Annotated in this window: 61 protein-coding genes (2 of these 61 running past the window's edge); 27 read left to right on the top strand and 34 right to left on the bottom strand. The window is 70.0% G+C overall.

All coding sequences use genetic code 11. From position 1 onward, the window contains the following. Nucleotides 1-711, bottom strand: the 5' portion of a protein-coding gene (locus tag GXW78_RS05000; RefSeq protein WP_211866693.1) for an anhydro-N-acetylmuramic acid kinase. It extends 384 nt beyond the left edge of the window; only the first 711 of its 1095 coding nucleotides appear in the window; its start codon is at nucleotides 709-711; the stop codon falls past the left edge of the window. Between the two features lie 66 nt (nucleotides 712-777). Between GXW78_RS05000 and tyrS the strand changes: the two genes are divergently transcribed. Next, nucleotides 778-2004, top strand: a complete 1227-nt coding sequence (tyrS, locus tag GXW78_RS04995) for a tyrosine--tRNA ligase (protein WP_211866594.1) — start codon at nucleotides 778-780, stop codon at nucleotides 2002-2004. A gap of 122 nt (nucleotides 2005-2126) precedes the next feature. Here the strand turns inward: tyrS and GXW78_RS04990 are convergent, their stop codons facing one another. The 4 genes from GXW78_RS04990 to parC form a co-directional block, all read right to left on the bottom strand. After that, the gene (locus GXW78_RS04990) at nucleotides 2127-2312 is read right to left on the bottom strand and encodes a hypothetical protein (protein WP_211866592.1); all 186 of its coding nucleotides are present in this window, start codon (nucleotides 2310-2312) and stop codon (nucleotides 2127-2129) included. 76 nt (nucleotides 2313-2388) lie between these two features. Next, nucleotides 2389-2835, bottom strand: coding sequence for a DUF6481 family protein (locus GXW78_RS04985; RefSeq protein ID WP_211866590.1), 447 nt, complete (start codon nucleotides 2833-2835; stop codon nucleotides 2389-2391). 276 nt (nucleotides 2836-3111) lie between these two features. Beyond that, nucleotides 3112-3318, bottom strand: coding sequence for a cold-shock protein (locus GXW78_RS04980; protein WP_211866588.1), 207 nt, complete (start codon nucleotides 3316-3318; stop codon nucleotides 3112-3114). Between the two features lie 257 nt (nucleotides 3319-3575). Beyond that, nucleotides 3576-5801 carry a DNA topoisomerase IV subunit A gene (parC, locus tag GXW78_RS04975; protein WP_211866586.1) on the bottom strand — a complete coding sequence of 742 codons (2226 nt, stop codon included), beginning with the start codon at nucleotides 5799-5801 and terminating at the stop codon, nucleotides 3576-3578. 135 nt (nucleotides 5802-5936) lie between these two features. On the opposite strand from parC, the gene GXW78_RS04970 reads away from it, so the two are divergent. Next, nucleotides 5937-6248, top strand: a complete 312-nt coding sequence (locus GXW78_RS04970) for a hypothetical protein (RefSeq protein ID WP_211866584.1) — start codon at nucleotides 5937-5939, stop codon at nucleotides 6246-6248. 50 nt (nucleotides 6249-6298) lie between these two features. On the opposite strand, the gene recO is transcribed toward GXW78_RS04970, so the two are convergent. The 8 genes from recO to folK form a co-directional block, all read right to left on the bottom strand. Next, complete coding sequence (recO, locus tag GXW78_RS04965) at nucleotides 6299-7033, bottom strand: DNA repair protein RecO (protein WP_211866691.1); 735 nt, start codon at nucleotides 7031-7033, stop codon at nucleotides 6299-6301. A 16-nt stretch (nucleotides 7034-7049) separates the two neighbouring features. Next, nucleotides 7050-7949 (bottom strand): GTPase Era, encoded by a 900-nt coding sequence (era, locus tag GXW78_RS04960; RefSeq protein WP_211866582.1) that lies wholly within the window; start codon nucleotides 7947-7949, stop codon nucleotides 7050-7052. Continuing rightward, nucleotides 7946-8614: a ribonuclease III gene (rnc, locus tag GXW78_RS04955; protein ID WP_211866580.1), complete on the bottom strand. Its 669-nt coding sequence runs from the start codon at nucleotides 8612-8614 to the stop codon at nucleotides 7946-7948. The genes era and rnc overlap by 4 nt, the downstream gene beginning before the upstream one ends. Continuing rightward, nucleotides 8611-9363, bottom strand: a complete 753-nt coding sequence (lepB, locus tag GXW78_RS04950; protein ID WP_211866578.1) for a signal peptidase I — start codon at nucleotides 9361-9363, stop codon at nucleotides 8611-8613. Before lepB ends, rnc begins: the two co-directional genes overlap by 4 nt. 88 nt (nucleotides 9364-9451) lie before the next feature. Beyond that, entirely contained in the window at nucleotides 9452-9859 is a 408-nt protein-coding gene (acpS, locus tag GXW78_RS04945) for a holo-ACP synthase (RefSeq protein ID WP_211866576.1), read from the bottom strand. A gap of 106 nt (nucleotides 9860-9965) precedes the next feature. Beyond that, nucleotides 9966-12248 (bottom strand): RelA/SpoT family protein, encoded by a 2283-nt coding sequence (locus tag GXW78_RS04940; RefSeq protein WP_211866689.1) that lies wholly within the window; start codon nucleotides 12246-12248, stop codon nucleotides 9966-9968. A gap of 12 nt (nucleotides 12249-12260) precedes the next feature. Continuing rightward, nucleotides 12261-12653, bottom strand: coding sequence for a DNA-directed RNA polymerase subunit omega (rpoZ, locus tag GXW78_RS04935; protein ID WP_211866574.1), 393 nt, complete (start codon nucleotides 12651-12653; stop codon nucleotides 12261-12263). Between the two features lie 290 nt (nucleotides 12654-12943). Then, nucleotides 12944-13480 carry a 2-amino-4-hydroxy-6-hydroxymethyldihydropteridine diphosphokinase gene (gene folK / locus GXW78_RS04930; RefSeq protein ID WP_246521871.1) on the bottom strand — a complete coding sequence of 179 codons (537 nt, stop codon included), beginning with the start codon at nucleotides 13478-13480 and terminating at the stop codon, nucleotides 12944-12946. An 83-nt stretch (nucleotides 13481-13563) separates the two neighbouring features. On the opposite strand from folK, the gene GXW78_RS04925 reads away from it, so the two are divergent. Further along, nucleotides 13564-14229, top strand: coding sequence for a LabA-like NYN domain-containing protein (locus GXW78_RS04925; protein ID WP_211866571.1), 666 nt, complete (start codon nucleotides 13564-13566; stop codon nucleotides 14227-14229). Beyond that, on the top strand, nucleotides 14226-14861 hold the full coding sequence (locus GXW78_RS04920) for a uracil-DNA glycosylase (RefSeq protein ID WP_211866569.1): 636 nt from the start codon (nucleotides 14226-14228) through the stop codon (nucleotides 14859-14861). The genes GXW78_RS04925 and GXW78_RS04920 overlap by 4 nt, the downstream gene beginning before the upstream one ends. Nucleotides 14862-14951: 90 nt before the next feature. Here the strand turns inward: GXW78_RS04920 and GXW78_RS04915 are convergent, their stop codons facing one another. The 5 genes from GXW78_RS04915 to GXW78_RS04895 all read right to left on the bottom strand — a co-directional run bounded on the left by GXW78_RS04915 (nucleotide 14952) and on the right by GXW78_RS04895 (nucleotide 18955). Beyond that, nucleotides 14952-15449 carry a glutathione peroxidase gene (locus GXW78_RS04915; protein ID WP_456307076.1) on the bottom strand — a complete coding sequence of 166 codons (498 nt, stop codon included), beginning with the start codon at nucleotides 15447-15449 and terminating at the stop codon, nucleotides 14952-14954. Between the two features lie 37 nt (nucleotides 15450-15486). Continuing rightward, nucleotides 15487-16155, bottom strand: a complete 669-nt coding sequence (locus GXW78_RS04910) for a sulfite oxidase-like oxidoreductase (RefSeq protein ID WP_211866566.1) — start codon at nucleotides 16153-16155, stop codon at nucleotides 15487-15489. 133 nt (nucleotides 16156-16288) lie between these two features. Continuing rightward, complete coding sequence (gene smpB, locus GXW78_RS04905) at nucleotides 16289-16780, bottom strand: SsrA-binding protein SmpB (RefSeq protein ID WP_211866563.1); 492 nt, start codon at nucleotides 16778-16780, stop codon at nucleotides 16289-16291. Nucleotides 16781-16852: 72 nt separating this feature from the next. Continuing rightward, complete coding sequence (locus GXW78_RS04900) at nucleotides 16853-18409, bottom strand: acyl-CoA carboxylase subunit beta (RefSeq protein WP_211866561.1); 1557 nt, start codon at nucleotides 18407-18409, stop codon at nucleotides 16853-16855. A 69-nt stretch (nucleotides 18410-18478) separates the two neighbouring features. After that, on the bottom strand, nucleotides 18479-18955 hold the full coding sequence (locus tag GXW78_RS04895) for a hypothetical protein (protein WP_211866559.1): 477 nt from the start codon (nucleotides 18953-18955) through the stop codon (nucleotides 18479-18481). A 164-nt stretch (nucleotides 18956-19119) separates the two neighbouring features. On the opposite strand from GXW78_RS04895, the gene GXW78_RS28210 reads away from it, so the two are divergent. The 17 genes from GXW78_RS28210 to GXW78_RS04810 all read left to right on the top strand — a co-directional run bounded on the left by GXW78_RS28210 (nucleotide 19120) and on the right by GXW78_RS04810 (nucleotide 34381). Next, nucleotides 19120-21612 (top strand): PAS domain-containing protein, encoded by a 2493-nt coding sequence (locus GXW78_RS28210; RefSeq protein ID WP_211866557.1) that lies wholly within the window; start codon nucleotides 19120-19122, stop codon nucleotides 21610-21612. Nucleotides 21613-21691: 79 nt separating this feature from the next. Continuing rightward, on the top strand, nucleotides 21692-22669 hold the full coding sequence (locus GXW78_RS04885) for a GDP-mannose 4,6-dehydratase (protein ID WP_211866555.1): 978 nt from the start codon (nucleotides 21692-21694) through the stop codon (nucleotides 22667-22669). 40 nt (nucleotides 22670-22709) lie between these two features. Further along, a complete protein-coding gene (locus tag GXW78_RS04880; protein ID WP_211866553.1) occupies nucleotides 22710-23675 on the top strand; it encodes a UDP-glucuronic acid decarboxylase family protein in 966 nt (321 codons plus the stop codon). A gap of 506 nt (nucleotides 23676-24181) precedes the next feature. Continuing rightward, entirely contained in the window at nucleotides 24182-24709 is a 528-nt protein-coding gene (locus GXW78_RS04875) for a hypothetical protein (protein ID WP_338147687.1), read from the top strand. After that, nucleotides 24706-25221, top strand: a complete 516-nt coding sequence (locus GXW78_RS04870) for a hypothetical protein (RefSeq protein ID WP_211866551.1) — start codon at nucleotides 24706-24708, stop codon at nucleotides 25219-25221. Before GXW78_RS04875 ends, GXW78_RS04870 begins: the two co-directional genes overlap by 4 nt. Before the next feature lie 298 nt (nucleotides 25222-25519). Further along, nucleotides 25520-26296: a RibD family protein gene (locus tag GXW78_RS04865; protein ID WP_211866548.1), complete on the top strand. Its 777-nt coding sequence runs from the start codon at nucleotides 25520-25522 to the stop codon at nucleotides 26294-26296. Then, entirely contained in the window at nucleotides 26293-27276 is a 984-nt protein-coding gene (locus GXW78_RS04860; RefSeq protein ID WP_211866546.1) for a zinc-dependent alcohol dehydrogenase, read from the top strand. The genes GXW78_RS04865 and GXW78_RS04860 overlap by 4 nt, the downstream gene beginning before the upstream one ends. Before the next feature lie 57 nt (nucleotides 27277-27333). Beyond that, entirely contained in the window at nucleotides 27334-27492 is a 159-nt protein-coding gene (locus GXW78_RS04855) for a hypothetical protein (RefSeq protein ID WP_211866544.1), read from the top strand. 45 nt (nucleotides 27493-27537) lie between these two features. Then, nucleotides 27538-27942, top strand: coding sequence for a 6-pyruvoyl trahydropterin synthase family protein (locus GXW78_RS04850; RefSeq protein WP_211866542.1), 405 nt, complete (start codon nucleotides 27538-27540; stop codon nucleotides 27940-27942). Then, entirely contained in the window at nucleotides 27939-28985 is a 1047-nt protein-coding gene (locus tag GXW78_RS04845) for a glycosyltransferase family 4 protein (RefSeq protein ID WP_211866540.1), read from the top strand. Before GXW78_RS04850 ends, GXW78_RS04845 begins: the two co-directional genes overlap by 4 nt. Then, complete coding sequence (locus tag GXW78_RS04840) at nucleotides 28985-29857, top strand: class I SAM-dependent methyltransferase (protein ID WP_211866538.1); 873 nt, start codon at nucleotides 28985-28987, stop codon at nucleotides 29855-29857. Before GXW78_RS04845 ends, GXW78_RS04840 begins: the two co-directional genes overlap by 1 nt. A 76-nt stretch (nucleotides 29858-29933) precedes the next feature. Next, a complete protein-coding gene (locus GXW78_RS04835; protein ID WP_211866536.1) occupies nucleotides 29934-30419 on the top strand; it encodes a cupin domain-containing protein in 486 nt (161 codons plus the stop codon). A gap of 13 nt (nucleotides 30420-30432) precedes the next feature. Then, nucleotides 30433-31692, top strand: a complete 1260-nt coding sequence (gene otnK, locus GXW78_RS04830) for a 3-oxo-tetronate kinase (protein ID WP_211866534.1) — start codon at nucleotides 30433-30435, stop codon at nucleotides 31690-31692. Beyond that, nucleotides 31685-32317, top strand: coding sequence for a 3-oxo-tetronate 4-phosphate decarboxylase (gene otnC / locus GXW78_RS04825; protein ID WP_211866532.1), 633 nt, complete (start codon nucleotides 31685-31687; stop codon nucleotides 32315-32317). Before otnK ends, otnC begins: the two co-directional genes overlap by 8 nt. After that, nucleotides 32317-32652 carry a DUF1937 family protein gene (locus tag GXW78_RS04820; protein WP_211866530.1) on the top strand — a complete coding sequence of 112 codons (336 nt, stop codon included), beginning with the start codon at nucleotides 32317-32319 and terminating at the stop codon, nucleotides 32650-32652. Before otnC ends, GXW78_RS04820 begins: the two co-directional genes overlap by 1 nt. Before the next feature lie 114 nt (nucleotides 32653-32766). After that, a complete protein-coding gene (locus GXW78_RS04815; protein ID WP_211866527.1) occupies nucleotides 32767-33900 on the top strand; it encodes an NHL repeat-containing protein in 1134 nt (377 codons plus the stop codon). An 82-nt stretch (nucleotides 33901-33982) separates the two neighbouring features. After that, entirely contained in the window at nucleotides 33983-34381 is a 399-nt protein-coding gene (locus GXW78_RS04810; RefSeq protein ID WP_211866525.1) for a methylglyoxal synthase, read from the top strand. Here GXW78_RS04810 and GXW78_RS04805 read toward each other — a convergent pair. The 5 genes from GXW78_RS04805 to GXW78_RS04785 form a co-directional block, all read right to left on the bottom strand. Then, nucleotides 34353-34622 (bottom strand): hypothetical protein, encoded by a 270-nt coding sequence (locus GXW78_RS04805; protein WP_211866511.1) that lies wholly within the window; start codon nucleotides 34620-34622, stop codon nucleotides 34353-34355. The two genes, GXW78_RS04810 and GXW78_RS04805, sit on opposite strands and share 29 nt — an antisense overlap. A 4-nt stretch (nucleotides 34623-34626) precedes the next feature. Beyond that, nucleotides 34627-36033, bottom strand: a complete 1407-nt coding sequence (locus GXW78_RS04800; protein ID WP_211866510.1) for an FAD-binding oxidoreductase — start codon at nucleotides 36031-36033, stop codon at nucleotides 34627-34629. A 31-nt stretch (nucleotides 36034-36064) separates the two neighbouring features. After that, nucleotides 36065-37165 carry an S-methyl-5-thioribose-1-phosphate isomerase gene (gene mtnA / locus GXW78_RS04795; protein WP_211866509.1) on the bottom strand — a complete coding sequence of 367 codons (1101 nt, stop codon included), beginning with the start codon at nucleotides 37163-37165 and terminating at the stop codon, nucleotides 36065-36067. Nucleotides 37166-37267: 102 nt separating this feature from the next. Next, nucleotides 37268-37738 (bottom strand): UPF0262 family protein, encoded by a 471-nt coding sequence (locus GXW78_RS04790; RefSeq protein WP_211866506.1) that lies wholly within the window; start codon nucleotides 37736-37738, stop codon nucleotides 37268-37270. Continuing rightward, nucleotides 37731-38180: a DUF983 domain-containing protein gene (locus GXW78_RS04785; RefSeq protein WP_211866504.1), complete on the bottom strand. Its 450-nt coding sequence runs from the start codon at nucleotides 38178-38180 to the stop codon at nucleotides 37731-37733. The genes GXW78_RS04790 and GXW78_RS04785 overlap by 8 nt, the downstream gene beginning before the upstream one ends. A gap of 134 nt (nucleotides 38181-38314) precedes the next feature. Here GXW78_RS04785 and GXW78_RS04780 point away from each other — a divergent pair, with 134 nt between their 5' ends. Next, nucleotides 38315-38992: an aspartate/glutamate racemase family protein gene (locus GXW78_RS04780; RefSeq protein ID WP_211866502.1), complete on the top strand. Its 678-nt coding sequence runs from the start codon at nucleotides 38315-38317 to the stop codon at nucleotides 38990-38992. Nucleotides 38993-39011: 19 nt separating this feature from the next. On the opposite strand, the gene GXW78_RS04775 is transcribed toward GXW78_RS04780, so the two are convergent. After that, nucleotides 39012-39293: a hypothetical protein gene (locus tag GXW78_RS04775; RefSeq protein WP_211866500.1), complete on the bottom strand. Its 282-nt coding sequence runs from the start codon at nucleotides 39291-39293 to the stop codon at nucleotides 39012-39014. Nucleotides 39294-39588: 295 nt separating this feature from the next. On the opposite strand from GXW78_RS04775, the gene GXW78_RS04770 reads away from it, so the two are divergent. Beyond that, nucleotides 39589-41376 carry an ABC transporter ATP-binding protein gene (locus GXW78_RS04770; protein WP_211866498.1) on the top strand — a complete coding sequence of 596 codons (1788 nt, stop codon included), beginning with the start codon at nucleotides 39589-39591 and terminating at the stop codon, nucleotides 41374-41376. Nucleotides 41377-41554: 178 nt separating this feature from the next. Here the strand turns inward: GXW78_RS04770 and GXW78_RS04765 are convergent, their stop codons facing one another. Beyond that, nucleotides 41555-41881, bottom strand: coding sequence for a hypothetical protein (locus GXW78_RS04765; RefSeq protein WP_211866496.1), 327 nt, complete (start codon nucleotides 41879-41881; stop codon nucleotides 41555-41557). Nucleotides 41882-42277: 396 nt separating this feature from the next. On the opposite strand from GXW78_RS04765, the gene GXW78_RS04760 reads away from it, so the two are divergent. The 3 genes from GXW78_RS04760 to GXW78_RS04750 all read left to right on the top strand — a co-directional run bounded on the left by GXW78_RS04760 (nucleotide 42278) and on the right by GXW78_RS04750 (nucleotide 45769). After that, nucleotides 42278-43336 carry a Hint domain-containing protein gene (locus GXW78_RS04760; protein ID WP_211866494.1) on the top strand — a complete coding sequence of 353 codons (1059 nt, stop codon included), beginning with the start codon at nucleotides 42278-42280 and terminating at the stop codon, nucleotides 43334-43336. 197 nt (nucleotides 43337-43533) lie between these two features. Further along, nucleotides 43534-44655, top strand: coding sequence for a Hint domain-containing protein (locus GXW78_RS04755; RefSeq protein ID WP_211866492.1), 1122 nt, complete (start codon nucleotides 43534-43536; stop codon nucleotides 44653-44655). 52 nt (nucleotides 44656-44707) lie between these two features. Beyond that, nucleotides 44708-45769: a hypothetical protein gene (locus GXW78_RS04750; protein ID WP_211866490.1), complete on the top strand. Its 1062-nt coding sequence runs from the start codon at nucleotides 44708-44710 to the stop codon at nucleotides 45767-45769. A 10-nt stretch (nucleotides 45770-45779) separates the two neighbouring features. On the opposite strand, the gene GXW78_RS04745 is transcribed toward GXW78_RS04750, so the two are convergent. Genes GXW78_RS04745 through GXW78_RS04735 form a run of 3 tightly spaced genes read right to left on the bottom strand, consistent with a single transcriptional unit; the run spans nucleotide 45780 to nucleotide 48764 of the window. Further along, on the bottom strand, nucleotides 45780-46751 hold the full coding sequence (locus GXW78_RS04745; RefSeq protein ID WP_211866489.1) for an N-carbamoyl-D-amino-acid hydrolase: 972 nt from the start codon (nucleotides 46749-46751) through the stop codon (nucleotides 45780-45782). 58 nt (nucleotides 46752-46809) lie between these two features. Next, nucleotides 46810-47010: a hypothetical protein gene (locus GXW78_RS04740; protein ID WP_211866488.1), complete on the bottom strand. Its 201-nt coding sequence runs from the start codon at nucleotides 47008-47010 to the stop codon at nucleotides 46810-46812. Beyond that, nucleotides 47007-48764, bottom strand: coding sequence for a flavin-containing monooxygenase (locus GXW78_RS04735; RefSeq protein ID WP_211866487.1), 1758 nt, complete (start codon nucleotides 48762-48764; stop codon nucleotides 47007-47009). The genes GXW78_RS04740 and GXW78_RS04735 overlap by 4 nt, the downstream gene beginning before the upstream one ends. A gap of 77 nt (nucleotides 48765-48841) precedes the next feature. Here GXW78_RS04735 and GXW78_RS04730 point away from each other — a divergent pair, with 77 nt between their 5' ends. Beyond that, entirely contained in the window at nucleotides 48842-50032 is a 1191-nt protein-coding gene (locus tag GXW78_RS04730; protein WP_211866486.1) for a hypothetical protein, read from the top strand. A gap of 7 nt (nucleotides 50033-50039) precedes the next feature. Here the strand turns inward: GXW78_RS04730 and GXW78_RS04725 are convergent, their stop codons facing one another. From GXW78_RS04725 to GXW78_RS04700, 6 genes are all read right to left on the bottom strand, one after another. Then, the gene (locus GXW78_RS04725; RefSeq protein ID WP_211866682.1) at nucleotides 50040-50951 is read right to left on the bottom strand and encodes an N-carbamoyl-D-amino-acid hydrolase; all 912 of its coding nucleotides are present in this window, start codon (nucleotides 50949-50951) and stop codon (nucleotides 50040-50042) included. A 32-nt stretch (nucleotides 50952-50983) separates the two neighbouring features. Continuing rightward, nucleotides 50984-51169 (bottom strand): hypothetical protein, encoded by a 186-nt coding sequence (locus GXW78_RS04720; RefSeq protein WP_211866485.1) that lies wholly within the window; start codon nucleotides 51167-51169, stop codon nucleotides 50984-50986. Nucleotides 51170-51245: 76 nt separating this feature from the next. Next, nucleotides 51246-52223, bottom strand: coding sequence for a Bug family tripartite tricarboxylate transporter substrate binding protein (locus GXW78_RS04715; RefSeq protein WP_211866483.1), 978 nt, complete (start codon nucleotides 52221-52223; stop codon nucleotides 51246-51248). A gap of 1 nt (nucleotide 52224) precedes the next feature. Next, nucleotides 52225-52722, bottom strand: coding sequence for a GlcG/HbpS family heme-binding protein (locus GXW78_RS04710; RefSeq protein ID WP_211866481.1), 498 nt, complete (start codon nucleotides 52720-52722; stop codon nucleotides 52225-52227). Nucleotides 52723-52820: 98 nt separating this feature from the next. After that, entirely contained in the window at nucleotides 52821-53111 is a 291-nt protein-coding gene (locus GXW78_RS04705) for a hypothetical protein (RefSeq protein ID WP_211866479.1), read from the bottom strand. Then, a protein-coding gene (locus GXW78_RS04700) for a dihydroorotase (protein WP_211866477.1) crosses the window boundary here: on the bottom strand, nucleotides 53095-53783 show its 3' end. 703 nt of this gene lie beyond the right edge of the window; the window shows 689 of its 1392 coding nt (coding positions 704-1392); the start codon falls outside the window, past its right edge — the gene reads right to left on this strand; it ends in the stop codon at nucleotides 53095-53097. Before GXW78_RS04700 ends, GXW78_RS04705 begins: the two co-directional genes overlap by 17 nt.

The raw sequence follows: 53783 nt of genomic DNA, 5'->3' as shown, positions 1-53783 counted from the left end.
TTTCGGCGGCGGCGCGGTCAGATACCGATGCGCCATCAGCCGCCCCAGCACGGCGCCGTCCGCCTGGCCCGCCAGCGCGAGCTTGCCTGCCGCGTCGTAGTCCTTCCCCGTATGCTGCCGCGCCCAATCGTCCAGCGGGCCGTTCGCCGGGCCGGTGTCGAAGGCCAGCATCTCGCCATCCGGCCCCAGCCAGGTGACGTTGCCGACGCCGCCCAGGTTCAGGATCGCGAGGGGCTTCGGAAGCGGCGCGGCGAGCGCGCGGTGGAACACCGGCACCAGCGGCGCCCCCTGCCCGCCCGCCGCGACATCGGCGCTGCGGAAATCATGGGCGACCGTCATCCCCGTTCGCTTCGCCAGCGACACCGCATCCCCCACCTGCCAGGTGAACGGCGTGAAGTTCCGCCCCGCGACCGGCGGCCGGTGCAGGATGGTCTGGCCGTGGAAGCCGATCAGGTCGGCATCGAGGCGCAGCGCCTCAACGGCCTCCCCGTGGCGGTCGGTCAGGCGCTTCACGGCGTCCAGCAGCTCCGGGTCATCCCCGGCCAGGGTATCGGCTCGGTCCAGCAGCCCGCGCAGCGCCCGGCGCAGAGCCGGGTCGTAGGGCAGGGTCAGCCGGGGGCCGATCCGCCCGATCGTCTCACCGTCCGTTTCGAGGTAGGCGGCATCCACCCCGTCCAGCGAGGTCCCGCTCATCAGCCCGATGGTTCTCAGCATGCGGGCAACGTGCTAGCCCCCCAGCCCTTCCGGCGGAAGTCCCGGCGTGAACAGGATGTGACAATGACCGGCCCGAACAGCGATTTCCTGCGCATTGCCAAGGAACGCGGCTACATCCACCAGACCACCGACGAGGCGGCGCTGGATGCGGCCCTGCTGAAGGGTGGGCTCACTGCCTATATCGGCTATGACTGCACGGCCGACAGCCTGCATGTCGGCCACCTGATGCCGACGATGCTGCTGCGCCTGTTGCAGAAGACCGGCGGCAAGCCGATCGCGCTGATCGGCGGCGGCACCACCAAGGTCGGCGACCCGTCCTTCCGCGACGAGCAGCGCCCGCTGCTCTCCGACGAGACCATCGAGGTGAACAAGGTCGGCATCCGCCGCACCTTCGACGCGCTGCTGGACTTCAAGGCCGGCGCATTGATGCTCGACAACGCGGAATGGCTGGATGAGCTGCGCTACATCCCCTTCCTGCGCGATGTCGGCCGGCATTTCAGCGTGAACCGCATGCTGACGATGGACAGCGTGCGGAACCGGCTGGAGCGCGACCAGCCGTTCAGCTTCCTCGAATTCAACTACATGCTGCTGCAGTCCTACGACTTCCTGGAGCTGCACCGCCGGCACGGCGTGGCGTTGCAGATGGGCGGGTCGGACCAGTGGGGCAACATCGTCATGGGGGCCGACCTGATCCGCCGCATGGCGGGCGGCGAGGCGCATGCGCTGACGACACCGCTGCTGACCACCGCCTCGGGTGCCAAGATGGGCAAGACGGCGGCGGGCGCGGTGTGGCTGAACCCGGACCGCCTGAGCCCTTATGACTACTGGCAGTTCTGGCGGAACACCGAGGACGCCGATGTCGGCCGTTTCCTCGCCCTATTCACCGAGATGCCGATGGACGAGGTCCGCCGGCTCGGCGCGCTGCAAGGCGCGGAAGTGAATGACGCGAAGAAGATCCTCGCCACCGAGGCGACGGCCCTGCTGCACGGCCGGGATGCCGCCGACACCGCCGCCGAGACGGCGCGGCGTGCCTTCGAGGAAGGTGCCGCGGCCGATACGCTGCCGACCATCACGGCTTCCCTGCCCGCCCCCTTCATCGACCTTGCGGTGCAGGCGGGGCTCGCCGGGTCGAAGGGCGAAGCACGGCGCCTGATCGCGCAGAACGGGCTACGGCTGAACGACGCCGTCGTGACGGATGCGGCCGCGACCGTAAGCGTGGCGGATCTGACCGATGGCGCGGCGAAGCTGTCGGCCGGGCGGAAGCGGCACGTGCTGGTGCGCGCTGCCTGACGCAATCCTCGGCGGTGGGGCGCCGTCCAGGAGGTACGGCGGCCTCGGCCGCCGCCCTCATCGCGGGCCTGGAAAGGCGCGGCCGTTTGCCGCCGGACGACGCCGCGGCAATGGAAGTCGCGTCAGCGGCGCGCCTTGCCCTTCGCGATCTCCCGCTCAAGCTGCGAGCGCTCGGTCATGCCCGTCCGGCGCATGATCTCCCGCACGATGGCCGCGGAAATCCGGTGCCGCTTGGCCAGCAGCGCGACGTCCGCCTCGATTTCCGCGTCGGATTTCGCCGTGGAAGCGGCGACGAGAGGGAGTGTCATGGGATTGTCCTGACCTGCGGCGGCCGCCAGGCGGCCGCCCGAGTGGTGAAGCGCCGCTGATTGCGACGCTGCGGGATTACTTTCGACGCGCCTTGCGCGCGGCGTAGCGCGCATCGCGCATCGCCTTCTGCTCCGCGGCCAGTGCCAGGGCGCGCGCCTTCTTTTCCGCATCGAGCAGCGCAGCGCGCTGTTCCTGTTCCATGGCGGCGACCTCGGCGGCGCGCTCGGCCTCGGCCTGCTGCCGTGCGGCTTCGGCGGCCAGGCGGGCCAGTTCGGCCTGTCGCGCGGCTTCCTCGGCCTCGAGGCGCTTCGCCTCAGCCGCGGCGGCCTCGCGCTGCGCCTCACGCTCGGCGAGCCGCTCGGCGCGGCGCTGTTCGCGGGCTTCAGCCACAGCGACCTGCGCAGCGAGGCGCGCCTGCACGGCCGGGTCATCCGGTCCGGGCTGCTGGCGGAACCTCTCGATCATCGTCTTGCGGGCAGCCGCCGCAGAGTCGCGGCGGGAGTTGAAGTCGTCGCGCTTCATGCCTTGCATCGTGGCTTACTGCTGTCCTTCATCAGTGGGGTCGCGGGGTATTCGGATGATCTGGCGGATCTCGGCGGCCGCCAGGCCCCCGGGAGGCGGCGCAACGGCGCCAGGGCAGTAGAAGCGGTGGTCGCGCGGTCAGTCCGTGCACCACGCGCGCCGCGCATGGCGATGCGGCATACACCTCATTCTCGTTCTTGGCGACGCTGCCCAGGGACAGCGCCGCAAGCTATCGTCCGGCCAGCGCGTTGCGCCGGCTACGGTCGAAACGGCGTGTCAGACCCGGCGCAGGTTGGTCGCGGACATCTTGCCCTGCTGACCGCGCTGGAGCTCGAACTCGAGCTTGTCGCCCTCGTTCGGCGTGCCGATGCCCGAACGCTCCACGTCGGAGATGTGCACGAACACATCCTTCGAGCCGTCGTCAGGCTGAATAAAACCATAACCCTTGGTTGCGTTGAACCACTTGATGGTGCCGGTGGACATGAGTGCTTTCCTTCTTGCGCACTACTGCGGCCGCGCCGAAATGGCTCGTCCGATCAATCTTCTGCTGGAGGACGAGCGGCCCAACGCTCGATCGGGAGCAAAGAGGGCGCAGCGCATCGAGAAAAGCTGACGCAGGCGATATAGCGCATCATCGACCGGATTTTAAGCCCCGGCGACCCGATTGGCACGCATGCCGGCCAGGGTTCGATCTCGGGCCACGGGCGCGCAGGTCGGTGCATCGGGAACCGTTCCCTCGCCTACTCGAACCGGTTGGCCTTCGGGAACCCGTTCGGCGGCGCCTTGCCGGCCCCGGCGCGGTTGCCGGCCCAGGCCCGCAGGTCCGTCTCCGTCCGCGTACGCCCGCCCAGCGTCCAGGACAGGCCCTCCGCCTTCGCGAAGACCTTCGCGTCCGACAACCCGCCATCGCGATAGGCCTGGAGCTGCACACCGCGCCCGCGCGACAGCTCCGGCACCTGTTCCAGCGGGAAAACGAGCAGCTTGCGGTTCTGGCCGATCACCGCGACGGCGTCGCCCTCGGCCGGCGTGCAGACCGCGGCCTCGGTCGTACCATCGACGTTCAGCACCTGCTTGCCGGTGCGCTTTTCCGCCAGCAGATCCTCGCCCTTCACGACGAAGCCCTTGCCGTCCGATGCGGCGACGAGGAAACGCTTGCCGTCCTCATGCACGAACATGGTGACGACCGCGTCCTCGTTCGTCAGGTCGATCATCAGGCGCACAGGCTGGCCATCGCCGCGGCCGCGCGGAATACCCTCCGCCTTTAGCGTGTAGGCGCGTCCATTCGTCGCGAAGATGACGATGCGATCCGTCGTCTCGGCATGAAGCGCTGCGAACAGGCCGTCCCCTTCCTTGAAGCGGATCTCGCCATCGAGCGGGATGTGCCCCTTCTGCGCGCGGATCCAGCCCTTCTCGGAAAGGATGACGGTGATGTTCTCCTTCTCGACGAAGGCGGTCTCGTCCACCAGCACGGCGGGAAGCTGGCGGTCGGTCTCGGTGCGCCGCTTGCCGAGCGCGCCATCCCCGAACTTCGCGCGCGTCGCGGCGATTTCGTCGGCGATCGCGGCCCAGCGCTTCGTCTCCGAGCCCATCAGCCCCTGCAGCTTCTTCTGTTCGGCCGTGAGCTTCTTGTGCTCCTTGCGGATCTCCATTTCCTCGAGCTTGCGCAGGGAGCGCAGGCGCATGTTGAGGATGGATTCCGCCTGGAGGTCGGTCAGCGAGAAGGTCGCCATCAGGACGGGCTTCGGCTCGTCCTCGGTGCGGATGATGCGGATAACCTCGTCGAGGTTGAGATACGCGATCAGATAGCCGTCGAGGATCTCGAGCCGCCGTGCGATGGCGGCGAGGCGGTGCTCGGTGCGGCGCACCAGGACGACGTGGCGGTGGTCGAGCCAGGCGCGCAGCACCTGCCGCAGGCCCATGACGCGCGGCGTGCGCTCGGCATCCAGCACGTTCATGTTCAGCGGGAACCGCGATTCCAGCGCGGTGGCGCGGAACAGCGTCTCCATCAGCACCTTGTCGTCCACGGTGCGTGACTTCGGTTCCAGCACCAGGCGCACGACGTCGGTGCTTTCGTCCCGCACGTCGCCGAGCAGCGGAAGCTTCTTCTCCTCCAGAAGCTGGGCGATCTGCTCGATCAGCTTCGCCTTCTGGACCTGATACGGGATCTCCGTGACGACGATCTGCCAGGTGCCATTCTTCAGCGCCTCGCGTTCCCATTTCGCACGCACGCGGAAGCCGCCGCGGCCAGTCTCATAGGCCTCGCGGATCGCAGCCTCGGGTTCCACCAGCACGCCGCCGGTCGGGAAGTCGGGGCCCTTGATGTGCTTGAGCAGATCGGCGTTCGGGTCAGCGATCAGCGCCAGTGCGGCGTCGCAGAGTTCCCCGGCATTGTGCGGCGGGATCGACGTCGCCATGCCGACCGCGATGCCCGCCGCGCCATTCGCCAGCAGGTTTGGGAAGGCCGCCGGCAGGACAATGGGCTCGCGTTCCTCGCCGTCATAGGTGGCGCGGAAATCGACTGAATTCTCCTCGATGCCTTCCAGCATCGCCTGGGCGACCTCGGTAAGCCGCGCTTCCGTGTACCGCATGGCCGCGGCGTTATCGCCGTCGATATTGCCGAAGTTCCCCTGGCCCTCGACCAGCGGGTAGCGCGCGGCGAATTCCTGCGCGAGGCGAACCATCGCGTCATAGATCGCGCTGTCGCCATGGGGGTGATACTTGCCCATCACGTCGCCGACGATGCGGGCGCATTTCTTGAAGCCCGAGGCCGGGTCGAGGCGAAGCTGGTGCATCGCCCAGAGCAGCCGGCGATGCACGGGCTTCAGCCCATCGCGCACATCCGGCAGGGAACGCGCGGTGATGGTGGACAGGGCATAGGCGAGGTAGCGCTCGGAGAGGGCGTCGGCGAGCTTCGTCTCGCGTGTCGCGCCGCCGTCGTCGATCGGGGTCGTTACATCATCGGGCATGCGGGGTGATTCGGTCTTTCCCTGTCGGTCGCCTGACTACCACCGGCCAGCCGGCAGGCGCCAGCTGATCGGCGTGCGGGGAGACACGGTCTCCCTGCCCTGTTACGACCCATGCGGTAACATGGAGGAAGCGCAATGAAGCATCTGGTGTGGCGGAAGCTCGGCATCATCGTCCTGCTTCTGGTCCTGCCCTTCGTGCTGTTCTTCGGCTCCTCGGGCAGCACCACGGTGAATGGTCGGGTCGTCTCGGAGTACTCGGTGAACTACCTGGGGATCCTGCTGGCGGTGATCGGGCTCGTCATGTCGGCGAAGGTCGCTTTCCGCCGCAGCGTCTCCGAACGGCTGGACGCCGAGACAACGCCGGGCTGGGTGCGCGGGGCGGCAGCCGTGCTCGCGGTGCTGGCGGTGGCGCAGATCGCGGTACAGGCGGGCTTCATCGCGACCTAGAAGAGCCCGCTCAGGTGAAATCGCCTGAGCTGCGAAGCAAGGAAATAGCTCTAGGCGTCGCCGGCCAGCGCCGCCACGCGGTCCGCCAGCCGGTGGCGCGCCTCCGGTACCGGGCGGTGGCGGGCGCCGAAGGCGTCGCGTTCCAGGAAATGGCCAGTCAGGCGCAACCCTGCATCCCAGCCGGCGGGGTCGCCCGGGTCGTCCGCCAGCAGCAGCGTCGGAAGCGGCAGCAGCCGGTCGAGATAGGGAGCCGCAGCGTCCGCGCAGACCGCCCTGCCCGTCCGCGGCGAGACATGGGTCAGGCCTTCCCGCACGCCGGTGACTGCGCAGGCCGACAGATCCAGGCCGTAGCCAAGTTCCGACAGCACCAGCGCCTCCCACCGCACATAGTCGGCCAGCACCTCCCCCGCCCCACCGGCCATGTGGGCGATGACGGAGACCAGGGCGCGGAAGGCACGCGGATGCGGCTCGCGTTCCGGCAGGGCGTCGGCCGCGATGGCGCAGGCGGAGGACAGCAGCGCCAGCGCCAGCGGGTCCTCCATCGCCAGCGCCGCCGCGGGGTGGACCATCTCGCCCGACACCGCACCGAGTTGATCCGCCAGCCGGGCGATCCAGCGCGCCTCGATCAGGTTGCCGGGCAGCCACAGGCCGGCCTGGGCGCGGGACGAACCGCCCTTGGCGAGGCCGGCATGGCGGCCATGCTCCTCCGTCAGCAGCGTGACGACGGCGCCGCCTTCGCCATGGGGGCGGACCTCCAGCACCACGGCGGGAGCGGTCCATTCCACGCTCATGGCGCGGGCGTCACCCCATGTCCTCGAGGCCGATCGCCCGGATGCGCGCCCGTTCCTCGTCCCATCCGTCCCGTTCCTTCACGTTCAGGAACAGGTGCACCGGGCGTTCCAGCAGCTTGGTCAGCTCGATCCGCGCCGACTGGCCGATGGTCTTGATCCGGCTACCCTTGTCGCCGATCAGGATCGCCTTCTGCGTGGCGCGGGAGACATAGACGGTGCAGTCCACCCGCACCGAGCCATCGGCGTTCTCGGTCCACTGCTCGGTTTCCACCGAGGCATGATGCGGCACTTCCTGATGCGTCTGGCGGAGGATCTGCTCGCGCACGATCTCCGCCGCCAGCATGCGGTTCGGCAGGTCGGTCAGCTCATCCTCGGGGAACAGGTACGGGCCTTCCGGCATCGCCCCCGCCATGTGGTCCTGCAGGCGGTCCACGCCATCGCCCTTCTCGGCCGAGATCATGAAGGTCTCGGCGAAGGGCAGGATGGCATTGAGCTCGGCAGTCAGCGGCAACAGCCGCTCACGCGCTATCAGGTCGGTCTTGTTCAGCGCCAGCCACACAGGCTGGCGGGATTTCGCGAGCCCTTCGGCGATCTTGCGCACCGCATCGGTCAGCCCGGCCCGCGCATCCACGACCAGCAGCGCGACATCGGCATCCTGCGCCCCGCCCCAGGCGGCGGCGACCATGGCGCGGTCGAGCCGCCGTCGCGGCACGAAGATGCCCGGCGTGTCGACCAGGATGACCTGCGCCGTGCCATGCATCAGCACGGCGCGGATGCGGAAGCGCGTGGTCTGCGGCTTGGGGGAGACGATCGTGACCTTGGTGCCGGTGAGCTGGTTCACCAGCGTGGACTTGCCGGCATTGGGGGCGCCGACGATGGCAACCAGGCCGCAGCGTGTCGTCTCGGTCATGCTTCTACCTCCGCCAGCCAGGCTTCCGCCGCCGCCAGCTCCGCCGCGCGCTTCGTGTCGCCCACGCCTTCGGCCTCCCGCCCGGCCGCCAGCACGGCCACGACGAACAGCGGCGCGTGGGACGGCCCGGCCGCCGACACCAGCCGGTAGTGCGGCAGGCCCAGCGCCCGCCCGAGGGTATATTCCTGCAGCCGGTTCTTCGCCGAGACCGGCGGCTTCGCATCGGCCTCGAGCAGCGGCGCCCAGAGCTGGCGGATCACGCCGCGCGCCGCCGCCAGCCCGCCATCACGATAGACGGCACCGAGCAGCGCCTCGACCGCATCCGCCATCACCGTCTGGCGGGCGCGCAGCCCGGCGCGCTCCTCGCCGGGCGGGATGCGGATGGCCGCGGCGAGGTCCATGGCGTCGCCGACCTTCGCCAGCGCCTCCCATGCGACGAGGGCGGAGAGGCGACGGGTCAGGTTGCCTTCGCGCTCGGTCGGGAAGCGTTCGATCAGCCATTCGGCCATGACGAGGCCGAGCACCCGATCACCCAGGAATTCCAGCCTTTCGTTGGAATCGAGCTGGCCGCCGCGCGCGTCGGCGGCGCTGCGGTGGGTCAGCGCCTGCGTCAGCAGCGCCGGATCGGCGAAGCGATGCCCGAGGCGATCCTCGATCCCGCTCATCGGACCGCGGAGAAGATCCGCGTCCAGCGGACGGCGAAGGGCCAGGCCCAGACCTCCCACCAGGAAGCGGAGCCGTCGACCGAGAAGAAGATGAACTCCGCGCGCCCGACCAGGTTCTCGATTGGCACGAAGCCCACCGCATTCATCGCACGGCTGTCGAGGCTGTTGTCGCGGTTGTCGCCCATGGCGAAGACATGGCCAGCGGGAACGCGGAACTCGGGCGTGTTGTCGAAGGGCCCGTCATCGGTCGATTCGAGGATCTGATGCGAAACGGGGGGCTGCCCGTCAGCACCCGGCAGTGTCTCCAGGTAGCGGCGGACGGTGATGCGTGGTCCGTCGCCTTCGACCGTGTAAGGCCCGAGCAGCTCGCGCTGCACCGCCTGGCCGTTGATGTGGAGGATGCCGTTGCGGACCTGGATGCGGTCCCCGGGCAGGCCGATGATGCGCTTGATGTAGTCGGTGGCGCCGTCGCGCGGCAGCTTGAACACCGCGACATCGCCGCGCCGCGGCAGGGAGCCGAAGATGCGGCCTTCAAACAGGTTCGGGCTGAACGGCATGGAATGCCGCGAGTAGCCGTAGGAGAACTTCGATACGAACAGATAGTCGCCCACCAGCAGCGTCGGGATCATGGAGCCGGAGGGGATGTTGAATGGCTCGAAGGCGACGGTGCGAATGCCGATCGCGATCAGCCCGGCGTAGATGATCGTCTTGGCGCTTTCGAGCCAGCCGCCAGTCTTCTTCTTCAGCATGGGATGGGGTGTTTCGACGGCCTGGTCAGGGGTGGGGCGGCGCCGGGCGGCGCGGTCGCGGCAGGGAAGACAGCGGGCGGTCGCGCTGTCAAGGAAGCGGGACGGCGGTGATGACGACCATGGCCTGCGCGTAGGGAAACTCGTCAGTCATGGTGAGGGCGACGTCGGCGCGGTGGCCTGGCGGCGTGATGGCAGCGAGCCGTGCGGCCGCACCCCCTGTCATGCGCAGCGTAGGCTGGCCCGAGGGCAGGTTCACGACGCCGAGATCGCGCCAGAACACCCCGGCGCGGAAGCCGGTGCCGAGCGCCTTCGATGCCGCCTCCTTGGCCGCGAAGCGCTTCGCGTAGGTCGCCGTGCGGATGCGTTCGGTGCGCCGTTCGGCCTTGGCGCGCTCGACCGGCGTGAAGATGCGGTCGAGGAACCGATCCCCGTGCTTCGCGATTGTCTTTTCCAACCGCCGGATATCCAGCACGTCCGACCCGATACCGATGATCATGTGGCTTCGCCTGATGGGCGACCGCGCGTGACCCGGCTTGCCCTGATGACAGATAGAAAAAGGAGGGGACGCGGGGGAGGCCCCTCCCCCGCTCTTTCCTGCTCGCTCACCCGGCCGCCCGATCGACCTGCGTCACGCCCGGACAGGCCCGCAGCGCCGCGAGGATGGCCGTCAGATGCGCGGTGTCGCGCACCTCAACATCCGCGAGCACCTCGCACCAGTCGCCGGAGCGGTGAACGATGCGCAGGTTGTTCACCGCGCCTTCCTGCTTGGCGATGGCGGTGGTCAGCCCGGCGAGGGCGTTGGGGCTGTTCTCGGCGGTGATCTCGATGCGCCCGACATGGGTGCCGCGCACGCCGCCATCATATTCCCAGTCCACGTCGATGAAGCGCTCGGGCGTGGCGGCGAAGGCTTCCAGGCTGTGGCAGTCGTTGCGATGGATCGTCACGCCGCGGCCGGTGGTGACGATGCCGACGATGCGGTCCCCGGGCAGCGGGTGGCAGCAGCCCGCGAAGTGCACCGCCATGCCAGCGACGAGGCCGGTGATGCCCATGGCCGCGTCGGAGCGCCGCAGGCCGGGCGACCGGTCGGCCTTGCCCGGCGTCAGCAGTTGCCCCGCGCCGAGCCGGCCGCGCGGGCGGGCGAGCGGCATCTGGTCGATGCTGCGGGCGGTGCTGCGCAGTTCCGGCACGGCGGCGTTCAGCACGTCGCGCGGGGTGAGGTTGCCCGAGGCGACGACGACGCAGAGCGTCTCGAAATCCGGTTGCTTGAGCGCCTTCAGCGCGGGCTCGACGAGCTTCTCCGAGAAATCGAGGCCGGCGGCGCGGAAGGCCTTGGCGATGGCGGCGCGGCCGTCTTCCTTCTGCGTCGCGCGCTGGCGGGCATGGACGAAGCGGCGGATGCGGGCCCGCGCCTTGCCGGTGACGACGAAGCGTTCCCAGGCGGGGTTCGGCGTGCCGCCGCGGGCAGTGATGATCTCGACCTGGTCGCCGTTCTCCAGCGTGTGGCGCAGCGGGACGATCTTGCCGTTGACCTTGGCGCCGACCGTGTTGTCGCCGACCTGGGAATGCACCTGATAGGCGAAGTCTACCGGCGTCGCACCGCGCGGGAGTTCGATCAGGTCGCCCTTCGGCGTGAAGCAGAAGACCTGGTCGCGATGCAGCTCCAGCTTGGTGTGTTCGAGGAATTCCTGCGGCTCGGCGGCGGATTCCAAGATCTCCAGCAGGTCGCGCACCCAGGGGTAGCGCTTGCGCGTCGGCGCCGCGCCCTCGCCCTGCTTGTAGATCCAATGCGCCGCGACGCCGAATTCCGCGACCTCATGCATCTCACGCGTGCGGATCTGCACCTCGATCTTGGCGTTGCGGCGCTGCGGCACGGTCACGCCGGTGTGCAGCGACTGGTAGCCGTTCGTCTTCGGCGTGCTGATCCAGTCCTTGAAGCGGCCGGGCACGACGCGATAGGCGGAATGGATGGCGCCGAGCGCCGCGTAGCAATCGTGCTTGTCCTTCACGATGACGCGGAAGGCCATGATGTCGGACAGCTGCTCGAACGCCACGTTCTTGCGCTGCATCTTGAGCCAGATGGAATAGGGCGACTTCTCGCGCCCCAGGATCTCGACGTCGAACACGCCGTTCTCGGCCAGGACGCGGCGGACATCCTGCTCGATTTCCTCGATCAGGTCGGCGCCCTGGCCACGAAGGTAGGTCAGCCGGGCGGCGATGGTCTGCCACGCATCCTGGTTGATCTCGCGGAAGGAGAGCGTCTCGATCTCGGTCTTGAGCGCATCCATGCCGATGCGCTCGGCGAGCGGGGCGTAGATCTCGATCGTCTCACGCGCCGTGCGGACGCGCTTGGCCGGATCGCCCTTGCCGCCCAGCGTGCGCATGTTGTGCAGCCGGTCAGCGAGCTTGACGAGCAGGACGCGAATGTCCTCGCTCATCGCCAGCACCAGCTTGCGGAAGTTCTCCGCCTGCTTCGTGCGCTCCGACTGCAGTTCCAGTCGCGTCAGCTTGGTGACGCCGTCGACCAGCCGGGCGACTTCCTTGCCGAAGCGCTTTTCGAGTTCGGCCAGGGTGACGCCGGTATCCTCGACCGTGTCGTGCAGCAGCGCCGTCGCGACCGTCGCGGCATCCAGCCGGTAGCCGGCGAGGATGTCGGCCACCGCCAGCGGGTGGACGATATAGGGCTGCCCGTCGTCGCGGCGCTGCGGCGCATGCGCCTCCGCGGCCAACGCGTAGGCGTCCTCGATCAGACGGAGATCGGCGCGGGGATCATAGGCGGCGACCTTCCGCGCGAGCTCCGCGCCGGGGTTGGTCGCCTCCTGAGTGCGCAGGCCCTCGGGAGCCTGCGCCGGGCCGGTTCGATGGGTGCCTGCGGCGCCCTGGCCCATGGGCATGTGGCCTTAGCGCTTGCCGCCCAGTTCCGCCGCCAACGCGGCTTCGAGGTCGTCGGGGGAGAATTCCTCGGTGGCGGTCTCGGGCAGGGTTTCTTCCTGCACTTCCATGATGCCGAAGATGTTCTCGTCGGTGGCGATGATGTCCATCACCTCCTCCTCGGCGGGCTCGGGCTCCGGCGCGCGGGACAGCGACTTGATCAGGTCGCCTTCCAGGGCGGTGAGCTCGACCTTCTCCTCGGCGATCTCGCGAAGCGCGACGACCGGGTTCTTGTCGTTGTCACGCTCGACCTCGATCGACTCGCCACGGCTGATGTTGCGCGCCCGCTGGGCAGCGAGCAGGACCAGCTCGAAGCGGTTCGGGATCTTCTCGATGCAGTCTTCGACGGTAACGCGCGCCATGGAGGCTCCAAACACGTTGGGGGCGCGCGGAAGGGGGGTTCCGGGCGCCCGGATAAGCCGGTGAACACTCCACATAGCCATGGCATGTGCCACGGGCAAGGGTGTTGAAGGCCGGGAATGAGCTTCACCTCTCCCAGCAAAGCCTGGAAGGTCCTTGAAAATCGTTCCCTCTGGCGCGCCCTGAACCCACCTTCCACGATGCGGCGCCATGAAACCCTGGCCGAAGCGTGCGCAGTTCCATGCGCAGGAACGCCTGACCGCGATCATCAAATCAAGGTGTTTGAGTGCATTCAGGCACTTGGACGCGAAGGAGGGCATCCCTCTGCAACCCGACGTATCTCCTGCCCCGCCACGGTCTCCGTCAGCACCTCCACCGACTGCCCCAGCGCCGGGTGCATCCATCCAGGCGCCACTTCCGCCAGTGGCCGCAGCACGAAGGCCCGCAGATGCGCCCGTGGATGCGGCAGCACCGGCGGCGGCGCGTCCCGAACCCGGCCACCCAGGTCGATCAGGTCCAGATCCAGCACCCGCGGCGCGTTGAGGTAGGGCCGAACCCGTCCGGCCTCGTCCTCGATCGCATGCAGGGCCGCGAGCAGCGCCTCGGGTTCCGCCTTACCCTCCAGCCGCACCACGCCGTTGATATAGGGCGGGGTTCCCGGGTCGGGCGGGATCGGCGCCGACTCCCACCATGACGACACCGCCAGCAGCCGCATGCCGCGCAGCGTCGCGAGCCGCCGGACCACCCAGCGGCAGGTCTCGATGGCCGGCGTCCCGTCTGCCTGCGGCAGATTGGCCCCGATAGCGACCAGCGCCATCTCAGCGCCCATGACAGTTCCACGCGAAGCGTGTAGCGCACACCGGCCGGGACGATCGGGGCAGTGGACGGAGAGTGACGGGTATGACTGGAAGCATGCGGCGATCGGCTGGTGTTGAACGGGTCGGGTTGTTCGTGGATGGCGCGAACTTGTATCATACGTCGCGCGCTCTCGGTTTCGAGATCGACTTCGCTGCCCTGCTCGACTACTTCCGCGGCGGCACCTACCTCGTCCGCGCCTTCTACTACACGGCGCTGGTGGAGACCGAGGACTACTCCCCGCTCCGGCCCCTGACCGACTGGCTTGCCTATAACGGCTGGCAGGTGGTCACGAAGCCGGCGAAGCAGCAGACCGACCAGACCGGCCGCCCGCGCCTGAAGGGCAACATGGATGTCGAGCTCGCGGTCGACATGCTGGAGATGGCGCCGCATCTCGACCATGTCGTGCTGTTCTCCGGCGATGGCGATTTCCGCCGGCTCGTGGAAGCCGTGCAGCGCATGGGCGTGCGGGTCACGGTCGTTTCGTCGACCCGCGCGCAGCCTCCGATGATCGCGGACGAGCTGCGGCGCCAGGGCGACAACTTCCTCGACGTCGCCGACATCGCGCCCGAGATCGCCCGCCGGCAGGTGGAACCGCGCGGCCGTGCGCCAACGCCCCCTGCCCCTGCTCCTGCCTCGGCTGCCGCGCCGGCGCCGCGCCCGACGCGCGCGACGCCGGCCGATCCTTATGCCGACAATGATGCGCCGGAGCCCGAGGCGTGATCGAAGCCCCCGCGCGGGATTGCCCGCGCTGCCCGCGGCTCGTCGCGTATCGGGAGGCAAACCGCGCCGCCAACCCGGCGTGGCACAACGCTCCGGTTCCGTCCTGGGGGCCGACGGACGCACCGCTGCTGGTGCTCGGCCTCGCGCCGGGCGTGCGCGGGGCGAACCGGACGGGGCGGCCCTTCACCGGAGACTACGCCGGGCGGCTGCTGTACGGCACGCTGCTGAAGTTCGGCGTGGCGCGGGGCCAGTTCCTCGAAGACCCCAATGACGGCATGGAGTTGCTCGGCTGCCGCATCGCCAATGCCGTGCGCTGCGTGCCGCCCGAGAACCTGCCGAAGCCCGCCGAGATCAGGACCTGCAACGACTTCGTGAAGGCGGAACTCGCCGGCATGCCGGGGCTGAAGGCCGTGCTGGCGCTGGGAACGGTGGCGCACAACGCGCTGCTGCGGGCGAAGGGCATCCCGGTCGCCCGCCATGCCTTCAAGCACGGCGCGGTGCACAGCCTGCCGGATGGGCTGCTGCTCGCGGATTCCTACCACGTCAGCCGGTACAACACCTCGACCCGGCGCCTGACCACCGAGATGTTCGAAACGGCGGTGCAGGCGCTTCTGGCGCGGATCGGCGCCTAGATCGGATCGGATCATCCTGGCGGGTGAAGATGCCCGCAGGACGGCGGGCCCGGGCAGGCGGCGCAAGCGGACGCGCCGCCGGCTGCGGCGTCAGGCCGTAGCGGCCAGCGCCATCTCGATCGCCCGCTGCATCTCCGCCCCTTCCGGGTCCACGCGGGTGGCGAAGCCGTGCACCGCGCGACCGTCGCGCGCGACCAGATACTTGTGGAAGTTCCAGCGCGGCTCGCCGCCGCCCTCGGCCGCCAGCCAGCGGAACAGCGGGATCGCCTGCGGCCCCTTCACATGCGACAGCGCGGCCATCGGGAAGTCGATGCCGAACTGCGCGTCGCAGAACTCGCGGATCGTCGCGTTGTCCGCGCTTTCCTGATTGAAGTCGTTGGACGGCACGCCGAGGACGGTCAGCCCGCGCGCCTGGAAGCGGTCATGCACCCGCTGCAAGGCCGCGTATTGCGGCGTGAAGCCGCAGAAGGACGCTGTATTGGCCACCAGCAGCGCCCGGCCGCGCCAGGCGGCGAGGTCGAGCTCGCCGCCCTCCAGCGACGGCAGGCGGAACGACCAGGCGTCGGCGGCGGCGGGGGCCGCGGCCATCAGCAGCGGCGCGGCCAGCAGCGAGCGACGGGATGCATCAGCCATAGCGCTCCTCCATCCAGGGGTCGCCGCGATTGTGGTAGCCGCGGACCTCCCAGAAGCCGGGGCGGTCCTCGGCGAGCAGCTCCACACGCGTCACCCATTTCGGGCTCTTCCAGAAATACAGCTTCGGCAGCACCAGCCGCACGGGGCCGCCGTGCTGGCGCGTCAGCGGCTCGCCTTCCCAGGCATGGGCGAACATGACGTCCTCCTCGGCGAAGTCGTCGAGGGCGAGGTTCGTCGTGTAGCCATCATAGCAGGTCAGCGAGACGAAGCGCGCATCCGGCTTCGGCTCCGCGATCGCCAGCAGGTCGCGCACCAGCACGCCGGTGAAGCGGTTGTCGTAGCGCGACCATTGGGTGACGCAGTGGATGTCGCGGACCATCTCGGTCTGCGGCAGGGCCATGAAGCCGTCCCAGTCGAGAGCGATGCGGTTCTCGACCAGCCCTTCCACCCGCAGCCGGAAGCGGTCCTTCGCGACATCGGGCTGCACGCCGAGATCCAGCACCGGCCAGTCCTTCACCAGCGTCTGGCCGGGCGGCAGGCGGTCGCGGTCGGGGTCGCCATGGGTGCCGGTCAGCAGGCGACCCTCGGCGGCCCAGCGCTCCTTGGTGCGGATCAGCTTGTCCTTGACCGCGCCGGTCAGGGGGATGTCGTCCTCGGGCATCGGGGGCTCCTCGCGCGCATTACGTGCGGCAGAGCGGGGCGGATGCAAGGGTCGGGCGGTTCCCCGACAGCGCGCCGCAGCAGATCGCGCTCATGCGTGAAGGTCGATCGACCGATCCGAGGGCGGGGCCGCCCTACTCCTGCCCCTTGTTCCGCATCATCCGCGACTTGTCGCGCTGCCAGTCGCGCTCCGCGATCGCCGCCCGCTTGTCGTGCTGCTTCTTGCCCTCGGCAACGCCGAGCAGCACCTTCGCCCGCCCGCGATCGTTGAAGTGGATGTCGAGCGGCACGAGCGTCGCGCCCTCGCGCGTGACCTGCCCCGTCAGCGTCGCCACCTGGCGGCGGTGCAGCAGCAGCTTGCGCGGACGGCGCGGCTCGAACTTCGCCATGAAGCTGCCGGCCTGCCATTCGGGAATGTAGCAGTTGAACAGCCACATCTCGCCGTCGCGCTCGCCGGCCCACGCCTCGGCAAGCGTCGCGCGGCCGGCGCGAAGGGACTTCACCTCGGGGCCGACAAGCGCGAGCCCAGCCTCGATCGTCTCGCCGATCTTGTAGTCGTAGCGGGCCTTGCGATTCTGCGCGGCGATGCCGTGCGAGATAAGCCCGGTCTTCCTCTTCTCAGCCATGTGACATGCGATCCGGTGAAGGGGCGGTCCTCTACGCGCTTCGCGCCGGGCGGTCCAGCACCGCGCCGGCGTTCATGGCCGCATGGTGAAGCTCGCCGGACCCGGGGCGCGCAGCGGGTCAGCCAGGCGCGCGAACTCGCACAACAGGCGACGGGACTCCCGCGGGTCGATGATTTCCTCGACCCAGAAGGCCTCCGCGGTGCGGAAGGGGGAACGAAGCTTCTGCAGCCGGTCCTCGATCTCCGCGACCTTGGCATCCTTGTCCTCGGCGGCGGCGACCTCGGCGGCATAGGCCGCCTCCACCCCGCCTTCCAGCGGCAGCGATCCCCAGCGCGCCGAGGGCCAAGCGTAGCGGATGGAATACCGCCCCGCCGGCTGGTGCACGACGCCCGCCACGCCGAAGGCGTTGCGCATGATGATCGTGCACCAGGGCTGGCGGCACTGGTTCACCGCCGCCATGGCCCGCACGCCCCAGCGGATGGTGGCGGTCTTCTCGGCCTCCAGCCCCACGGCGAAGCCGGGGCAATCCATCAGGTAGACGACCGGCAGGTGGAAGGTTTCGGCGAGATCGACGAAACGGATGATCTTCTGGCAGGCATCGGCGGTCCATGACCCGCCCTGGAAGATGGGGTCGGAGGCCAGAACCGCCACCACCCGGCCGTCCAGCCGCGCGAGGCCGGTGACCACGGGCCGGCCGAACCACTTGCCCATTTCGAAGAAGCTGTCGCGGTCGACCAGCGCCTCGATGATCGGCCGCACCTTGTAGGCCTGGCGCGGGTCGCGCGGGATGGCGGCCAGCAGCTTCTCGTCCCGCCGCGCCGGATCGTCCCGGTTGCGCACCGCCGCCGGCAGGTCGAAGACCGAGGACGGCATGTAGGACAGGAAGCGCCGCGCCAGGGCGAAGGCTTCCTCCTCCGTCTCCACCGCATCGTCCACCGCGCCCGCCTTGCACTGGATCTGCCAGCCGCCGAGGTCGCGCTTCTCGAGCTTCTCCCCCAGCCGGGCCACGACCGGCGGCCCGGCGACGAACATCGCCGAGGACTTCGTCATCACCGAGTAATGCGCCGCCGCCAGCCGCGCCGCGCCGAGCCCGGCGACCGAGCCGAGGCCCAGCGTGACCACCGGCACCAGCCCCATATTCGCGGTCGTCTGATAGTAGAGCTGGGTGCCGCCGACGCCGCCCGGCAGGTTGGCGCGTCCAGTCGTCTCGATGGTCTTTACGGAGCCGCCGCCGCCCGATCCCTCGATCAGCCGGATGATCGGCAGGCGAAGTTCGGCCGCCATCCGCTCGGCCATGATCGGCTTCTCGCGGATGGTCGCGTCCGCGCTGCCGCCGCGCACCGTGAAATCATCCCCCACCACCACCACGGGCCGGCCATCGACCAGGGCACGGCCCATGACGCAGTTGGACGGGGTGAATGCCTGAAGGTCGCCGTTCCCGTCATATTCGGCCCGGCCAGCGATGGCGCCGACCTCATGAAAGGACCCGCGGTCGACCAGCGCCTCGACCCGCTCACGGACGGTGAGCCTGCCGCCGTCATGCTGGCGCTTCACCTTGTCCGGGCCGCCCATCTCCCGGGCCATGGCCTCGCGGTGGCGCAACTCCTCCAGTTCGGCAGTCCAGTTCATTGGCACCCGGTTCCCGTCCCTGCGCCGAGTGTCACGCGACCCCGTCGGAGCGGCAAGCGGGTGTGGACGTCAGGGTGCGACCAGTTCGCTGCGGCGGAACCACAGCGTCAGCGCGGCGCCGTTGGTCAGGCGCAGCAACACCGCATCGTTCTCGTTCGCCTCCGCCACCCATTCATTCATCCGGAAGGTGGTGCGGCAGCCGCCACTGGCGCGTGCTTCGGCGAGGAGCCGCGGCGTCCGTTCCGCCCCGTCGTCCAGCATCGCGAGCGCCGCGCGGTCGGCGCAGCCGACGATGCCGTCACGCCTCACCCGCCAAATCGGCGCGGCCGGCGCCGAGACCGGGATGGCCGCGAGCTCCGTGGTGTCTGCCTGGGACGGCGTGGTCGCGGCGGCGGCCATCGCAACCTCCCCGTTCACCACCGGCGGCCGGGGCGCCTGGCGCTGCGCATGCGGACGCGGCGGCGGTGCAGGCGGCAGGGGCAGCGAGGCGTCCGGTGCCTGCACCGGCTCGTTCGCGCAGGCAACCAGCCCGCCAAGGACGGCCATGAGGGCGAGGGCTCGTAACATCACCGCGAGCATATCACTATATCGCGCGGCGGTGCAGGTCTTGCTCGCATAACCGTCATCACGGCTCTTTGCCTTGCGGTTCGTCGCGCGTTGATTGAAAGTCGCAACAGGGCAAGCGTTTCTGATTGCCCGCGAGGAAGGTTGTGCAGAGCGGCGCGATCGGGGCGGACGGTGTTGGACGCGGGCTGGCGACCATTCGCGGGCGCCTGGGCGCGTTGTTGCTTGGCACCGCCCTGCCGCTCCTGTTCGGTGCCACGGCCATTGGTGCCTGGTACTGGTGGAATGAGGGCGCGGCGGTCGGTGCGCGTGCCGTTGCCCAGGCGGAGGCGGCCGTGAAGGGCGTCGATGCCGAGATCGAATCCCGCCGCCTGATCCTGGAAGCCTTTGCCGCCGGCCGGGGAGAGATGGACGCCGCTGACCTCGCGGGCGTCGATGCCGCCGCCCGGCAGGTGGCCCGCAGCGTCGGCGCGGAGATCGGCGTCCTGGACCGCGGGCTCGGCCTGCTGATCGATACCGCCCAGCCCTTCGGGACGCCTCTCGGTTCCACCCCCGCGGTCGCAGCAGGTCTTTGGGCGGTCGAGACCGGCCGGGCGCGGGTCAGCGGCGGCGGACCGGTGGGCAGCGCGCCGGTCGCGCCCCCCACCCAGCCGATGCTGATGGTGCCGGTGCTGCGCGAAGGCCGCACGACCAGCGTGCTGAGCATCACCCTGTCTCCCGAACGGCTCGCCGCCGCCGCGGGGACGGGTCCGGCCGTCCTGTTCGACAGCCGCTGGCGACCCATCGCGACGATTGCCGGCGGCGTTGCCGACCTGCCCGACTGGACGGTGCTTGCGGCCGCCCCGCGCGGCACGGCGCAGATCGGCACGAGCAGCCTTGGCGACCGGGTCCGATTCACCGTCAGCAACCTCGCAGAGGCGCCGGACTGGCGGCTCGTCACCTGGCGGCGGGCGGATTTCGCGACATCCCTGGCGGGCCGGCTTCTGCCCTGGGTGGCGCTCTGCCTCGGGCTCACCGTTGCCGTCGCATTGTTGCTGCGGGCCCGGGCCGGGCGCGCCTTGAGCGAGCCGGTGCTGGCCCTGCAGCGCCACGCCCGGACACGCGCCGATGCCGCTGCCGGCGATGCACCCGCCCCGCCGCTGCCGAATCTTGGCCCGATCAGGGAATTCGCCGCGCTCGGCGCTGCCCTGGCTGCCGCCGATACGTTGGCGGCGGCGACCGAGCGGCGTCTGCGCGGCCTGGCCGAGGCGGGGGCCATCGTGCTCTGGCGCGCCGATCCCGCCGGCGGCTGGATCGAGGCGGCCGGCTGGGCCGGACTCACCGGGCAGACCGCGCCAGCCTTCCGTGGCGACGGCTGGCTCAACATGCTGCACCCGGACGACCGCGCCCCGACGTTGGCGGAGTGGGGCCGCAGCCTGGTCGCCCGTAACGCCATCGGCGTCGAGTTCCGGCTGCGCACGGCCGTCGATTCGGCGGATTGGCGCTGGGTGCGCGCGACCGGCGTGCCGATCCCGGACGAGGCGGGTCAGCTGATCGAGTGGGTCGGCGCCATTCATGACGTCGCCGACGCGCGCGGCGCGGGCACGGCGCGGCAGGTGAACGACGCCCAGGTGCGCCAGACGGTCGCCGAGTTGCGCGCCGTCTACGACACCGTCCCGGTCGGCCTTTCCCTGGTCGATTCGGCCCTCCGATTCGTCAACGTCAACGCCCGCTTCGCTGCGATCAGCGGCGCGCCGCCGGAATCTCATATCGGCCGGGCCCCGCACGAGGTGATGCCCGAGGGCCTTGCCCGCCCGCTCGAGGATGCGCAGCGGCGCGTCTTCGCGACCGGCCGGCCTGAACTCGACGTCACCTGTTCCGGGCCGGCGCCGGGCTCGGCACTGCATATCCGCCACTGGCTCGCCTCCTGCCACCCCGTGAAGGATGCGAACGGCAAGGTGACCGGCGTCTCCGCCGTGATGCAGGATGTCACCGAGCGCGTGCGGGCCGAGCAGTCGCGCGAGTTGCTCGTCACCGAGCTCAATCATCGTGTGAAGAATACGCTGGCGACCGTGCAGTCCCTCGCGGCGCAGTCGCTGCGTGGGCAGCGTGGTGCCCAGGGTGGGCTCGGGCGCGAATTCGCCGGGCGACTGCAGGCGCTGATGCGCGCGCATGACCTGCTCGCCGACCAGGGCTGGCAGGAGGTCGACCTGGCGCGCGTGGTGCGTACCGGGCTCGCGCCGTCGATCGAGGCCGGCCGCGCTATCCGTTTCGGCGGGTCGGGCCGGATTCAGGTCACCGCGGGACAGAGCCAGTCGATCATTCTCGCCCTGCACGAACTTGCCACGAATGCAGCGCTGCACGGCGCGCTGTCGCAGCCGGGCGGTGAGGTCGAGGTGGCCTGGAGCCTGGGCGAGGACGGTATCGCCACGCTGGACTGGCGCGAGAGCGGCGGCCCTGCCGTGGCGCCCCCGGCGGCCGAGCGGCGCGGCTTCGGCATGCGCCTGCTGGAACGCGGACTTGCCCATGACCTCGGGCCCGGGGCGACGGTGCGGCTGCACTTCCCCGAATCCGGCGTGACGGCCGAGATGCGTTTCCGCGCCGGCACGGCTGCGGCGCAGCCCGTCGAGATCGCGCAGCCGGTCGCCCAGCCATCCTGACCGGCCTCCCCCGGTTGGCTGCCGGGCGCGGCAGCGTGTAAGGGTTCACGGACACGACGAAGGGCGGATCCGGGACCATATGGCGCGCGTGTTGATCACCGGGGTGACGGGTCAGGACGGCGCCTATCTCGCGGCGCTGCTGCTGGGCAAGGGATACGAGGTCTACGGCCTTCTGCACCGCCATGGCGGGTCGGAGGCGGTGCAGGAGCGCCTCCGGCGGCTCGGCTGCGAGGGCGCGGTGGCCATGGTCGATGGCAACCTGATCGACCTGTCCTCCCTGATCCGCCTGCTCGACAAGGTGAAGCCGGACGAGATCTACAATCTTGCCGCCCAGTCCTTCGTGCGCATGTCCTGGGACCAGCCGCTGCTGACGACGCAGGTGACGGCGATCGGCACCGCGAACATGCTGGAGGCAGTACGGATCGCAGCCCCCAAGGCGCGCTACTTCCAGGCCAGTTCCTCGGAGATGTTCGGCCGCGCCGAGACGCCGGCTCAGAACGAGGCCACGCAGTTCCATCCGCGCAGCCCCTATGCCTCGGCCAAGGTCTTCGCGCATTGCCTCGTGCAGAACTACCGCGACGCCTTCGGCCTGTTCGGCTGCAACGGCATCATGTTCAACCACGACAGCCCGCTGCGCGGCATCGAGTTCGTGCTGCGCAAGATCACCGACGGGGCGGCGCGCATCAGCCTCGGCCTCGCGACCGAGCTGCCGATGGGCAACCTCGAGGCGCGGCGCGATTTCGGCCATGCGCGGGACTACGTGCAGGCCATGTGGCTGATGCTGCAGCAGGACCGCGCGGACGACTACGTCGTGGCAACGGGCCGTGCGGCCTCGATCCGCGATCTCTGCCGCATCGCCTTCGCCCATGTCGGGCTGGACTATGAGAACCATGTCCGCGTCGACCCCGCCTTCCTTCGCCCGGCCGATGTCGACGTGACGGTGGGCGACGCGTCGCGGGCAAGAACGAAGCTCGGCTGGTCGCCGGAGACCAGACTGGAGGCGATGATCGCGGAGATGGTGGAAGCCGATCTCGCGCGCTGGCGGGCCCGGGCATGACGGGCGACGAAGCTACTGTAACCAGGGAGCACAGGGCGGCATGATCTCGCGCAAGCGCGTGCTGGTAACGGGCGGGGCCGGCTTCATCGGGTCCCATCTCTGCGAGCGGCTGCTCGCGCGTGGCGATTCGGTGCTCTGCGTCGACAACTATTTCACGGGCACGCGGGACAACATCTCCCACCTGCTGCCGCATCCGCGCTTCGAGGCGATGCGGCACGACGTGACCTTCCCGCTCTATGTCGAGGTGGACGAGATCTACAACCTCGCCTGCCCCGCCTCCCCGGTGCATTACCAGTTCGACCCGGTGCAGACGACGAAGACGAGCATCAGCGGCGCGCTGAACATGCTCGGCCTCGCGAAGCGCGTGAAGGCGAAGGTTCTGCAGGCCTCGACGTCGGAGGTCTATGGCGACCCGGAAGTGCATCCACAGACCGAGGACTACCGCGGCTCGGTCAACCCGCTGGGGCCGCGCGCCTGCTACGACGAAGGCAAGCGCTGCGCCGAGACGCTCTTCTTCGACTATTTCCGCCAGCACAACGTGCGCATCAAGGTGGCGCGCATCTTCAACACGTACGGGCCGCGCATGCATCCGCAGGACGGGCGCGTGGTGTCGAACTTCATCGTCCAGGCGCTGCAGGGCCAGCCGGTGACGATCTATGGCGAGGGCACGCAGACCCGGTCCTTCTGCTTCGTGGATGACCTCGTCGAGGGGCTGATGCGGCTGATGGCGACGCCCGACGACATCACCGGCCCGGTCAACCTCGGCAACCCGCATGAAATCACGGTGCGTGAGCTGGCAGAGCGTGTGATCGCGCTGTGCGGCGAAGGGGTGCAGCTCGAGAAGCGGCCACTGCCGCAGGACGATCCGACGCGGCGCTGCCCTGACATCGGCCTTGCGAAGCAGCTGCTCGGCTGGGAACCCTTGGTGCCGCTCGAGGACGGGCTCCGTCGCACGGTGGCCTATTTCGACGCGCTGCTGCGCCGGCCTGTGGATTCCGCTGTTTAAGGCAGACCCCCACCAGGAGCACTCGCCTGATCGCGTGAAGGTGCCCAAAGCCCTGGAGCCGTTGCCGTGAGCCAACGCTAGCGGACGCGGCCCAGGGCTCGTGCAGGTCGTAGCCACCACCCGGATCGCTGCTCGACGGCGGGCGGTTATGCTCAGCGGTGCGTGCTCCCCGGCCGCATCCGATGCCGCCTGACGCGAAAGCCGAGCCATGCCGCACGCTCGCGTGCGGCGATCTCGACCGGCAGTTCACAGAGCACGCTACCGTCGACAGACCGCTAGCAGCGCGCTTCCGCGGCGCGCCGCCGCGGATGGCGCCAAGCCGAGAGGGCATCGACGGCCTTGGCGACCGACCGGCTCGCTGATGCGCGCCACAGCAACGGCGCCATGGGATGGTGCGCGTAAAGGGACGAGCCATGTCCGGGACCGATGGCTGGTGGCAGCCGAGCGTATTCGCCTGACGGGCCCGAAGGCTTGTCGGGCCGTGCCGCGCGGCGCAGGTTGCGCGCGTGATCAACCTTCTGCGTCGACATGCCAGCCTGATGGTGATCGGCACCATCTGCGCGATGGCCGCGGCCGCGCTGTGGCAGCGCGACGGCGGCCCCGCCGTCGGCCGCGCGCTGTATCATGCGTGGGAGCTGTTCCTGTTCATCATGCCGTCGCTGCTGGCCGGGCTGCTGCTCGCCGCCGCGCTGCGGCAGCTGGTGTCCCCCGGCGCGCTTGCGCGTTGGATGGGCGAGGAAAGCGGCTGGTTCGGCCTGATGGTCGCGACGGTTGCCGGCACGCTCACGCCGGGCGGGCCGATGGCGGCCTTCCCGCTGGTGCTGGTGCTGGCGAGCGCCGGTGCGGATCGCGGCGCGCTCGTCGCCTACATCCTCGGCTGGTCGCTGAACGGTTTCCAGAAGTTGCTGGTCTACGAAGTCCCGCTGCTCGGCCCCGAATTCGCCGTCATGCGAACGCTGATCACGCTGCCGATGCCGATGGTCGCCGGCTGGATCGCCCGCAAGCTGCCCATCGCCTGGGAGCCGCCGCGATGACCGGCGGGCAGGCCTTCCTGTGGCTGCTGGCGCTGGTCGCGCTGGGCTTTTGCCTGCGGCGCGGACCCGGCACTCTGCGCCGCGTCGGCGCCGAGACGGGGCAGAGCCTCGGCAAGATCCTGCCGCTGTTCTGCGTCGCGCTGCCGATGGCGGCCTTCCTCGCCGAGCTGATGCCGGCCGATGCGGCGGTTACCTGGATCGGGCCGGATTCCGGCTTCCTGGGCATCGTCGTCGCCTCAGTGGCCGGCGGCTTCATGCCGGGCGGGCCCTTCGTGACTTTCCCGCTCGTGCTGGCCTTCACCAAGGCCGGCGCGGGCGTGCCGCAGATGGCGGCGCTGATCACCGGCTGGTCGATTTTCGCGGTGCATCGGATCATCACCTGGGAATACCCGGTGCTCGGCTGGCGCTTCGTTGCGATGCGCATGATCGCCGCGCTGCCGCTGCCGATCGCGGCGGGGCTGCTCGCCGAGCTGGTGCTGGAATGGGTGCCGATCGGGATCGGGTCGCCGTAGCCAAGTTGGAGGGGCTTTGCCCCTCCAAACCACCCCAGCAAAGGCCGAAGGGCCTTTGCAAACCTCCACTTGGTGTAGTGCGTCACGGGCAGACTGGATGCCGGAACTCAACCATGCGCACCAAACGCGCCTGGAGGGGACAGCAAGCCCGCCATGCACGGCACCAACGGATTGCGGTCCAGGGGGTCCAACCCCCTGGCGGGGTGGTTCGGAGGGGCGGCGCCCCTCCGACCTGTAAGGCCCACCGCCCTCCGTCCGCCCTGGCGCCCGCCCCCGGCTTCGGGCATGAGGCGCGACGATGGACACGCCGCCGGACGACCCGGATTGGATCGCGCTGCTTGCTGCCCGCGACGGTGGGCCGGTGGCCGGCGTGCTGGCGCCAATGTTCGCCCCACTGCTGGCCCCGCCTGTAGCGCCTGACGGCTGTCGCGTGGTTGGTCGGCTGGCGCAGACGCTGGACGGCCGCATCGCAACCGTTGGCGGGTCGAGCCAATGGATCGGCGGGCCGGGCGACATCCTGCACACGCACCGCCTTCGGGGCTTGTGCCATGCCGTGGTCGTCGGCGCCGGCACGGTGCGGCACGACGATCCGCGGCTGACCACGCGGAAGGTGCCGGGCCCCAACCCGCTGCGCGTCGTGATCGACACCGAACGGCGGCTCACGAGCGACTATGGCGTGTTCCGCGAAGGACCGCCGACGCTGCTGGCCTGCGCGGCGGACGCCACCGGCGCGGACCGGCACGGCACGGCGGAGGTCTTGCGCCTGCCGCGCGAGCCGGGCGGCGGCATCGCGCCCGCGGCGCTGCTGCGCGCCCTTGCCGCGCGCGGCCTCACCCGCATCTTCGTCGAGGGCGGCGGCGTCACCGTCTCGCGCTTCCTGGCCGCCGGCTGCCTGGACCACCTGCATGTGACGGTCGCACCGGTGCTGCTCGGCTCGGGGATTCCGGCCTTCACCCTGCCGGCGGTGCCGCGCATCGCGGATGGCATGCGCTTCACCTGGACGGTGCACGACATCGCGCCGGACATCCTGCTCGACATCCCGGTCGGTCGGGCACGGCCGGGGTGCCGGGAATGATCGCACGCGCGCTCTGGACCGTCGCCCCGGGGCGCTGCGAAATCCGGGAGGAAGGGCTGCCGCCCCGCGCACCGGACCAGGCGCTGGTGCGCACGCTCGCCACCGGCATCTCGCGCGGGACGGAGCGGCTCGTGCTTCAGGGCCGCGTGCCAGAGAGCCAGCATGCGGCCATGCGCTGCCCGCTCCAGGCCGGCGCGTTCCCCTTCCCCGTCAAGTACGGCTACAGCGCCGTCGGCGTGGTCGAGGACGGGCCGGCCGCGCTGCTCGGCCGGCGCGTCTTCTGTCTGCACCCGCACCAGGACCGCTTCCTCGCCCCGGCGGCGATGTGCATCCCCGTGCCCGATGGCGTGCCGGATGCCAGGGCGGTGCTTGCCGCCAACATGGAGACGGCGGTCAACATCCTGTGGGATGCGAGGCCCCTTGCCGGCGAGCGGGCGCTGGTCATCGGCGCCGGCGTGGTCGGGCTGCTGGCGGCGGCGCTGCTCGCCCGCATGCCCGGGATGGAGGTCGCGGTCTGCGATCTCGATCCGCGCCGCCGCGCGCTGGTCGAATCGTTGGGCGCGACCTTCGTCATGCCGGAGGAGGCACCGGGGGAGCGCGACCTCATCATCCATGCCAGCGCCGATCCGGCCGGGCTGCGCCTGGCGCTCACGCTCTGCGCCTTCGAGGCCCGCATCGTTGAGGCGTCCTGGTATGGCACGCGAGAAGCGGTACTGCCGCTGGGGGAAGCGTTCCATGCGAAGCGGCTGTCGATCGTCTCGACCCAGGTCGGTGCCGTCGCACCCGCGATGCGGGGTCGGCGGACGCATGGCGAGCGGATGGCGCTGGCGCTTTCGCTGCTGGCCGATCCGCGCTTGGACGGGCTGCTTGGGCCGCTGACGCCCTTCGCCGCGCTGGCGGAATCGATGCCCCGGCTGCTCGATGCATCGCCGGAAGATGGCCTCGCCCCGCCCTGCCCGGTGATCACCTACGGCGGATAGGCAACTGGGCCAATGGCAAGGCGTTTCCTTTTCAGATTCAAGGAAAGGAACCGGGCCATGTCCGACAAGTCGCGATTGCCGCCCGATGCCCGCAGCGACACCACGCGCGTACGGCAAGGCAAGACGCTCGGCACGATGCGGTGGGTGCTGCTGGTGTCGCTGATCACCGTCGTGGTGGCGTTCCTCGTCGCCTTCGCGGTCATGCCCATGTCATGAGACGCTGCGCGTGACGTGACGCAGGCCGCCGGCTAAACAGGCGGCATGTTCAGCCTGACCGTCGTCGACCACGTCATGATCGCCCATTCCTTCCGTGGGGAGGAATTCGGCCCGGCGCAGCGCCTGCACGGCGCGACCTTCGTGGTGGAGGCGGAATTCCGCGCACCACGGCTGGACCATCTGAACCTGCTGGTGGACATCGCGGCGGCGAAGGTGGAGTTGCGCCGCATCCTGGACGGCTTCGACTACCGCAACCTGGATGCCGAGCCGCAATTCGCGGGCCAGAACACGACGACGGAGTTTCTCTGCGCGCATATCCACGGGCTGCTCTCGGCGGCACTGTCGGAAGGGCGCCTGGGTGACGGCGGCAGGGCGGTGACGGGGCTGAAGATCCTGCTACGCGAGAGCCATGTCGCCTGGGCGGCCTATGAAGGGGCGCCCGCCGCGTGAGGGTGCATTTCCTCGTCCCCGGCCCCTTCGACGCGATCTCGGGCGGCTACATCTATGACCGCCGCATCGTGGACGGGCTGCGCGCCCTGGGCGAGACGGTCGAGGTCGTGGAACTGCCCGGCAGCCACCCCAGCCCGGACGAGGCCGCCACCGACGGCGCGCGCGCGGCGTTGCAGGGTTTGCCGGACGATGCGCGTATCGTCATTGACGGCCTTGGCCTGCCGGCCTTCCTGCCGTTGGCGCAGGAGCTGGCGGCGCGCCGCGCCGTAGCGCTGATCCATCACCCGACGGCGCTTGAACACGGCTTCCCCGACGCCACCCGCACGGTGCTGAAGGCGCAGGAACGCGCGCTGTACGCCGCCATGGCGCGCATCGTCTGCACCTCATCACTGACCGCACGGCGGCTTCCGGAGGAGTTCGGCACCGATCCTACCCGCATCGGCGTCGTCGAACCCGGCACCGAGGAAGCGCCGCGCGCCGCGGGCTCAGGCGGGCCGGGCTGCGCGATCCTGTCCGTCGGCACGCTGGTGCCGCGCAAGGGGCATGACGTGTTGCTGCGTGCCCTAGCCCGCCTAACCGACCTCGAATGGACCTTGACCATCGTCGGCGACGAACGACGCGACGCGACCCATGCGCATGGCCTGCGCGCGCTGGCCGAGGAACTCGCCATTCAGCAGCGCGTGACCTTCGCCGGCGAGGTCGACGGCGCGGCGCTCGAGGCGCTGTACCACCGCGCCGACCTGTTTGCCCTCGCGACGAAATGGGAGGGCTACGGCATGGCCGCGGCGGAGGCGATGGCCCGCGGCCTGCCGCTCGCCATCACCGCCGGCGGCGCGATCGCCGAGGTGGTGGTGCCAGGCGCGGCCATCGTGTCCCCGGTCGATGACCACACCTCCCTGTCGAAGGGCATGCGCCGGGCGATCTTCGACGCCGACCTGCGCGCCGCCATGGCGGAGGCCGCCTGGGCCGGCGGTCAGGCGTTGCCGCGCTGGCCGGACCGCGCCGAGGCCTTCCGCGCCGAAATCGCCAAGGCCCACGCCTGATGGCGGAGGATTTCGACGGCGACTGGCTGGACCTGCGGGAAGCCTACGACGCCGTCGCGCGCGACCTGGAACTGGGCATCGCGCTTGCCGAGGCCCTGCCGGCGCGTCCGCGGCTGCTCGATCTCGGCTCGGGCACCGGCAGCCTGATCCGCTGGCTCGGGCCCATCATCGACCGCGCCCAGGCCTGGACGATGGTCGATGCCGATGCCGGGCTGATGTCACGCGCCTTCGACACCATGGCCGAGCGCGCCGAGGCGATTGGCCTCAACGCGACCTTCCCGGGGAAGAAGACGCTGCTGGTGCACACGCCGGGCGGCGCCTGGCGGGTCGAGGGGCTGCTCGCCGACCTTGCCGACGCGCCTGACGTGCTGCCGCTGGACCGCGTCGATGCGGTGGTGTGCTCGGCGCTGTGCGACCTCGTCTCGCGCGGCTGGGTGACGCGCATGGCGGCGGCCTGCGCGGCGCGGCGCCTGCCCTTCTATGCCTCGCTGAATGTCACGGGGCGGGAGCGCTTCCTGCCGCCGCACCCGATCGACGCCATCGTGATGCGCGGCTTCCGCCGCGACCAGCGGCGCGACAAGGGGTTTGGCGGAACCGCCCTCGGCCCCGCGGCGACCGAGGCGCTGGCAACCGCCTTCGCCGCGCAGGGCTACACGGTGTTGCGCACCGCGTCCGACTGGCGGATCGACCGGCGGTCGCGCGAGATGGCTGGCATGATCGCCGAAGGCCACGCCAAGGCGGCGCTGCCCTGGGAACGGCGCCGCTTCGATGCCATCCTCGCTTGGTCCAAGGCGCGCGCGGACCAGGCGATGGCGCGGCGGCTGTCGGTCATGATCGGCCATCAGGATCTGCTGGCGCTGCCCCCCGATTGAGTGAGTGGTGCGACGGCCAGGATGCACATGAAGGCCCGGCTGGAAGGCCGGCTGGGCTGATCCGAGGGAACCGTCCATGAGCGATACGCCGCCGCCCGTCGCCCTGACCGCCATCGAGGTGCCGCCGCGCGCGCGGCCGTCGACCTACCCGGCGGACCTCGTGGACAAGATCGGCGGGCGCGAGAAGCGCATCCTCGGCGACCGCTTCGGCCTGCGGAATTTCGGCGTGAACCTGACGCGACTGCCGCCGGGCTCCGCCTCCGCGCTGCGCCATGCGCATGAGAAGCAGGACGAGTTCGTCTACATCCTCGAAGGGTCGTGCACATTGGTGACGGATGCCGGGGAGACGCCGATGGCGGCCGGCATGTGCGCCGGCTTCCGCGCCGGCACCTGGGATGCGCATCATCTGGTGAATCGTGGGGATGCCGATTGTCTCTACCTCGAGATCGGCGACCGCACGCTGTTCGAGAAGGTGATCTACCCCGACGACGACCTGATGATCCTGCCCGGTGAGGACGGCAAGAGCGTCTATTACCGCAAGGATGGAACGCCAATCTTCTGAAGGAAGGCACGCAATGCCCCTGCTGCTCGGCTGCATCGCCGATGATTTCACCGGGGCGACGGACCTCGCCAACACGCTGGTCAAGGGCGGCATGTCGGCCGTTCAGGTCATCGGCGTGCCTGAAGACAAGCTGCCGGATGCGGATGCCGTCATCATCGCGCTGAAGATCCGCACCGCGCCGGTCGCGGATGCGGTGGGGCAATCGCTCACGGCCTGCGATGCGCTGACCGCCGCCGGTGCGAAGCAGCTTTTCTGGAAATACTGCTCGACCTTCGACAGCACGGATGAAGGCAATATCGGCCCGGTGGGCGACGCGCTGCTGAAGCGGCTGGGCTCGGGCTTCGCCATCGCCTGCCCGGCCTTCCCGACCAATGGGCGGACCATCTATCTCGGCCATCTGTTCGTCGGCGGCGCGCTGCTGAGCGAGAGCGGGATGGAGAACCACCCCCTCACCCCGATGACCGATCCGAACCTGGTGCGCGTGCTGTCGCGGCAGGCGGAGGGCGGCGTCGGGCTCGTTCCCTTCAACACGGTGGAACAGGGTGCCGCGGCGATCCGGCGGGAGATGACGCGGCTGACGGAATCCGGCCGGCGCTGGGCGATCGTGGATGCGGTGACGGATGCGCATCTGATGGCGATCGGCGAGGCCGTCGCGCCGCATGCGCTCGTCACCGGCGGGTCGGGCGTCGCGATGGGCCTGCCCGAGAATTTCCGCCGCGCCGGCCTGCTGCCCGCGCGCGCCGATGCGGATGCGCTGCCGGCCGCGAAGGGTGCGGCGGCGGTGGTTGCCGGGTCGTGCTCGCGCGCGACGCTCGGGCAGATCGGCGTGGCACGGGACCATGTGCCGGTGCTGGAGCTGGATGCGCTCGCCACGCCCGACGCGGCGGCGATGGCGGCGCAGGCGCTGGCCTGGGTGGAGGGCAAGCTCGACGCCGCACGCCCCGTCGTGATTGCGGCGAGCGCCACACCGGACAAGGTCGCGGCGTTGCAGGCGAAGCTCGGTCGCGACGCCGCCGGCGCGCTGGTCGAAGAGGCTGTCGCCACCATCGCCGCGGGGCTGGTGGAACGTGGCGTCGGCCGCATGGTGGTGGCGGGCGGCGAGACCTCCGGCGCCGTCGTCACGCGTCTTGGTGTGACGTCGCTCCGCATCGGGCCCGAGATCGACCCGGGCGTGCCCTGGACCTACGCCAACCCGACGGGCCTGCACCTCGCGTTGAAGTCGGGCAATTTCGGCGCGCGGGACTTCTTCCTGAAGGCGTTCGACCATGGATGAGCCGGCGATCCGCGAGCAGCTCGCGATGCTCGGCGCCTCCCTGTTCCAGCGCGGATATTCGGTCGGCACGGCGGGGAACATCAGCGTGCGGCTGCCGGACGGCTACCTGATGACGCCGACCAATTCCTGCCTCGGGCGGCTCGATCCCGCGCGGATCAGCAAGCTGGGCTCAGACTGGTCGCATGTCGGCGGCGACAAGCCGTCGAAGGAAGTGTTCATGCACCGCGCGGTGCTGACGGCGCGGCCGGATGCCGGTGCCGTCGTGCATCTGCATTCGACCTATGCGACCGCCATCGGCTGCCTCGCCGAGCCGGGCGAGACGGCGCCGATCCCGCCGCTGACGCCGTATTTCGTCATGCGCGTCGGGCGGTCTTTGCCGGTCATCCGCTATTACCGCCCCGGCGACGCGGCGATGGAATCCGACATCCACGAAGCGTCGAGAACCGCCAAGGCCGTGCTGCTCGCCAATCACGGCCCGGTCGTCAGCGGAAAGACCCTGGCCGATGCCGTCGCGGCAGCGGAGGAGCTGGAGGAATCCGCGCGCCTCGCCCTGCTGCTGCGCGGGACGCCCGCCCGCACCCTGACACCCGCGCAGGTGGACGACCTGCTGGAGACCTTCGGCTGATGTGGATCATGGTCGCCGGCCCCTATACCGCCGGCGGCGCGGATGCCGCGATGCGCGCGGCGCGGCCGGCGCAGATGAACCGCGCCGCACTCGCGCTGTTCCGCCTCGGCCATGTGCCGGTGATCGGCGTGAACATGGCGCTGCCCATCATCGCCACGGCGGAAGGCGATGCCTTCGACGAGGTGATGATGCCGCTCTCCCTCGCGCTCGCCGATCGCTGCGACGCGGTGCTGCGGATCGGCGGGGGCAGTGCCGGGGCGGATGCCGAACTCGCCCGCTTCGCCGCGGCCGGCAAGCCGGTGTTCCGTGACGTCGGCGAGGTGCCGCCCGCCTGAGCCGCGCGGCATTGTGACCGCGCGCGCGGGGCGCACCCATCTTCCTCAACCATCCGTTGCAGCGATACCGTTCGGATTCATGGGCCGACAGTGCCCAATGGGAAGGAACGCATCATGTCGCCGCTTCGCCACTGGCGCCGGGGCCTGCTGGTCGCCGCTGCCCTCCTCCTCTCCGCGACCGCTGCCCCCGCGCAGCAGCACAGCCACCCGCCCGAGGAGGCGCCGCCCGGCTTCGCCGTCGACCCCCACTGGCCGAAGGCGCTGCCGAACAACTGGATCTTCGGCCAGGTCGCCGGCGTCGCCGTGGACCGGCGCGACCATATCTGGATCGTCCATCGCCCTCGCTCGCTGCAGGAACGCCAGGTGCTGGCCGGCCGCACGCCGCAGCCCACCATCTGCTGCGTCGCCGCGCCGCCCGTTCTCGTCTTCGACATGGCCGGCAACCTCATCCGCTCCTGGGGCGGTCCGGGCCAGGGCTTTGAGTGGCCGGAAAGCGAGCACGGCATCTACGTGGACGACGAGGACAATGTCTGGCTCGCCGGCAACGGCCCGCGCGACCACCAGTTGCTGAAGTTCAGCCTGGACGGCCAGTTCAGGATGCAGATCGGCCGCGCCGGCGCCTCGACCGGCAGCAACGACACGGCCAACCTAAACCGCCCCGCCGACACCGAGGTCGATGTGCGGACGCGGGAGGTCTTCGTGGCCGATGGCTACGGCAATCGCCGCGTCATCGTCTTCAACATGGATACCGGCGCCTATCTGCGACACTGGGGTGCCTATGGTGAGCGGCCGAACGACAATCCGCTGCCGGCCTACAACCCCGCCCAGCCGCCGTCGCGCAGCTTCGCTAGCCCCGTGCACTGCGTGCGGCTGACGCGTGACAACCTGGTCTATGTCTGCGACCGCGCCAACAACCGCGTGCAGGTGTTCCGCCGCGACGGCACCTTCGTGCAGGAATTCTTCGTCGCGCGCGAGACCCTGCTGAACGGCGCCATCGCCGATGTCGTGCCTTCCCGCGATCCGGAGCAGCGCTTCCTGTTCAGCGCCGACAACACCAATTCCGTCGCGCGCGTGCTGCGGCGGAGCGACGGCGCCGTGCTGTCCACCTTCGGCCGCATGGGCCGCTACGCCGGCCAGTTCATGGTGCCGCACAACATCGCGGTCGACAGCACTGGCAACATCTACATCAGCGAGGTGGACACCGGGCAGCGCGTGCAGCGCTTCCGCCGGGTCGACCAGAACCGGTAGCACGCGTTGCGCCCCGAGCGGTTCCGCCATCGGGTGGAACCGCTCTAGGATCGGCGCGCCGGTTCCCTGGAGTCTCCGCGCGATGCCGATCACCCTCGCTCTCGTCGCGCATGACCGCATGAAACCGGCACTCGCCGGTTGGGTGGCGCGGCATGCGGCGGAACTCGCACCGCACGCCATCGTCAGCACGGCGACGACGGGGGCGACCATTCGCGCGCAATCGCCGGAACTGCCGATCCGGGCGGTGAAGTCCGGCCCGCTCGGCGGCGACCAGCAGATCGGCGGCATGATCGCCGAGGGCGAGGTCCACGCCCTGATCTTCTTCCCCGATCCCCTGACGCCGCAGGCGCACGACGTGGATGTGAAGGCGCTGCTGCGGATCGCGCTGGTCTATGACATCCCGGCGGCGTTCAGCCCGGCGACGGCGGATCTGCTGGTGAAGGGCGGGCTGCTCAACGGGCCGGCGCCGGCTCCGGGTTGATCGGGTCGCAGGCCGCGAGGCCGTTCGGAATCTCGTAGCACCGATGCGTCGGTTGCTCCGGCGGCGGCGCGGGCCGCGCGCAGGCGACGAGGCCGGCCAGGCAGCCGGTCAGGAGGAGGCCGCGGATCATGGGCACGCCATGCGCGCAGCGGAACGCTGCCGGTACGGGCGCTCCATGGCCGATCGCCGCGCCCCGCAGCAAGGCGGCGACCAGGCGCGGTGCGACATCCTCGAACCCCATGCTGTCAGGGTAGCATCTTCCCGGGGTTCATCATGCCGCGCGGATCGATCGCCGCCTTGACGGCGCGCATCACGCCGAGCGCGACGGGGTCCTTGTGCGTCGCCATCGCATGGCGCTTCGACTGCCCGATGCCGTGCTCGGCGGAGAAAGAGCCGCCGAGGTCGACGGAGATGGCATTCACGATGCCCTCCGCATCGCGCGCCCGCGCCGTCCAATCGGCGTAGCTCGTGCCGCGCGGCGCCATCAGGCTGACATGGATGTTGCCGTCGCCGGCATGGCCGATCGCGATCAGTCGGCCCTCTGGCCAGCGCTCTGCGAGCGCCGCCTTCACCCGCGCGCAGAACTCGGGCACGGCGGAGACCGGCACGGCGGTGTCGGTGTTGATCGTCGGCGCTTCGCGCCGGCCGCAATCCGGCCAGTCCTCGCGGATGCGCCAAATCATGGCGCGCTGGGCCTCGTTGTCGGCGATGGCGGCGTCGAGCACGTCCTCCGCCTCGGCGCCCGCGGCCAGCGTGTCCTCCAGCATCTCCCGCAGCGGCACGGAAGGATGCGCGGCGGCGAGTTCGACCATCACGTACCACGGGCTGCCCACCGGCAGCGGGATGCGGATGCCGATGCCGTTGCGCTCCACGATGTCCATGCATTCGCCGATGATGAGTTCGAAGGCGATGACGTCGGCACCGCTCTCCATGACGCGGGAGAACAGGTTCAGCGCGGCCTCCGGCGATGGCACGGCGACGAAGGCGGTCTCGACACGCTTCAGCGCGGGCACGATGCGCAGGGCGGCGGCGGTGATGACGCCGAGCGTCCCCTCCCCGCCCAGAAACAGGTGGCGCAGCGCGTAGCCGGAATTGTCCTTCCGCACGCGCCGGAGGTCGTTCAGCACGCGGCCATCGGGCAGCACGACCTCGAGGCCCATCACCAGGTCCCGCGCATTTCCCCAGCGCAGCGTGCGGATGCCGCCTGCATTGGTGGACAGCGCGCCGCCCACCATGGCCGAGCCCTGCGCACCCCAGGACAGCGGGAACAGCCGGTCCACCGCCGCGGCAGCCTGCTGCACGTTCTGCACGATGCAGCCGGCCTCGGCGACGATCGAGAAGTCCCGCGCATCGACGCTGCGGATGCGGTTCAGGCGCTCGAGGCTGAGCACCACCGATGGCGGTCCGTTGGCCGGCGCCACCGCGCCGCCGCAGAGCCCGGTGCGCCCGCCAGCGGGCACCACCGCCAGACCGGCCGCGGCGCAGGCGCGGATGGCGATCGCTACCTCCTCGGTCGTGCCCGGGCGCAACACGGCGGCGGGCGTGCCATGCCAATGCTGGCGCCAATCCACCGCATAGGGCGCGACATCGCCAGCTTCGGTCAGGCAGTTCCGCGGGCCGAGGGCCTCGGCCAGTTCCTTGAGCGTTTCCATGGCCGCGATCCTGCCCCCGCGGCGCGGCCGGTCAAGCGGGCTCGGCGACCTTCTCGGGATACATCGCGGCAATCGCCTCTCCGGTCGCGGCGATGCGGCCGCGCTCGGTGATCAGCCCCGTCACCAGCCGTGCCGGCGTCACGTCGAAGGCCGGGTTGGCGGCCGGGCTGCCGCCGGCGACGACGCGGATCGTCTCGATCCGGCCGTCGCTGGTCCGGCCTGTCAGGTCCGTCACCTCGGCCTGGCTGCGTTCCTCGATCGGGATCTCCGTCACGCCGTCGCCGACGCGCATATCGAGCGTCGAATGCGGCAGAGCCACCCAGAAGGGCACGCCGTTGTCCTTCGCGGTCAGCGCCTTCAGGTAAGTGCCGATCTTGTTGGCGACGTCCCCGGTGCGCGTCACGCGGTCAGTGCCGACGATGACGATATCGACCTCGCCATGCTGCATCAGGTGCCCGCCGGCATTGTCCGTCACGACGGTATGCGGCACGCCATGCGCGCCGAGTTCGAAGGCGGTCAGCGCGGCGCCCTGGTTGCGCGGCCGTGTCTCATCCACCCAGACATGGATCGGCAGGCCGGCATCATGCGCCATGTAGATCGGCGCGAGCGCCGTGCCCCAATCCACCGTCGCCAGCCAGCCGGCATTGCAGTGAGTCAGCACATTGACCGGCTGGTTCGGCTTGCGGCTGGCGATTTCCTGCAACAGCGGCAGGCCGTGACGGCCGATCGCCTCGCATGTCGCGGCGTCGTCGTCGGCGATGGCGGCGGCCTCGGCATAGGCGGCGGCGACGCGCGCATCGGGCGGCTGGTTGCGCAGCGCAACGAGCATCCGGTCGATCGCCCAGCGCAGATTGATCGCCGTGGGGCGCGTGCCGGCGAGGCGACGGCACACCTCCTCCAACGTCCCGGGATCGCGCCGCATCGCCAGCGCCACGCCATAAGCCGCCGTCGCGCCGATCAGCGGTGCGCCGCGCGTCTGCATGGACCGGATGGCGCGGGCGACCTGGTCCTCATTGGTCAAACGCAGCCATTCCACCTGCCAGGGCAGCTTCGTCTGGTCGAGGATGCGGACGGACCAGCCATCCTCCGCATCCACGCGCACGCTGCGATACCAGGTGCCGTCGATCTTCATTGCCTCTCCTTCGTCGTTCGCGCGCCGGGGACGCGTCAGCAACGCGCAGCCCCCCACCACGGCTGCAACAGCCGGATGGCGGCGCCAGCCTCCAGGGTCAATTTAAATCCGCTGGTGCAACGCACAGAGCAGGGTGAACAGCCGCCGCGCCGTCTCGAAATCCACCTCGATCCGGCCCTTGAGGCGCTGCCGGAGCAGCTCCGCCCCCTCGTTGTGCAGGCCGCGGCGACCCATGTCGATCGCCTGGACGCGGCTTTCCGGGCCGCTTTCGGCCACCGCCTGCTCATGCGCCTCGACCACCATGTGGTAGTCCTTGATCAGCCGCCGGAAGGGGCCGAGCGCCAGCGCCAGGACATGCAGCGGCCGGTTGTCCACGTCGCGGATGTCGAGGACCAGCCGCCCCTCCCGCACCGATACCACCAGGGCGTAGGGGCCGGGGGGCAGGTCCGGCGGATCGAAGCTGTTGGCCGCGAGCAGGTCCGCGATCGCCTGGCGGCGGTCCGCCTCGGCGAAGGCGGATGGCGCCGGCGGTTCCTCGGGCAGTTCGAGGCGGATGAGGCGCTGGTCAGGCATCCGGCGAGCCCTCTCGCGGCGGGGCCGGCATGATCGGCGCCCCGTGTTCGGTGCCCGTCAGGCCGAGCCGCAGCATCCAGGCCACCACCGCACCCTTGATCGGCCGCAGGAACAGCGCGCTGAGAACCGCGAAGAGCGGCAGCCAGAGCGCCATGTGCAGCCACATCGGCGGGTACCACGCCTTCTCCGCCATGAAGACGAAGGGCACCAGCACATGTCCGACGATCAGGATGGTGAAGTAGGGCGGCGCATCATCGGCGCGGATGCGGCCCAGCGGCTCGTGGCAGTTCGAGCATTCGTCGGCCAGACGCAGATAGCCGTTGAACAGCCGGCCCCGGCCGCAGACCGGGCAGCGTCCCATGGCCCCGCGCACCAGCATCGTCCCGACGGGCAGCCGGACCGATGCTTCCGCGGGGCTGGCGGGCTGCGAGTCCCAGGGCATTGGCGTTCCTTTCGCGGGGCTCTGGCGGCGCCCATTGTGCGTTGCAGCATGATGCACGCCCGGCGACCGTCATTCAAGCATCTAGGGCCAGGACAGGGCTTGAACCAGGCATGCGACCGGCGCGAGGATGGCGGATGGCCGAACGCATCCTGGTGATCAATCCGAATTCGAGCCTGTCCTGCACGGACGGGATCGCCGCCGCAATCGCGCCCTTCGCCGCGCCCGGCCTGCCACGGCTGGACGTGATCCGGCTGGAGGAAGGACCGCCCGCCATCGTCACCTGGCGCGACTGGTACGGCATTGCCGAGCCGCTCTGCCGCACCGTCGAGCGCGAGGCGGCCGACGCCTACATCATCGGCTGCGTCTCCGACCCCGGGCTCGAAGCCGTCCGCACCGTGACCGACAGGCCGGTCTTCGGCCCGCTGCGCTGCGCCGTCGCGGCGGCGATGATGCGCGGGGAACGCTTCGGGATCATCGCCTTCACCGACAAGTCGAAGCCGCGCCAGCGCCGGGCCTTGCAGGCGATGGGGGTGGATGATCGCCTTGCCGGCACCATGCCGCTCAACCTCGACATGGAAGTGCTGACCGACCCGGTCGCGCCGCGCGCCCGGCTGGCCGAGGCCGCGAAAGAGCTCGTGGCGATGGGCGCGGAGGCGGTGATCCTCGGCTGCGCCGGCATGGCGGGACACCGGGACTTCGCCGAGGAGGCCTGCGGCGTGCCGGTGATCGAACCGTGCCAGGCGGCGGTATCGCAGGCACTGCTCGCGGTCGTGGCCGCACGCGGCGGCCGGATGCGGCTCGCCGCCGAGTAGCGCCGGCGGCCGGACGCCGCTACAGCCCGCGAAACGCCGGCGATACCTGATCCGGCATGACGGGCCCCTGTCCCTGCCCGCCGATGTCGAACGGCGCTTGGCGCGGTTCGCCGGTCTGGCGCGCGGGGTCGCCCTGCCCGCTCTGGCCCAGCGCACGCTGCAGCCGGCGGGCGGCCTGCTCCTCCGGCGTTCCGATCGGCACCGGCGCCGGCAGCGGCGCGCTCGGGGCAACAATTCGCGCCGGCGGCGGCTCGGCGCAGGCGGTCGCGAGCAGGAGGGCCATCAAGGTGGTGCGGTGCATGGGCATCCTTCTCGTCGATCGGCGTCAGAGGACATTAGCGCGCTGCGACGTTGCGGCGAAGGGTATCGATGGTGTAACATGCTCGTGCCTTGGCGGCGGCCGGACGCCTGTCTATGTCTGTGTCCACGCTACGGTTCAACCTTGAAGGAAAGGAGTGTCGGATGAATTCCCATCGCCCGCCCGACGCTCCGCGGCTCGCCTAGGCACGAGCGCCGCCCTGCCCGGCTTCCTTGCCGGTGCCCTTCCTTCCATTCCCCCTGATTGAAAGAGACACGGCCTCGGCCGTGCCCTGACCATGGCAAATCCTGATTCCGGGCAGGCGGACCCGTTCCGCGCCGCCTTGCGTTTCATCCTGGCCCGTTGGCGGCGGGAGGGCATGACCGCCCCGCTCTGCGTCGCGCTGATGCTCGCGGCCGTGCTGTGCGATGTCGCGATGCCGCTGCTCGCCGGACGGCTGACGGATGCCGTCAGCACCGGCGCGCCCGATGCGTTCGGCAGGTCGATGTGGCTGCTCGCCGGCATGGTGGCGCTCGGCGCCGGGATGGCGGCCCTGCGCTATGGCGGCATCCGCGCGGTGATCCGCCTGACGCTCGGCAACATGACCGGCCTCGCGCACGACACCTTTGCGCGCGTGCAGCGCCTCTCGGCTGACTGGCATGCGGAGACCTTCGCGGGGTCCACCGTGCGCAAGATCTCGCGCGGCATGTGGGCGATCGACCTGCTGAACGACACCGTGCTGATCGCGCTGCTGCCCTCCTTCGTCGTGCTGGTCGCCGCGGCGGGAATGCTGGCCACGCTGTCGCCCTGGCTCGGCCTCGTGGTGCTGCTCGGTGCCTTCGCGCATATCGGGCTGACGGCGGGGCTGTCGATCCTGTGGGTCGCACCGGCCTCGCGGCTGTCCAACCGCTGGGACAGCCGGCTCGGCGGCGCGCTGTCGGATTCGATCGGCGCCAACGCCGTGGTGAAGTCCTTCGCGGCGGAACCGCGGGAGGATGCGCTGCTCGGCGGGCTGCTGCGGCGCTGGCGGCAGCGGACCGAACGCGCCTGGCTGCGCGGCACCGCGGCGAATGCGGCGCAGGATGCGATGCTGCTGCTGCTGCGCGGCGCCGTGATCGGCGCAGCGCTGCTGCTGTGGCACCTGGGGCACGCGACGCCCGGCGACGTGGTGGCGGCACTGACCATGTACCTGGTGGTGCAGGGCTATCTGCGCGATGTCGGCTATCACATCAGCAACCTCCAGCGCAGCGTGAACGAGCTGGAGGACGCGGTCGCGCTGGAAGCCACGCGCCCGGCGATCGCCGACGCGCCGGGTGCCGCACCGCTGCGCGCGACCGAAGGCGCCATCCGGTTCGAGCATGTCGGCTTCCGCTATGGCGGCCACGTCACGCCGCTCTATCGCGACCTCGACATCCGCATCGCCGGTGGCGAGCGCATCGGGCTGGTCGGCCATTCGGGGTCGGGCAAATCCACGCTGGTGAAGCTGCTGCAGCGCCTGCACGACCCGACCGAGGGGCGCATCACCATCGACGGGCGGGACATTGCCGGCGTGACTCAGGCAAGCCTGCGCCGCTCGATCGCGGTCGTCGCGCAGGAACCGGTACTGTTCCACCGCTCGATCGCGGAGAACATCGCCTATGGCCGCCCGGGTGCGTCCGAGGCTGAGATCCTGCGCGCCGCGAGCCTGGCGCATGCCGACGGCTTCATCGCCCGGCTGCCGCGCGGCATGCACACGCTGGTCGGCGAGCGCGGGGTGAAGCTGTCGGGCGGCGAGCGCCAGCGCATCGCCCTGGCCCGCGCCTTCCTGGCCGATGCGCCGATCCTGGTTCTGGACGAGGCGACGGCGGCGCTCGATTCCGAAAGCGAGGCGATGATCCAGGACGCGATGGAGCGGTTGCTGAAGGGCCGCACCGCGCTGGTGATCGCGCACCGGCTGTCCACGGTGCGCGCGATGGACCGCATTCTGGTCTTCGACCGTGGCCGCGTGGCGGAGGAAGGCAGCCATGCCGCGCTGCTGGCACGGCCGGAGGGTATCTACGCCGGCCTGTTCCGCCGCCAGGCGGAGGGCCTCGCCGACGTGGTCTGAAGCATTCGCCGTCGGATCGGCACCTGCCCCGTGGTGCGGTCCGTTCGGCGAATGCGGGGTCCATTCAAACGGTGTTTGGAAGCGCCGGCACCCTCGCCTGACAGGGGTTGGCCGGGTGGCGATGCGGTTCGGCGCCGGACACGGAAAGGCGCCGCGAGGCGCGTTTCCGAAGGGTCTCTCAGATCCCGCTGAAGGGGATGGAAATCTGCGGGACGTCCGATTCCGGCTCGTTGCCGCCGACCTCGAGTTGGGTCGAGGGCGTGGGCGTGCCCGCCATGGCGGCCGCATAGGGATCCGCATCCGCGGCTCGATCCGCACGCTCGTCACGCTGCATGACGCGGTTCAGCCGGCGTGAGTCCTGTTCCGCCGGCGTCGCACCCCCGGCGACGGCCGGCCCTTGGGGCACATAGGTGATGGGGACGGGCGGGCGCTGTTCGCAGGCGCCGGCCAGGAGCACGGCCGTCACCAGAAGGCGACGTGCGAGGGGTGTCATGCGGGCGTTCATGGCGCCGATCTTACCTGCTCGTCGGGATGGCGCGAAGGCCGCCCTGCGGCGGCGCGTGAACCATCGGGTTCGATCGCCTTGAACTTGCATCGCGAGAGAGTTTCACGACCATCAATAGCGATCTCCCCCTGAACTCTATTATCAAGACTTCAGTAATATTTCCGCGCCCCCATGCCGTGTATATTGGCGCCACAATCAACAAATACGCTGGTAAATCCGACCAATATCCACTCGTCTGATCACTATTTTATTATCGCTTTTCAGTAAGTTGATTGCAAATTCAGCCAGTCTGTATTGCGACTTCCGGCGTTAATCCGCAGCTTTTCCACGTCGAAACTGGATCGGAAGCAGACGAAGACGCTTCCGAGAACTTCAATCGAAAGGATGACCCGCCGCATGACAGGAAATTGGACGCCCGGCCCCGGCCCCACGGATGGGGACGATTCCTACACCGGCTCCAACAGTTGGAATGTCGCGGATGGCGAGGGCGGCAACGACACGCTGCTAGGCGAGGGCGCCTCGGATCTGCTCTATGGCGGCGACGGAGATGACAGCCTGCTGGGCGGCACCGGCGACGACGTCCTGATCGGCGGCCGCGGCGACGACGTGCTCAGCGGCGGTACCGGCAACGACCTGCTGGTCGGCGGCAGCGGCGACGACACCTTCTTCTACAATCAGGGTGACGGGGACGACACGATCTTCGGCGGGGTCGGCAAGGACCAGGTGCTGGTCTATGCGCCCGGCGGCTACACCACCTCGACGGATGGCATCTTCACGCGGGTCGACTTCAAGGAAGGCGGCGACCACCTCTATGTCAGCGGCGCGAAGATCGTCGAATCCTCCACGCCCCTCCCCTGCTTCGCCGAAGGCACCAGGATCATGACAGCCCGCGGGGAGGTCGCGGTCGAGGCTCTGCGCATCGGAGATCTGGCCGTCGCCTGCAACAAGGGCCGCAGCGTCTTCATGCCGATCACCTGGATCGGCCATTCGCGGGTGGACCTCGCCGCCCATCCGCGCCGCGCGGCCGTCGCGCCGATCCGCATCGGCGCCGAGGCGCTGGGAGACGGGGCGCCTGCCCGCGACCTGCGCGTCTCCCCGGAGCATGCGCTGTTCATCGACGGCAACCTGGTCCCGGCGCATCTTCTGGTGAACGATGAGACCATCACGCAGGAACGCCACACGCCGCATGTCACCTACTGGCATGTGGAGCTCGAGGAGCATGCCGTGCTCATCGCGAACGGCGTACCGGCGGAATCCTATCTCGACGACGGCAACCGGCAGAGCTTCGACAACGGCGACGTCGTCGCGTTGATCAAGGACTTCTCCCACCGGGACGGCAGCTACGCCGAACGCGCCTGTGCACCGCTGCTGACCGAAGGTCCCGCGCTCGACCGCATCCGGGCCGCCATCGCGGCGCGGGTGTCGACGGCACATGCCCTCAGGCAGCGCGCCTGATCCCATCTCCCGGATCGCGTGCATCGCGATCCGGGAACATCGTCGACGAGGCGCCCTGGTCGGCGGGAGCCGTCGTGCCTGCGGCAGCAAAGCCTCAAATCTTCGCCTGATCTTCACCGCGCATGACCCGAACCGGCGTTGCGGCATACCGGCCCCATCCGCAGCATCCGCGACATTCTGCGAGGGGATGATCGTTGATGTCAGGAAGCTGGACGCCGGGGCCTGAGGCGACCGACGGGAATGATTCGTATGTCGGAACGGAATTCTCCGACGTAGCGGACGGGCTCGACGGCAACGACACGTTGCGTGGCCAGGACGGCGGCGACTTCCTGTATGGCGGCGCCGGCGCGGACAACCTGATGGGCGATGCCGGCGACGACTATCTCGCGGGCGATGCGGGCAACGACACGCTGATCGGCGGCGAGGGAGATGACGAGTTGCGCGGCGGCGCCGGCAATGACCTGCTCGCCGGCAACATCGGCGACGACCAGGTCCATGGCGAAGGGGGCGACGACACCGTCTACTACAACGAAGGCGACGGCGACGATTCCATCTACGGCGGCGACGGATCCAACACGGTCGTCATCTACGCACCGGGCGGCTACACGACCAATATCGATGGCGGGATGACGATCGTTACGATCAACGCCACGGGCGAAACGCTCCGCATCCTCGACGCGGCCATCGTGGAAGCCGACACGCCCACGCCCTGCTTCGCCGAGGGCACCACCATCATGACTGTCCGGGGCGAAGTTCCGGTCGAGGCGCTGCGCATCGGCGACCTCGTCGTCGCAAGCCGCGGGGGCCGCAACGCCTTCATGCCGGTTACCTGGCTTGGGCATTCGCGGCTGAACCTCGCCGCGCATCCGCGGCGCGCGGCTGTGGCGCCCATCCGCATCCGCGCCGGTGCGCTCGGGGACGGCATTCCCGCCCGCGACCTGCGCGTCTCGCCCGACCATGCGCTGCTGATCGACGGTCGACTGGTGGCTGCTCGGCTCCTGGCGGATAGTGACGGCATCGCGCAGGAACGCCACACGCTGCGCGTCACCTACTGGCACGTCGAACTGGCCGAGCATGCGGTGCTCATCGCCAATGGCGCGCCGGCGGAATCCTATCTCGACGACGGCAACCGGCAGAACTTCGACAATGCGGCGGTCGTTGCTCTCATCAAGGACTTCGCACCCCGGGACGGCAACTATGCACAGAGGGCCTGCGCGCCCGTGCTGACCGACGGACCGGCGCTCGATCGCATCCGGGCCGGCATCGCGGGGCGACGGCCGGCGGCAGGCGCCGAGGTGCCGCTGCTGCAACGCGCCTGACCCTGCGCCGTCACGCGTGCCGGCTCCGGCACGAAGCACGGATTGGTCATCGATGCATCCGATCGATGACCTCGCCGAGGCTGCGCGGCACAATCGGCTCATGCAGCAGGGTCATCGCATCACCAAGCGCACTCCGTGCCTGCCGCGACGCGTCGCGCTGACGGCACTCGCCATCCTACCGTCGGCCTGTGGCGTGCCGCCGGCGGAGGCAGCGCGCCTGGCGCAGGACGGCGAGGCCGCGTCGCGGCGTCTCATCGACGATGTCTCGGCCGCGCGGCAGCGCGTGGAACGGGCGCGGGACCTCCTCCTCCTGCGCGCCGCCCTCACCGCGCCCAGCGGCACCACGGTGGAGGCGCTGCGTGCGCGGCCGGAGGTCGCGGCCGCGGATGCGCGGCTCGCGGCCGCGAGCCTCGTGCTGGACCAGGGCCGGAAAGCGCTCGAAGGGCTGCGCGACAGCTATCGCGCCTTCGGCCATGTCGCCGCGGGGCGCGACCCCGAAGCCTTCGACGCCATGCTGGACCGCGCGTCGGAGGATGCGGAGGCGCTCCGCACCCTGATCGAACGCTATGCCTCCGACGGCACCGAACTGGTGGAGAGCCTGCCCTATGGCGGCAGTGCGCTCGGCGTCGTGCGCTTCGCCGGCGGCCTCATCAGCCGCGCGCGCACCGGCCGCCGACTGATCGAACCGAACGAGGCGCTCGTCGAACTGCTCGACAGCCTGATCGCATCCTCGGACCGGGAGGCGACGACACTGGGACCGCTGCTGAACCAAGTGGGATCGGATCGGGCCCAGGATGTCGTCGCCGCGCTGCGCCAGGTGGGGATCACGCGGGTCATGGGCGCGACGACGCTCGACCGGCTGGCGGAGGCCTATGGCTGGAGCGTTTCCCCGCTGGCCGACCAGCGGCTGCGGGAGGCACCGGGCCGCCGCGTCGCGCTGGGCCTCGCGGCCATCGGCGCCCGGCACGCCGCGTCCCAGCCGGCCCGGCTGATCGACCCGGCGGCGGGCCGCGCGGTGCTCGTCGCGCTGCGCGAACGGCATCAGGCGCTGCGCAGCCGCGGCAGCCCCGATCCGAATACGCTGCGCGACAGCCTGCATCGGCTGGCGGGTTAGGCGCGCTGGCCTACTCCGCTGCGCGGCGGGGCGACCATGTCGCCGGCGGCTCGCTGCCCACCTGGTCGGTGATGCGGCCATAGGCTTCCGGCCGTCGATGCTTCTCGAAGTTGAAGATCGTCGTGCGGCCGAGTTCGCACATGCCGAGATCGGCATCAGCCACGATCAGCTCGTCACCCCAGGAGGTCGCCTGGGCCATGATCTCACCCTGCGGGTTCACGATGATGGAATGGCCGAACAGCTCGTGCCCGTCCTCCGTGCCCGCCTTCGCCGTCGCCACCGCGAAGCAGGCATTCTGGTAGCAGCCGGCCTGGATCGTCAGGTGCGAGTGGAAGACGCGCAGGTGGTGCGCCTCGAAGCCGCGATTGTCCATGTTCAGCGACGGCGTGTTGTAGCCGAGCATGACCAGCTCGACCTGCTGCAGCCCCATCACGCGCCAGGATTCCGGCCAGCGGCGGTCGTTGCAGATCATCATGCCGACATTCACGTCGTGGCCGGCAACCGGCGCGCGCATCACGGGGAAGCCGAGATTCCCGACCTCGAAATACCGCTTCTCCAGATGCTGCACCTTGCGGATCGGGTCGTAGTCCTTGTGCCCCGGCAGATGGACCTTGCGGTACTTCAGCATGATCTCGCCATTCGGGCTGACGAAGACGGCGGTGTTGTACCGGTGCCCGTCCGGCGTCTTCTCGGCGTAGCCGAGGTGGAAGGCGATGCCGTATTTCCGCGCCGCCTCGAAGATGGGCGCCGTCTCGTTGGAGGGCAGCGCGGATTCGTACCAATGGTCGGCGACCGCGATATCCTCCTCGTACCAGCGCGGGAAGAAGGTGGTCAGCGCCAGTTCCGGGAAGACCACCACCTGCGCGCCCATGCGGTGCGCCTTTTCCATCAGCCGCACGATGCGGCCCACGGCGACGTCGCGCCCGTCTGCCTTCTGGATGGGGCCGAGCTGCGCGGCGGCGAGGACGAGGCTGCGGGTCATGATCGGGTCTCCTGCGCGGAAGCGGAAACCCTAGCGCGGCGCGGCGAGCGGCGGGAGATCAGCGCGGCTCGATCACCGCAGCGCCGTGCTTCATGCGCGCCCGGGCCGCCGCGGCGCCGATCGCTTCCTCCCAGGCTTCCAGCATCAGTTCGGCGAGGTCGTTCGCCGCGGCACGCGTCGTCGTAAGCCCCAGCGTCTCGCCCCGGAAGGTCACGACGCGGAAATGGCCGGTTTCCTCGTCCTGCACCACCTCGATCATGTGGCCATCCCCAATTCCCGCGCCTTGATCTGCAACGCCAGCACCTTCGAGTAGATGCGACACTGCGCCAACCCCCCGGCGTGGAACCACAGGCCGGGCTGGCCGGTCGGGCGCCACATGCCGTGCAGTTCACCCTCCTCGTCGAAGCCCCAGACCTTGCCGATGCGGTCGCCCACGGCATCGCCGAAGACCCGCCGCGCGGCCGCCGCCTGGCCCTCATAGCCGGTAGCAAGCACGATCAGGTCCGCCGGCACGATGCTGCCGTCCTTCATCATGGCGCCGTCCGGCCCGAAGCTCTCGATATCGGCATATTGCATGAGGCCGATGCGGCCATCGATGACCATCTGTGAACAGCCGGCATCGAAGTAGTAACCGCCGCCGCGCGACTGATACATGATCTGCCAGCCGGTGCCGTCCTCGCCCTGGGTCAGGCGGAAGCCGCGCCGTTCCAGCCCCTCATGCAGCGCGCGGTCGGCATGCGCGCACATCGTCGCCATGCGCTGGTGGGACCGTCGCATCACCGGATAGGGGTAGGAGGTCGCGAGGAGGTCCTTGTCCTCGAAGCTGATCTCCTCGTCGTAAAGCATGTAGGGCGCCTGCGCTTCCTTCAGGCTGACGACCAGCGTCGGCCGGCGCTGGATCAGCGTCACCTGCGCCGCGCCGGAGACCGCGAGGTCCTGCGCCACGTCGTGCCCCGACGTGCCGGTGCCGAGCACCAGCGCTCGCTTGCCCGCCCAGTCGAGCCCGCTGCCGTAGCGTCCGGAATGCCGCACCGTGCCCTTGAAGGTCTTCAACCCCGGCAGGTTCGGCATGACCGGCGTGGTGGACACGCCATTCGCCATGACGATGTGGCGGGGATGCAGGATGCGTTCGGAACCATCCGCGCGCTTCAGCGTCACAGTCCAGCGTTTCGCCGCCTCGTCCCATGTACCGGCAATCAGTTCCGTGCCGGTCCAGACGTTCAGTTCCATCGCCTCGGCGTAGAGCTCGAACCAGTTCGCCAGCATGTCCTTCGGGATGAACACCGGGAAGGACTTGGGAAACGGCATGTAGGGCAGGTGATTGACCCGCGTCTCATTGTGCAGGGTCAGCGCGTGGTATCGCTTGCGCCAGGAATCGCCGACGCGCTCATCCCGGTCCACCACTAGCGTATCGACGCCGAGCAGCGACAGCCGCGCCGCGATGGACAGCCCGGCCTGGGCCGCCCCCACCACGAGCACGGCGGGGTCGCGATCGACATAGGCGATGGCCTGCTTGCGGCGGTCGAGCCAGTTCTCCCCGCCGAAATTCCGCTTCCAATCCACATCCTGCCAGCGCTTGCCGTTCGCCGGGTCCTCATGGCCGCGGATCTCGTCGAGCGCGGTCATCAGCGTCCAGGCACGATGCTCGCCCTCCTCGGCGACCAGGCGCACCACGCCGTTGCAGGGGCCGACGACCGTTTCGAAGGTGAAGATCGCCTCGATGCAGTCGGTGCCGGCACGGGTCATCCGGCGCGGCGGCGTGCGGCCGGCAGCGAGCTCGGCGCCCCGGGGCTGCGCCTTGACCGCCAGCGCCAGCAGCTTCGCCGCGATCGCCGATGCGCCGGTCACGCTGCTCAACTCCCAATCGAACGCCAGCAGGTCGCGCCAGTGGGAGTCCCGGGCAAAGAGGCTGGCGAGCTGGTCCGGCGACCCCGCTTCCAGCGCCGCGCCGAACCGCTCGAGCCAGGCGGCGGCCACGGTGTCGAGCGCGCCGCCGGTCAGGATGCCGTCCATGGTGCTTCCTCCTCGGGCGTCACGCGCCCTGTTTCCGGGGAGTGTGCGACCAGCGGCGCGCCGGCGGCAACGGGCGCATGGTGGACCGAAGCGCGGCGCTGCCGATGATGGGCGGCATGGATGATCCGTCGCTGACCCTGCTCGCTGTCGCCATCGGCCTGTTCTACGTGGTGGCGGGGCTCATGCTGCTGCGCCGCCTCCCGGCCGAGGCGATGTTGGACCAGATGCTGGCCGCGCTGGGCGACGGCAGCGCGCCGGCGGAACGGCGACGCACGCAGATCTGGATGCTGGGCGGGACGCTGGTCTTCGCGTCCGGCCTGTCGCTGGCCGTGTTGTCGCGCTGGGCGCCCGCCTTCTTCGTTGCCGCCGCGCTGCTGCAGGCGGGCTACCTGGCCTGGGCGTCGCGCGCACTGCCGACGGCGGATGAGGCGACACGACGCGGACGGCGGTCCGTGGTGCAGGCCCTCGTGGTGTACACGGTGGCGACGGCGATCGTGTTGTGGCTGGACCGGCAGGGCGTCTGGCGGGCCTGGATCGAGCCGCCGCTGCTGGAATTGCCGGCGCTGCTGGGCATTGCCGCGGCCGTGGCCGGGCTGCTGCTGCGCCAGGCCTTCTGGACGGCGCTCGCCCTGCCCTTCGCCGGTCCGCTCTCGCCATCGGGCCCGCGGATGGTGCGGCTGCAACCCGCCTTCGGCCTGCCGCCGCTGCGCGACCATGCGCAGGATGCGCTCATCGACGCGGCCGATCTCGACCTGGACGGCGCGCTGGTCGCCCGCATCGCGGCGTGGGACGCGCAGTTCCAGGGCTGCGTCGAAACCGAGCCGCCATCCTTCCCCGACCTCGCCGCCGAACAGGCCTGGTTCGAGGAAGGCCTGTCGATCGCAGGCGATATCCAGGCGAGCTGGATGGGCACGCTGATCACCGAGCTTTCTGCCCTCGACGCGATGCTGGAGGAGGCGCGCGGCGGGCTCGACGTCACCGTGCCCACGCCGATCGCGGCAGCCGCCGGGCTGGCCTGCCGCTGCGGCGTGGCCGAGATCCGCGACATGCTCTCCCGCCTCGACGGGCTGAGCTGGGAGAAGGCCGAGCTGCCGGACCGGGATGGCGACGCGCAGGACGATGTGGCCCGCGCGCAGCTCTTCTTCGCGGAGGTGCTCGCGCACCTGCCGCCGCGCTACCTGCCGGAAATCCGGCGCGGCCTGGACAGCCCCCAGGCCGAGACGCGGCGCTGGGTCGAACTGGCGCTCGCGAAGCGGGGCGAGGGCTGACGCCGCGTCAGGCCGGCGGAACCGCCCCCACCTGGTCGATGATCGGCCGGTACCATTGCGGCCGGCGATGGGCGGCGAAGTTGAACATCTTCTCCTTGCCCTGGCGCGTCGCGTCGAGATCGGCATCGGCCACGATCACCTCGTCGCCGAGCGTCTTCGCTTCCGCCACCACGATGCCGTTCGGATCGACGATCACGGACCCGCCGATCAGCCCCGATCCGTCCTCGTCGCCCGCCTTGGCGACGGAGACCGCCCAGGTCGCGTTCATGTAGGCATTGGCCTGCGCCGCCAGCGTCGAGTGGAAGGTGCGCAGATCGGCGCTTTCCGTCGCGCCGCCCATCGGGTCATAGGCCGCGGAGTTGTAGCCGATCAGCATCAGCTCGACGCCCTGCAGGCCATAGACGCGCCAGCCTTCCGGCCAGCGGCGGTCGTTGCAGATGAGCATGCCGGTGACGGGGCTGCCCCAGGCTTCCGGCCCGCGGAAGGCGGGAAAGCCCATGTCGCCATACTCAAAATACCGCTTCTCGAGCTGCTGGAAGCGCTCGCCCGCGCGGGGCTCCACCGTGCCCGGCAGGTGGATCTTGCGGTACTTGCCCAGGATCGCGCCGTCAGGCCCGGTGGTGACGGCCGTGTTGTAGCGGCGCCCCTCCGGCGTCAGCTCGGCATAGCCGACATACATGCCGACGCCGAGTTCCTTCGCCCGGTCGAACAGCGGCCGGGTCTGCGGCCCCGGCAGTTCCCGCTCGAAATAGGTGTCGAGTTCCTGGGTGCTCTCGAACAGCCAGCGCGGGAAGAAGGTGGTGAAGGGCAGTTCGGGGAAGACCACGAGCTTCGCCCCCTTCCCGGCCGCATCCTCGACCAGCGCGATCATGCGGTCGAGGATCGCCTTGCGGCTGTCGGCCTTCTGGTTGCCGCCCATCTGGGCGCCGGCGATGCGAAGGATGCGCTGACTCAAGACTGTCGTCTCCTGGCCATGAAGCGGAGGACGACATAGACACCGAGGGCGACCACCGCGCCAAGGGCCAGCACGCCGAACCAGTCACCCGATGTGACCGGCCAGCCGCTGACCGCGAGACGCCCGATCATCGCGCCGGCGGCACCCGCAACGGCGACCGGTATCGGTGACGATTGCGACATGGTTCCTCTCGCGGACGCCCGTCATCCTGCGGCGTCACGGGATCGATCGCAATCTCGGCCGTGGGGAGGCCCGGCCTCAGCCTTCGAGTTCGGGACGGATCGCGTCGACGATCGGGCGGTAGCGCTCGGTCTCCGCCGCGATGAACGCCGCGGCGGAGGCCGGCGTGCCCGGGGAGGAGGCGACGATCCCCGCACCATCCAGCGCCGCGCGGAAGGCCGCATCCGCCAGCATGACGTTGGTGGCGGCCGATAGCCGCTCCAGGACCGGCGCGGGCGTTGCGGGCGGCGCAAACACAGCGTGCCACAGCACCGCCTGGAACCCCGGCAGGTTCAGCGCCTCCGCCACCGTGGGCACATCCGGCGCGCGCGGGTGGCGCTGCGGCGTCGCGATGCCAAGCATCCGCGCCCGGCCGCCCTCATGCAGCGGCAGCGCCGCGCCAAATGTGTTCACCCCCATCGCCAGCGTGCCGGCGATGACGTCGTTCATCGCGGGTGCGGCACCGCGATACGGCACATGCGTCATCGGCACGTTGCCCGCGCCCTGCTTCATCAGTTCGGTCGCCAGGTGCATCAGCGTGCCGGTGCCTGGCGAGCCGTACGAAAGCGGCGGTTGCGCGGTCTTCGCCGCCGCCATGAAGGCGGCGAGCGTCGCGGGTTGCGACGGGTGCACGACCCAGGCCAGCGGGCCGCCGCCGATCTCGGCGACCACAGTGAAGTCCCGCGTCACGTCGAATTGCGGCTGCCGCGTCACCAACGGATAGAGTGCGTGGGTGGAAGCCGTGCCGAACAGCAGCGTGTATCCGTCCGGCCTTGCGCGCGCGACTTCCAGCGAGCCGATGGCACCGCCCGCCCCGCCGCGGTTCTCCGTGACGACGGGCTGGCCGAGTTCGCGCGACAGCCGCTCGGAATAGAAGCGGGCATAGACATCCGTCGGCCCGCCGGCCGGAAACGGGATGACGAGGCGGATCGGGCGGGAGGGATAGGCTTCCTGCGCGATGGCAGGCGCCGCGAGCGCAGCGCCGGCGACGGCCAGCAGGGCACGGCGGGTGGTCATGTCACAATCCGGCATCGCGCCATGTCTCCGATGGGTTTTCTGGATGGGGGGTGAAGCCCGCGGCGCGCACCCCTTCGATCGCGGCGTACTCGTCCTTGTCGGAGGCATCGCCGGATACGCCGACCGCGCCGATCACCGCGCCATCGGCGCGGCACACCAGCACGCCGCCGGGTACGGGGATGAAGCGGCCATCCGAAGCCGCGGCGATGGCGGCTTGAAAGGCCGGCCGTTCCTTCAGACGGTCGCGGATCACGCGGCTGCCGATGCCCATGCCGAGCGCGCCATAGGCCTTCCCGGTGGCGATCTCGGCGCGAAGGATGCCCGAGCCGTCCTCGCGCTTCAGCACCACGGCATGGCCGCCGGCATCGAGCACCACGACGGTCAGCGGCAGCAGCCCGGCGCCGCGGCCGGCCGCGAGCGTTGCATCGGCGATGCGCTCGGCGGCGGTCAGCGGCAGGTCCACCGCGAGGTGCTTCACATAGTAGTCGCCGGTGCTCATGCGCGCGCGTTCCATCAGTCGGGGCGACGACCCTGCGAAGCACCCCGGGGGCCAAAATGCCCCGCGATCTTCAACGCTTCGTGAAGCGCCGGCAACCGTCAGCGGAACAGGTCGCGGAAATCCTCGAGCGTGCCGCCGAACAGGCGCCAGACGACGATGGTGCCGAGGCACAGCCCGCCGCCGAGCGCGAGGCCCGGCAGCCCCTCCCGCATGCCCGCCTGCGCGGCGTAGCTTGCGGCGAGCAGGCCGATGATCAGCCCGACGCCTATCGCGACCACGGCCTGCCAGAAGCCCGGCTTATCGCGCGGCGGCGGCGCATTGCCGATGCGCGAGGTGCGCTTCGGCCGCTTGATCCAGTGGCCTTCCGGCCGCTCATTCTTCCCCGACATAGGTCCCGTTGTGCTGACGCGGCACGAATTGTCCAGCGCCGGGCTTCGCGAGCACCGCCTTGCCGTCCCAGATGCAGGCCCCGCGCAGCCAAGTGGCGGCGACGCGCGCGGCCATGTGGCGCCCGTCATAAGGGGACCAGCGCGCATCCGGTTCGTCCTGGATGTCCTTCGCGTCGAAGGTGAAGTCGCCGGGTTCCATCACGACGAAATCGGCATCCGAGCCGATGCGGATCGCGCCCTTTTTCGGGAACAGGCCGTGGAACTTCGCCGGACGCTCGGCGCAATACTTCGCCATCAGCGTGATGGGCAGGGAGCGTTCCGTCAGCAGGGTGAACATCAGCGGCGCGAAGGACTGCAGGCCCGTCAGCCCGGCGCCGACGGAGAAGATGTCACCGGTGTACTTCTTCTTCTCATAGGGCCACGGCGCGTGATCGGTGGACACGTAAGCCACCTTGCCGGCCGCGAACGCGTCCCACATCCGCGACACTTCCTCGGCCGTGCGGAAGGGCGGGTTGCACTTGCCGAAGCCTTCGAGGCGGATGATGTCCTCCTCGGTCATGCACAGATACTGGATGCAGGCCTCGCCGGACGCCTTGCCGCCCATGCGGCGGAACACCTCGGCAATGTCGAAGCCGCGGGCCAGCGAGGAATGCGCGATGTGGACATGCGCGC

It is taken from the genome of Neoroseomonas terrae (genome assembly GCF_018129025.1).
GTDB lineage: Bacteria > Pseudomonadota > Alphaproteobacteria > Acetobacterales > Acetobacteraceae > Neoroseomonas > Neoroseomonas terrae.
The sequence above is the reverse complement of the archived record's forward strand: the minus strand, read 5'-3'. Positions and strand labels throughout refer to the sequence as shown.

Excerpts from the sequence above, each read along its gene's own strand:
- tyrS (WP_211866594.1), top strand. The coding sequence starts at position 778 with ATGACCGGCCCGAACAGCGATTTCCTGCGCATTGCCAAGGAACGCGGC.
- GXW78_RS04990 (WP_211866592.1), bottom strand. The coding sequence starts at position 2,312 with ATGACACTCCCTCTCGTCGCCGCTTCCACGGCGAAATCCGACGCGGAA.
- GXW78_RS04985 (WP_211866590.1), bottom strand. The coding sequence starts at position 2,835 with ATGAAGCGCGACGACTTCAACTCCCGCCGCGACTCTGCGGCGGCTGCC.
- GXW78_RS04980 (WP_211866588.1), bottom strand. The coding sequence starts at position 3,318 with ATGTCCACCGGCACCATCAAGTGGTTCAACGCAACCAAGGGTTATGGT.
- parC (WP_211866586.1), bottom strand. The coding sequence starts at position 5,801 with ATGCCCGATGATGTAACGACCCCGATCGACGACGGCGGCGCGACACGC.
- GXW78_RS04970 (WP_211866584.1), top strand. The coding sequence starts at position 5,937 with ATGAAGCATCTGGTGTGGCGGAAGCTCGGCATCATCGTCCTGCTTCTG.
- era (WP_211866582.1), bottom strand. The coding sequence starts at position 7,949 with ATGACCGAGACGACACGCTGCGGCCTGGTTGCCATCGTCGGCGCCCCC.
- rnc (WP_211866580.1), bottom strand. The coding sequence starts at position 8,614 with ATGAGCGGGATCGAGGATCGCCTCGGGCATCGCTTCGCCGATCCGGCG.
- lepB (WP_211866578.1), bottom strand. The coding sequence starts at position 9,363 with ATGCTGAAGAAGAAGACTGGCGGCTGGCTCGAAAGCGCCAAGACGATC.
- acpS (WP_211866576.1), bottom strand. The coding sequence starts at position 9,859 with ATGATCATCGGTATCGGGTCGGACGTGCTGGATATCCGGCGGTTGGAA.
- GXW78_RS04940 (WP_211866689.1), bottom strand. The coding sequence starts at position 12,248 with ATGGGCCAGGGCGCCGCAGGCACCCATCGAACCGGCCCGGCGCAGGCT.
- rpoZ (WP_211866574.1), bottom strand. The coding sequence starts at position 12,653 with ATGGCGCGCGTTACCGTCGAAGACTGCATCGAGAAGATCCCGAACCGC.
- folK (WP_246521871.1), bottom strand. The coding sequence starts at position 13,480 with ATGGGCGCTGAGATGGCGCTGGTCGCTATCGGGGCCAATCTGCCGCAG.
- GXW78_RS04925 (WP_211866571.1), top strand. The coding sequence starts at position 13,564 with ATGCGGCGATCGGCTGGTGTTGAACGGGTCGGGTTGTTCGTGGATGGC.
- GXW78_RS04915 (WP_456307076.1), bottom strand. The coding sequence starts at position 15,449 with ATGGCCGCGGCCCCCGCCGCCGCCGACGCCTGGTCGTTCCGCCTGCCG.
- GXW78_RS04910 (WP_211866566.1), bottom strand. The coding sequence starts at position 16,155 with ATGCCCGAGGACGACATCCCCCTGACCGGCGCGGTCAAGGACAAGCTG.
- smpB (WP_211866563.1), bottom strand. The coding sequence starts at position 16,780 with ATGGCTGAGAAGAGGAAGACCGGGCTTATCTCGCACGGCATCGCCGCG.
- GXW78_RS04900 (WP_211866561.1), bottom strand. The coding sequence starts at position 18,409 with ATGAACTGGACTGCCGAACTGGAGGAGTTGCGCCACCGCGAGGCCATG.
- GXW78_RS04895 (WP_211866559.1), bottom strand. The coding sequence starts at position 18,955 with ATGGCCGTCCTTGGCGGGCTGGTTGCCTGCGCGAACGAGCCGGTGCAG.
- GXW78_RS04885 (WP_211866555.1), top strand. The coding sequence starts at position 21,692 with ATGGCGCGCGTGTTGATCACCGGGGTGACGGGTCAGGACGGCGCCTAT.
- GXW78_RS04880 (WP_211866553.1), top strand. The coding sequence starts at position 22,710 with ATGATCTCGCGCAAGCGCGTGCTGGTAACGGGCGGGGCCGGCTTCATC.
- GXW78_RS04870 (WP_211866551.1), top strand. The coding sequence starts at position 24,706 with ATGACCGGCGGGCAGGCCTTCCTGTGGCTGCTGGCGCTGGTCGCGCTG.
- GXW78_RS04865 (WP_211866548.1), top strand. The coding sequence starts at position 25,520 with ATGGACACGCCGCCGGACGACCCGGATTGGATCGCGCTGCTTGCTGCC.
- GXW78_RS04860 (WP_211866546.1), top strand. The coding sequence starts at position 26,293 with ATGATCGCACGCGCGCTCTGGACCGTCGCCCCGGGGCGCTGCGAAATC.
- GXW78_RS04855 (WP_211866544.1), top strand. The coding sequence starts at position 27,334 with ATGTCCGACAAGTCGCGATTGCCGCCCGATGCCCGCAGCGACACCACG.
- GXW78_RS04850 (WP_211866542.1), top strand. The coding sequence starts at position 27,538 with ATGTTCAGCCTGACCGTCGTCGACCACGTCATGATCGCCCATTCCTTC.
- GXW78_RS04840 (WP_211866538.1), top strand. The coding sequence starts at position 28,985 with ATGGCGGAGGATTTCGACGGCGACTGGCTGGACCTGCGGGAAGCCTAC.
- GXW78_RS04835 (WP_211866536.1), top strand. The coding sequence starts at position 29,934 with ATGAGCGATACGCCGCCGCCCGTCGCCCTGACCGCCATCGAGGTGCCG.
- otnK (WP_211866534.1), top strand. The coding sequence starts at position 30,433 with ATGCCCCTGCTGCTCGGCTGCATCGCCGATGATTTCACCGGGGCGACG.
- otnC (WP_211866532.1), top strand. The coding sequence starts at position 31,685 with ATGGATGAGCCGGCGATCCGCGAGCAGCTCGCGATGCTCGGCGCCTCC.
- GXW78_RS04820 (WP_211866530.1), top strand. The coding sequence starts at position 32,317 with ATGTGGATCATGGTCGCCGGCCCCTATACCGCCGGCGGCGCGGATGCC.
- GXW78_RS04815 (WP_211866527.1), top strand. The coding sequence starts at position 32,767 with ATGTCGCCGCTTCGCCACTGGCGCCGGGGCCTGCTGGTCGCCGCTGCC.
- GXW78_RS04810 (WP_211866525.1), top strand. The coding sequence starts at position 33,983 with ATGCCGATCACCCTCGCTCTCGTCGCGCATGACCGCATGAAACCGGCA.
- GXW78_RS04805 (WP_211866511.1), bottom strand. The coding sequence starts at position 34,622 with ATGGGGTTCGAGGATGTCGCACCGCGCCTGGTCGCCGCCTTGCTGCGG.
- GXW78_RS04800 (WP_211866510.1), bottom strand. The coding sequence starts at position 36,033 with ATGGAAACGCTCAAGGAACTGGCCGAGGCCCTCGGCCCGCGGAACTGC.
- mtnA (WP_211866509.1), bottom strand. The coding sequence starts at position 37,165 with ATGAAGATCGACGGCACCTGGTATCGCAGCGTGCGCGTGGATGCGGAG.
- GXW78_RS04790 (WP_211866506.1), bottom strand. The coding sequence starts at position 37,738 with ATGCCTGACCAGCGCCTCATCCGCCTCGAACTGCCCGAGGAACCGCCG.
- GXW78_RS04785 (WP_211866504.1), bottom strand. The coding sequence starts at position 38,180 with ATGCCCTGGGACTCGCAGCCCGCCAGCCCCGCGGAAGCATCGGTCCGG.
- GXW78_RS04780 (WP_211866502.1), top strand. The coding sequence starts at position 38,315 with ATGGCCGAACGCATCCTGGTGATCAATCCGAATTCGAGCCTGTCCTGC.
- GXW78_RS04775 (WP_211866500.1), bottom strand. The coding sequence starts at position 39,293 with ATGCACCGCACCACCTTGATGGCCCTCCTGCTCGCGACCGCCTGCGCC.
- GXW78_RS04770 (WP_211866498.1), top strand. The coding sequence starts at position 39,589 with ATGGCAAATCCTGATTCCGGGCAGGCGGACCCGTTCCGCGCCGCCTTG.
- GXW78_RS04765 (WP_211866496.1), bottom strand. The coding sequence starts at position 41,881 with ATGAACGCCCGCATGACACCCCTCGCACGTCGCCTTCTGGTGACGGCC.
- GXW78_RS04760 (WP_211866494.1), top strand. The coding sequence starts at position 42,278 with ATGACAGGAAATTGGACGCCCGGCCCCGGCCCCACGGATGGGGACGAT.
- GXW78_RS04755 (WP_211866492.1), top strand. The coding sequence starts at position 43,534 with ATGTCAGGAAGCTGGACGCCGGGGCCTGAGGCGACCGACGGGAATGAT.
- GXW78_RS04750 (WP_211866490.1), top strand. The coding sequence starts at position 44,708 with ATGCATCCGATCGATGACCTCGCCGAGGCTGCGCGGCACAATCGGCTC.
- GXW78_RS04745 (WP_211866489.1), bottom strand. The coding sequence starts at position 46,751 with ATGACCCGCAGCCTCGTCCTCGCCGCCGCGCAGCTCGGCCCCATCCAG.
- GXW78_RS04740 (WP_211866488.1), bottom strand. The coding sequence starts at position 47,010 with ATGATCGAGGTGGTGCAGGACGAGGAAACCGGCCATTTCCGCGTCGTG.
- GXW78_RS04735 (WP_211866487.1), bottom strand. The coding sequence starts at position 48,764 with ATGGACGGCATCCTGACCGGCGGCGCGCTCGACACCGTGGCCGCCGCC.
- GXW78_RS04730 (WP_211866486.1), top strand. The coding sequence starts at position 48,842 with ATGGTGGACCGAAGCGCGGCGCTGCCGATGATGGGCGGCATGGATGAT.
- GXW78_RS04725 (WP_211866682.1), bottom strand. The coding sequence starts at position 50,951 with ATGGGCGGCAACCAGAAGGCCGACAGCCGCAAGGCGATCCTCGACCGC.
- GXW78_RS04720 (WP_211866485.1), bottom strand. The coding sequence starts at position 51,169 with ATGTCGCAATCGTCACCGATACCGGTCGCCGTTGCGGGTGCCGCCGGC.
- GXW78_RS04715 (WP_211866483.1), bottom strand. The coding sequence starts at position 52,223 with ATGACCACCCGCCGTGCCCTGCTGGCCGTCGCCGGCGCTGCGCTCGCG.
- GXW78_RS04710 (WP_211866481.1), bottom strand. The coding sequence starts at position 52,722 with ATGAGCACCGGCGACTACTATGTGAAGCACCTCGCGGTGGACCTGCCG.
- GXW78_RS04705 (WP_211866479.1), bottom strand. The coding sequence starts at position 53,111 with ATGTCGGGGAAGAATGAGCGGCCGGAAGGCCACTGGATCAAGCGGCCG.